This window comes from Nocardioides sp., assembly GCF_044226765.1.
Classification (GTDB): domain Bacteria; phylum Actinomycetota; class Actinomycetes; order Propionibacteriales; family Nocardioidaceae; genus Nocardioides.
This window is the reverse complement of sequence record NZ_JBGAGJ010000005.1, coordinates 53,322-109,669: the sequence shown is the minus strand read 5'-3', so window position 1 is coordinate 109,669 and position 56,348 is coordinate 53,322. Positions and strand designations below refer to the sequence as shown.

The window sequence follows — 56,348 nt, the reverse complement described above, 5'->3', positions numbered from 1 at the left end:
TCCATGTTGCGCGGCAGGGAGATCAGCACGGTGCGACCGGTCTCCGCGTCGATGCTGGCGACCGTCATGGAGTCCGGGCGCAGCCCCCACCGGCCGGCTCCCGAGTCGCCGCCGAGGAGCAGCACGTTGAAGCGCCCGTCGTGTGCACCGGTGACCTGGTCACCGTCGAACATCGTCAGCATCAGGTGGCGCTGGACCCCCACGATGTGCGCACCGAAGAGCAGGGCGCCGGCGACGGTCAGGGCCAGCACGCCGTTCACGCCCACGGCTGCGCGTCGGTGCCCCATCTGGAGGGTGAGCGGCTGGCCGAGGCGCCAGGCATCGAAGAAGAGCAGCGCCCAGCCGGTCGCGAGCGCCATCAGGGCGACGCGGATCCAGAAGAGGGCGAACGTGCTCGTGGCCAGGTCGAGGACGAGCCCGTGGCGGAACAGGCCGGCGACGAGCGAGCCGATGAGGAGCACCACGACGACGAACCAGGTCCGCAGCGCGATCCAGCCGACCCGCCGGTTGCCGGCGACGACCTGGGCCGAGCCGGGGAGCACCAGCGTCATCAGCATCAGCATCATCGCGCGCCGGAACCGCACGCGGGCGGCGCGCTCGCCGATGGCGCTGCGCGGCGCCGGCCTGTCGAGCGACCCGGGGGAAGAGACGGGCGGCATCGAGTGCCTCTCTCGTGCGTGGAGCGGGGAAGAAGAGCTGATCGCCAGTATCACCAGTCACACCCGTCACACGGTGACGCGACGCGCCGAAGCGGCCGTGTCGGGTGCCACCCGGTACCGTCGGCGCCATGACCGACCGTCCTCGGCAGGATGGTGCGTCCGGGGACGACGCTCCTGACTTCACCTGGCTCTACGGCGCGAACCCGCCGGCCGGCGGCGAGCCGCGGCCCGACGAGACCCGGATGATGCCGACCATGTCCCGCCCGACCCAGCCGCCCGTGCCCCCCGAGGGTCCCGTGTCGCCCCCGGTCGGGCAGCAGCCCCCGCCGGCCCGGTCCACGGCTCCGACGCCGCCGCCGGCCGCGCCGCCGCCCACCGCTCCTCCCGGCCCGAGCCCGGCGCGACGGCGACGCGGACCGCGCTTCTGGATCGCGCTCGTGCTGGCGCTGCTGCTGCTCTGGGTGGTCTACCTCATCGCGGTGCCGCTCTACGCCTGGACCAAGGTCGACGAGGTCGCCTTCGAGCCGTCCGGCAAGCGCCCCGACGACCAGCCCGGGACGACGTACCTGATGGTCGGCAGCGACTCCCGCGCCGGCCTGACCAAGGAGGAGCGCAAGAAGTACGGCACCGGCAACGCGTCCGGTCAGCGCACCGACACCATCATGCTGCTGCACACCGGCAGCGGGCCCAACCTGCTGATGTCGATCCCACGCGACTCGCTGGTCGACATCCCGGGGCACGGGACGACCAAGATCAACGCCGCCTACGCCTACGGCGGGCCGAAGCTGCTCACCAAGACGATCGAGGAGAACACGGGGATCCGCGTCGACGAGTACGTCGAGATCGGCCTCGGCGGGCTCGCGGGCGTGGTGGACGCGGTCGGGGGGATCGAGATCTGTCCCACCACGAACATGAAGGACAAGCTGGCCAACCTCGACATCAAGAAGGGGTGCCAGGAGGTCGACGGCACCACGGCACTGGGGTACGCACGCTCGCGCCACACCTCCGGCATCGGTGACATCGACCGGGTCAAGCACCAGCGCGAGGTCGTCAGCGCGGTCGGCGACAAGGTGCTGTCGCCGTGGACCTTCATCAACCCGGTGCGCTACTGGCGACTGAACATGGCGGTGCCCGACTTCTTCGCCTTCGGCGAGGGGACCGGGCCCTTCCAGGCCGCCAAGTGGGCGTCGGCCATGACCCACGTCGGGCTGAGCTGCGTGGTGCCGATCTCCGACCTGGCCGTGCACTGGGACCCCGACCGGTCCAAGCAGATGTTCGGCTACATCAAGGACGACCGGACGGGCGACATCCCGAAGGCGCTCTGCACGGCGACCGGCCTGCCCAAGAGCGTCACCGGGTGAGCCGCCGACCATGACCTGGCAGACCATCGACTGGTCGGTCGACGAGGACGGTGTCGCGACGCTGACCCTCGACCGGCCCGACCAGCTCAACGCGTTCGACCTGACCATGGCCGCCGAGCTCGAGCAGGTGTTCCGCGAGGACGCCCGCAACGACGCCGTCCGCGCGGTCGTCGTGACCGGCGCAGGCCGGGCGTTCTGCGCCGGGATGGACCTCGCGGCCGAGGGCAACGTGTTCGGTCTCGACGAGACGCTCCGCCCCGGCGTCGAGGAGTTCCGGGCGGCGTACGACCAGCCGCCGTACGCCGACGGCGTCCGCGACACCGGCGGCAAGGTGACCCTGGCGATCCACGCGCTGCCCAAGCCCGTGATCGCGGCGATCAACGGCCCCGCGGTCGGCATCGGCGCGACGATGACCCTGGCGATGGACCTGCGGCTCGCCTCCACGCGCGCCCGGATCGGGTTCGTCTTCGGTCGGCTCGGGATCGTGCCGGAGGCGGCCTCGAGCTGGTTCCTCCCCCGGATCGTCGGCATCCAGCAGGCGCTGGAGTGGGTGTACTCCGCCGAGGTGCTCACCGCGGACGCCGCGCTCGCCGGCCGCCTGGTGCGCAGCCTGCACGAGCCCGACGAGCTGCTGCCGGCCGCCCAGGAGCTCGCGCGCTCGTTCGTGGTCGGCCGGTCGCCGGTCGCGCTCGGCCTGGCCAAGCGGCTGCTCTACCGCAACTCCGCCGTCGCCGACCCGCTCGAGGCGCACCTGTCCGACTCGCTGGCGATGTACTGGACGTCCCTCGGCGACGGCCAGGAGGGCGTCGCCGCGTTCCGCGAGAAGCGAGCGCCGCGCTTCACCGGCCGCGCGTCGGACCTGCCTTCGGTCTACTGACCTGACCGGCGCCGAGCGGTTGCATCCGGCGCGTGCCTGGGCCCCGCGGGTCGGCAGCCACAGGTTCATCACGGTCTGTTGCTGGACCAGCACTTCCCACGGCGGGCACACCATGGGAAGTGCAGGTTCACCAACAGACCATGGTGAAACGGCACCGGTGCCGCCACAGGCGCCCCGCTCCACCGGCCGCGCGTCGGACCTGCCGGCCGTCTACTGACGTGACCGGCGGTCGCTGATCCGCTTGGCCTTGCCCAGGGACCGCTCGAGCGCGTACGGCGCCAGCACCTCGACATGCGCGGTGACCCCGATCCGCTCCTTGACCCGCTCGGCGAGCCGGGAAGCCAGCTCCGGCCCTCGCCCCTCGGCCTGCGCGGCCTCGGTCGCCTCGACCTGCACCGTCAGCTCGTCCAGGCTGCCCGGCCGGGTCAGCACGCACAGGTAGTGCGGCGCGAGCCCCGGCACCGTGAGGATCTGCTCCTCGACCTGGCTGGGGTAGACGTTCACGCCGCGCACGATCATCAGGTCGTCGGTGCGTCCGGTGACCTTCTCCATCCGCCGGAACACGGGGAATGCGGTGCCCGGCAGCAGGCGGGACAGGTCGCGGGTGCGGTAGCGGACCACCGGCATCGCCTGCTTGGTGAGGGAGGTGAACACCAGCTCGCCGGGCTCGCCGTCGGGCACCGGCACCAGGGTCACCGGGTCGACGACCTCCGGGAGGAAGTGGTCCTCCCACACGTGCAGTCCGTCCTGCGTGTCCCCCGACTCGGCGGAGACCCCGGGTCCCATCACCTCAGAGAGCCCGTAGAGGTCGACCGCCCGGACCCCGGACCGCTCCTGGATCGCGCGCCGCATCTCGTCGGTCCACGGCTCCGCCCCGAAGACGCCGACCTCCATCGCGGTGCTGCGCGGGTCGACACCCTGCCGGTCCATCTCGTCGAGGATCGCGAGGAAGTACGACGGCGTCGCCATCACCACCCGAGGCGCGAAGTCGACGATCAGCTGGACCTGCCGCTCGGTCATCCCGCCGCTGACGGGCACCACGGTGCAGCCGAGCCGCTCGGCGCCGTAGTGCGCACCGAGACCACCGGTGAACAGGCCGTAGCCGTAGGCGACATGGACGACGTCCCCCTGCCGGCCGCCCGCCGCCCGCAGGGACCGGGCCATCAGCTCGGCCCACGTCTCCAGGTCGGTCGCCGTGTAGCCCACGACCGTCGGCCGCCCCGTCGTCCCGCTGCTGGCGTGCACCCGGGCGACCTGCTCGCGCGGCACCGCGAACATGCCGAACGGGTAGGTGTCACGCAGGTCGGCCTTCGTGGTGAACGGGAAGCGGGCGAGGTCCGCGAGCGAGCGCAGGTCGTCGGGTCGCACCCCGGCCGCGTCGAACGCCTGCCGGTGGTGCGGGACGCGGTCGTACGCCGCGTGCAGCGTCGTCCGCAGCCGCTCGAGCTGCAGCGCCTCGAGGCGGTCGCGGTCGAGGTCGGGGACACGCCCGGGTCCGTCGGCCGGCGCGTGCGCCGGCTCGCCGTGGGTCACGCGGACAGGGTACGACCGGAGTCGTCCGCGCGCTCCCTGAGCCGGGCGAGGATCCGGTTGAGCAGCCGCGAGACCTGCATCTGGGTGACGCCGATGTCGGCCCCGATCTCGGCCTGGGTGTAGCCGCCGAAGAACCGCAGCTCGAGGATGCGGCGCTCGCGCGGCGTCAGCCCCCGCATGACCGCGGCGAGGGTGACCCGGGCGTCGGCCCCGGCGAATGCGGCGTCGACCTCCCCGAGCCGGTCTCCGATCGGCTCCTCGCCCTCGGGCGCCGGCGCGTCCAGCGACGCCGGGCTGAAGCAGCCGGCGGCGGCCAGGGCGTCGAGGACCTGCTCGAGGTCGACGTCGAGGTGGTGGGCCAGGTCGGAGGGGCGCGGCGACCGACCGAGCTGCTGGGCGAGCTCACCCTCGGCGGCGAGGATCCGGGTCTGGAGCTCCTGGATGGAGCGGGGCGGCCGGAGCGCCCAGCCCTGGTCCCGGAAGTGGCGGCGCAGCTCACCGCGGATGGTCGGCACGGCGAAGGAGAGGAAGTCGTGACCGCGACCGGGGTCGAAGGCGCGCACCGCCTTCACCAGGCCGAGGAAGGCGACCTGGTCGAGGTCGTCGGTCGCGATGCCGCGGCCGCGGTAGCGGCGGGCGCAGTCGGAGGCGACGGTCATGTTCAGCTCGACGATGCGGTCCTCCACCGCGCGCCGCCGGTCTCCGGCGCCGTCGCGGGCCTCCTCGAAGAGCCGCTGCGTGGCGGCACGACGGTCCTCCATCCCCACCTCCTCACGAGCGTTGGGGCGAGGGCGAGACACTCACCGGTGCCGATCCTGGCACCGTGGTCTAGACCGCACACCACCCGAAGGGGTGCCCGGCGGGGCCGCCACCGGGTGGGTGCGACCGGGTCAGCGGTCGACGGCCTCCTCGAGCTCGGCCTTGGTCATCGTCGACCGGCCCTTGATGTTCTTGCGCCGGGCCTCGGCGTAGAGCTGGTCGCGGGTCCGCCCGCCGGCACCGCGGTGGGAGCGCAGGCCGCCGCGTCGGGAGGACGAGATGTCGTCGGTCGAGGTCTTGCTGCCCTGCTTCGCCTCGCCGCTGCGCGCACGCTCCTTGTTGACCGTGCGGGCGGCGATCTCCTCGGCAGTGTCCTCGTCGCGCCCCCGCTCCTCGAGCCCCTCCTTGATGTGCTCGTACTGGCGCTCGCGCTTCTTGCTCCACTGCTGCTGCGGCATGCGCCGGCGGTACCCGGTCGGCGCCGTCACCATGCGTCGCGGGCCGCGCTCAGAGGGTGCGCGCCAGCAGCGCTTCGAGCACCCGGTAGTGCCGTTCGGCGGCCGCCTCCCGGTACATCGACGTGTCGGCCATCGTGTAGCCGTGCGGAGCCTCGGCATAGACCTCGTTGAGGTAGGGCCGCCCGGTCTGCCGGAGCACCTCCTCGAGCTCTGCGACCTGCTCGAGCGGCATCGAGGGATCGTGGTCGGCGTGCCCGAAGGCGTGCTCCGCCGTCGCCGCCGCGATCGCCCGATGCGGGCTGTCGGCGTCGTCGGTGACCAGGCGACCGCCGTGGAAGCCGCCGACGGCGGCGACCGCACCCGGGAACCGGCCGCCGGCCCGCACCGCCAGGCGGGCACCCATGCAGTAGCCGGTGACGCCGATCGGGCCGTTCCCGGCGCGCTCCTGGAGCGCCAGCAGCCACGCGTCGGAGTCCGGATCGGACCGCTCGGGGGTGAGGGCCGCGACCCGGTCGCCGACACCCGACGCGAAGAACTCCTCACGCTCGCCGGGTGCCCGCAGGTCGGCGCGCGGGGCCAGGTCCGCGGCCGTGCCGTCGCGGTAGAAGACGTGCGGCGCGAGGACGACGTACCCCCAGGACGCGATCCGGTCGGCCATGTCCTCGATCTGGGGTCGCAGCCCGATCGCGTCGACGTAGAGCAGCACCCCTGGCCGGCCGGCCGCCCCGGTCAGGTACGCCTCGGCGTCACCGTCGGCGGCCCGGACCACGATCCTCTCGCCCATGGACCCGACACTAGGTGGCCGCTCAACCACCGGGCGGGTGGTGCGAGCGGACGGGTCAAGCGGCCGTCGGGTGGCCGTCGTCGGCGGAGGGCTCACCGACGGGTGTCCGGGCGCCGACCAGCCCGCGCACCCGCAGGTACGGCCGGACGTAGGAGTGGGCGACGTAGAGCCCGAGCCCGGCGAGGAGGGTCGCGGACAGGCCGACGACCGCCCCGGTCAGCCCGTTGTGCACCGGGCGGCTCGAGAGGAGGCCAGGCAGGACCATCAGGGCGACGGTGATGGTCGTGCCGGCCCGGAGCGTCCGCAGCACGGACCTCCGTGCCTGCCACTCCTGGATGCTCGGCCTGAGGAGGATCGGGTGGTGGTGGTCGGTCCCGAGTCGGATCACGGTCATGGCACCAGCAAGGCAGGGCGAGCCGTCCGAGAGCCCCCCTCGCCACGAACCCCGGTCGACGGCGTGGTGAACTCCGGGAACGGCCCGGCGGGCGGAATATACCCCCGGGGGGTATCAGTTGGGAGGGCCATGGACACCGACGACACCCCCACCGGCCACGACACCGGCCACCATGACGATGACCACACCGGCCACCACCAGGGAACCCACGGCCTCGGCGGCATGGCCGCTTCGGCCACGCTGCACTGCCTGACGGGCTGCGCCATCGGCGAGATCGCGGGCCTGGTCATCGGCGCCGCGGTCGGGCTGGGCAACGGCGCCACCATCGCCCTCTCAGTGGCCCTGGCGTTCGGGTTCGGCTTCGCGCTGTCGTCCCTGCCGCTGCTGCGGGTCGGGCTCGCGGTCGGCGCTGCGCTCGGCCTGGTGGCGGCCGCGGACACGCTGTCGATCGCGACCATGGAGGTCGTCGACAACGTCGTGGTGGCCCTCGTGCCCGGCGCCATGGACGCCGGCCTGTCCGACCCCGTCTTCTGGCTGTCGATGGCGGCGGCGCTGGTGGCGGCCTTCGTCGCGGCGTACCCGGTCAACCGGTGGCTGCTGCGGCGCGGCAAGGGTCACGCGCTCACCCACGGGTTCCACGGCGTGGGCGGGGAGGTCACCGGCTGGCGCCGGCACCTGCCCTCCCCCTCGACCCGGGCGCTGGCGCTCGGGCTCGCCACGTTCCTCGCGTCCGGGCTGGTCCTGTCCCTGGCCGTCTGAGGGCGAGCGGTCCGAGTCAGTCGACGACGCGGGATCCCGCGACCAACGCGCGCTGGGGGTCGTTGAGCGGCAGCGCCGCCGCCCGGCGGTCGGCCTCCTCGGCCTCCTCGTTCCGGCCGAGCCGGCGCAGCAGCACCGCCCGGGTGGCGTGCCAGTAGGCGTACCCCTGCAGCCCGTCGACCTCGTCGACCAGGGCGAGCCCGGCCGCCGCACCGTCGCGCTCCGCGACCGCGGCCGCGCGGTTGAGCCGCACCACCGGGCCCGGGTCGAGGGTGAGCAGCACGTCGTACCACGACACGACGGCGTCCCAGTCGGTGTCCTCGTAGGTCGGAGCGAGGGCGTGGCAGGCGGCGATCGCCGCCTGGACCACGTAGCGGTCCGGTCGCTCGGGGGACCGGCGCAGTCCCTCACCCACCAGCCGCACGCCTTCCTCGACACGTCCGCGGTCCCACCGGCCGCGGTCCTGGTCCGGCAGCAGCACCACCTCCCCGCCGGTGCCCACCCGGGCGTCGCGGCGGGAGTCCTGCAGGACGACGAGGGCGAGCAGGCCGGTCGCGCCCGGGTCGTCGGGCTGCAGCCGCACCAGCAGGCGCGCCAGCCGCTCGGCCTCCCCGACGAGGTCGGGCCGCACCAGGTCGGGACCGGCCGTGGCGGCGTACCCCTCGTTGAGCAGGAGGTAGACGGTGAGCAGCACCGCGGCCCAGCGCTCGGGGAGCTCGTGGTCGGGTGGGATGCGGTAGGGGATGCCGGCGAGCCGGATCTTCTCCCGGGCGCGGGTCAGACGCTTCGACATCGTCTGCTCGGGCACCAGCAGCGCGCGGGCGACCTCCGCGGTCGAGAGTCCGCAGAGCGTGCGCAGCGCGAGCGCCACCTGCGTGGGGACCGACAGCGCCGGGTGGCAGCACGTGAAGACCAGTCGGAGGAGGTCGTCCTCGACGGTGGAACGGTCGAGGTCGGGCTCCTCCCAGTCGTCCTCGAGGGAGTTCATCGCCATCGCCTCCTTCCCGGGGCGTGCCTGCTCACGGCGCACCAGGTCGACCGCGCGCCGCCGGGCGACGAGCCGCAGCCACGCCACGGGGTTGGGCGGGACCCCGTCGCGCGGCCAGGTCTCCAGGGCGCGCAGCACCGCGTCCTGGACGGCGTCCTCGGCCAGGCCCAGGTCGCCGGTCGTGCGGGCCAGCGTGGCCAGGACGTCGCGTCCCGACTCGCGGACGAGCAGGGTCAGGGCGCGACGTGCCTGGTCGGTCACGGTCGGTCGGGCGCGCCCGGTCAGCCCTCCATCGGGATGACGGGCCGGACCTCGACGACGCCGTCGCGTGCGGCGGGGATCCGCGCCGCCCAGGCGATCGCCTCGTCCAGGTCGGCGCACTCGAGCAGGTAGAACCCGGTGAGCGCCTCCTTGGTCTCCGCGTACGGGCCGTCGCTGGAGACGGTCTCGCCGGCGGCGTCGACCCGGACCTGGGTCGCGGTCGAGGTGGGGTAGAGCGCGGCGCCACCGCGGATGACGGCAGCGGCAGCGGCACCGAAGGCGCCGTACTCCGCCATCTGGTCGGCGTACTGCGGCTCCGTCCAGTCGACGTCGGAGGTGTAGATGATTGCTGCGTAGACGGTCATGGGTCACTCCTCGCATCAGGGGCCACCGGGGCGGTCGGCCTGCACCCTGGAGACGAACGGCGCGGGCCCGCACGGACAGCGTGAGGTCGACGGGGGACGATCCGGGCCACTGGTCTGGACCGGTCGGAGCCGGGTGCGGCGCCGGAGCCGCCCGTCCGGCGCAGGATCCCGCGGATCTGTTCACCTTCGTGTGGTCCACTCGCCACGTGAGCGACACCCACGTCATGAGCCGCCACGCCCGGCTCGACGTCCTGCTCGACGGCGTCCGGATCACTCGCAGCGCGTCGGACGCAGCCCGCCGTGGCACGGAGCGGGTCCACGTCGTCGCGTGGGACGACCTCGCCGGCGTCAGTGTCGAGACCTCGAAGAAGGGTCGCGCCGTCGTGAGGCTGCAGGTGCGCGGCGTCACGCCGGCGACGGACCACCGGCTGGATCCGTTCGCCGTGAAGGCGGGATCGGGCCAGGGCGCGGACGCGCTGGCGGTGGCCGAGCGGATCGAGGAGGAGCTCCGCACCCGACGCCGGTGGCGCGAGCTCGCCGACCCAGCCGCGCCCGACGCGAGCGCCGCCGCCGGCTTCTGACCAGTCGACGCGACGGTCACGAGCGAGGGCGGCCCGGCCGCGACCCGATGACCGGCACCCGCGGGGGACGAGGTGCTCGGCCTCGGGACCGCGGCCGGACCGCCGGTCCATGAGGTCGCCGTGGTGGGGTCAGCCCAGCCGGAGCGCTCCCAGGATCCGGTTGAGCAGGTTCGTCACCCGGCCCAGCAGACCGCCCAACCCACCGTCGAGCAGGTGGGTGACCGCGCACAGCAGGTTGCCCAGCAGGTTGCCGGCCCCGGACTGCGCCACGATGTTGAGCACCACGCGGTCGAGGTGCACCTTCAGGCCCAGCAGGTTCAGGTCCAGCGGGGCCAGCACCAGGTCGAGGACCCGGCAGGACGCGCGCTCCGCGACGGCGCGACCGGCGCGGGCCGGCGTGCCGTTGATCGACTTCACCCGAAGCGTCTTCATCGTCGCGAAGCGCGTCGTGCTGCCGTGGGCGCCGTGCACGACCCCCTCCACGAGGCCTCGCACCAGCACGTGCCCGTTGCTCTTGACGAACCGCAACGGCACGAACGCCCCGGTGACGTCGCGACCGTTCGCCGTCGTTCCGACGATGCGTGAGTGCATGGCGCCCTGGGCGGTCCTGGCGACCTCCCGTCGGACCGAGGCCTGCGCCGTGGCCTGCGCGGTCCGTGCCGGGCTCGACGCCGTGGCCGCCTGCGCGGACAGCAGGCACATGGCGAGCACGGTGAGCAGTGCGACGACCCTCCCGGTCGCCGACTTCATGATCGACTGCATGGGTTCCCTCCCGAGTGGTGCAGTGATGAGTCACCTGCTACCTGTCACGGCACGGCCACCGCGTTACGCCCCTCGACAGCCGGACCCGTCGGGTGTCCGCGGACCTGCCGGACGGCAGGCGACCCGGCCGTAGGCTCACGGCCATGAGCTCTGCGTTCGTGTACGCCGCCGTCCGCACGCCGTTCGGTCGTTTCGGTGGCGCGCTGGCCGAGGTGCGGCCCGACGACCTGGCAGCGGTGGCGGTGACCGGTGTGCTGGCCAAGGCGCCGGGTCTGGACCCGGCCGGGATCGGCGACGTCGCCTGGGGGTGTGCCAACCAGGCCGGTGAGGACAACCGGAACGTCGGCCGGATGGCGGTGCTGCTGGCGGGGCTCCCGGTCACGGTGCCGGCGACGACCGTGAACCGGCTGTGCGGGTCGTCGCTGGAGGCCGCGATCGTCGGCGCCCGCACCATCGAGTGCGGCGATGCCGACGTCGTCCTGACCGGCGGGGTGGAGTCGATGACGCGGGCGCCGTGGGTGCTGCCCAAGCCCTCGAGGGCATACCCGGCCGGCAACATGACCGCGGTGTCGACCACGCTGGGGTGGCGGCTGGTCAACGACCGGATGCCGGCCGAGTGGACGGTCTCGCTGGGCGAGTCCAACGAGCTGCTGGGCGAGAAGCTCTCGATCTCCCGGGAGCGGCAGGACGAGCTCGCCGCCCGCTCCCACCAGCTCGCGGCAGCGGCCTGGGACGCGGGCTTCTACGACGACCTCGTCGTCGCGGTCCCCGGGGTCGACCTGGCCCGCGACGAGGGCATCCGACCGGGCTCGACCGTCGAGACGCTGGCCGGGTTGAAGCCGTCGTTCCGGCCCGCGTCCGAGGGCGGCACGATCACCGCGGGCAACGCCTCCCCCCTCAACGACGGCGCCTCCGCGGTGCTGCTGGGCTCGGCGGCGGCGGCGACGACGATCGGCCTGGACCCCGTCGCCCGGGTCGCCGGCCGCGGGGTGTGCGCAGTGGAGCCCCCGATGTTCGGCTACGCCCCGGTCCAGGCAGCCGCCCGCGCGATCGACCGCGCCGGCATCACCTGGGCCGACATAGCCGCCGTCGAGCTCAACGAGGCCTTCGCCGTCCAGGCCCTGGCCTGCATCGACGGCTGGCTCGCCGACGGCATGACCGACCCCGAGATCGTCAACACCAAGGGCGGCGCGATCGCGATCGGCCACCCCCTGGGCGCCTCGGGCGGACGGATCCTCGGCACCCTGGCCGCCCGACTGGCCGAGTCCGGCGACCGGTACGGCCTCGCCGCGATCTGCATCGGCGTCGGCCAGGCCCTCGCCGTGGTCCTCGAGAACGTCTCCTGACCAGCCCATGACGGCGACCATCTGTGCGTCCGCTGCCGAGGCCGTCGCCGGGATCGAGGACGGCGCGACCATCCTGGTCGGCGGGTTCGGCCTCGCCGGGATGCCGATCGCGCTCATCGACGCGCTCATCGACTCCGGCGCCGGCGACCTGACGATCGTGTCCAACAACGCGGGCAACGGCGACACCGGCCTCGCCGCGTTGCTGGGCCAAGGCCGCGTCCGCAAGGTGATCTGCTCCTTCCCCCGCCAGCGCGACTCCTGGGTCTTCGACCGCCTCTACCGCGCCGGCGAGGTGGAGCTCGAGCTCGTCCCCCAGGGCACCCTGGCCGAGCGGATGCGCGCCGCCGGCGCCGGGATCGGCGCGTTCTACTCGCCCACCGGGGTCGGCACCCCGCTCGCGGACGGCCGGGAGACCCGGGTCATCGACGGCCGCACGTACCTCCTCGAGCTCCCCTTGCGCGGCGACGTCGCGTTGATCGGCGCGCACCGCGCCGACCGCCGCGGCAACCTCGTCTACCGCAAGACCGCCCGCAACTTCGGGCCGGTGATGGCGACCGCGGCCGCCACCGTGGTCGTCCAGGTCGACGAGGTCGTCGAGGTCGGCCGGCTCGACCCCGAGGCGATCGTGACCCCCTCGATCTACGTCGACCGGGTGGTCGTCGCGTGAGCCTGCCCCACGACCGACCTCTGACCCGGGAGGAGATCGCCGCGGCCGTCGCCCGCGACATCCCACCCGGCTCCTACGTCAACCTCGGCATCGGTGCCCCCACCCTGGTCGCCGACCATCTCCCCACCGGCTCCGGCATCGTGCTGCACACCGAGAACGGCATGCTCGACATGGGCCCGGCCGCGCCACCCGGCCAGGTCGACGCTGACCTCACCAACGCCGGGAAGCAGCCGGTCACCGAGCTGCCCGGGTCGTCGTACTTCCACTCCGCGGACTCCTTCGCCATGATGCGCGGCGGCCACCTCGACGTCGCCGTCCTCGGCGCCTTCCAGGTCTCCGCTGCCGGCGACCTCGCCAACTGGCACACCGGCGAGCCCGACGCCGTCCCCGCCGTCGGCGGCGCGATGGACCTCGCGACCGGCGCCAAGCGCGTCGTCGTGATGATGACCCTCTTCGCCCGCGACGGGTCCCCCAAGCTGGTCCCCGCCTGCACCTACCCGCTCACCGGCGTGCGCTGCGTCGACCGCGTCTACACCGACCACGCGACCTTCGACGTCCGCCCCGACGGCCTCGCGGTCCTCACCACCCACGGCACGACGTACGACGAGCTCGCCGCCCGCCTCGAGGTGCCCCTGCTGCGCGGTTGAGGCCTCCTTCTCCCGCGGTGGTCGAGCTCGTCCGGTGGTCGAGCTTGTCGAGACCCCAGCACCCGCCCGGGACGGTGACCGCCGACAGCCGGCGTACGGGGTCTCGACGGACGCTCGCTGGCGCTCGCTGCTCGACCACCGGTCAAGCCCGGTGGTCGAGCTTGTCGAGACCCCCGCACCAACGCAGGGCGGTGACCGCCGACGGCTCGCGGGTGCGGCGGGCGTCGGGTTGCCGCTGGTTCCCGGGTTGCGGTCGCCGTGGCGCGAGAAGTCGGAGGATTACCGGCACGAGGTGCCGACAACCCTCCGATATCTCCCACTCAGTCTCGCGCTGCAGGTGCGTCGACCGACGATGCCCATCGCGCGACGAGCTCGGCGGCGACGCCGAGCGCGATCGTGGCCGGGTCCTTGCCTGCGGGGTCCGGGCGCCCGATGGGGCACCGGATGCGCGCGATCGACTCCGCGGTGTGGCCCTCGAGCGCGAGAGCCCGCTGGAAGCGGCGCCACTTGGCCCGTGAGCCGATCAGCCCGATGGAACCGAGGTGCTGGCAGCGCAGGGCCGCGTCGCAGAGCGCGAAGTCCTCGGCGTGGTCGTGCGTCATCACGACCACCTGCGTCCCGCGAGGCACGACACCGAGCACCACCTCGGGCACCGGGGCGTGGTGCAGCCGCAGCGACGCCAGCCCGTCGTCCAGGAACGCGAGCGCTCGAGGGTCCACCCGGTCGCGTCGTGAGTCGACCAGGTGGAGCTCCAGCTCGTGACGGGCGAGGATCCGGGCGAGCTCGAGACCCACGTGGCCGACTCCGAAGACGGCGACCGCCGGCAGCACGGGGAGCCGCTCGAGCAGCACGGTCACCACACCGCCGCAGCACTGGCGACCGTGCTCGGTGCGCTCGGTGTCGTTGAGCTCGACCGTCAGCAGCACCGGCGGCCCCGGTGGTCCGGCGAGCAGCTCGGCCGCGCGCACCAGCGCCGTCTCCTCGAGGTTCCCGCCTCCGATGCTCCCCCACGCCTGCGGGCGGGGCTCCGCCAGGGCGACGACCATCTTGGCGCCGGCCGCGCGCGGCGCGTGGCCCCGCACCTCCGTGACGGTGACGAGGACCCCGTCGCGGCGTTCCTGCCGCAGCTGCTCGACCGCGGTGAGCCAGTCCACGTCAGCCACCTCCCCGGGCGCGCTGGATCGCCCAGAAGACCGCCTCCGGGGTCGCCGGCGTCGGCAGCTCGACGCTCGTGCCGCCGGGACCGAAGGCGGCAACGGCAGCGCGGATCGCCTCGCGCACCGAGAAGGCGAGCATGAGCGGCGGCTCGCCGACGGCCTTGGAGCCGTGGACGACACCGTCCTCGTGCGCGTCCCGCAGCAGCGACACGTGCCACTCCTCGGGCATCTCCGCGATGCTGGGCAGCCTGTAGGTGCTCCCCGCCCGGGTCGTCAGCCACCCGCGGCCAGGCCCGTCCGACTCGTCCCACCGGAGGTCCTCCAGCGTCAGCCACCCCGCACCCATCACGAAGCCACCCTCGATCTGGCCGAGGTCGACGAGCGGCGAGAGGCTGTCACCGACGTCGTGGACGATGTCCACGCGCCGCGTCCGGGTGGCACCGGTGAAGCCGTCGACCTCGACCTCGGCAGCGGCCGCGCCGTACGCGAAGTACTTGAACGGCCGCCCCTGCATGCGGGACGGGTCCCACTCCAGTCCTTCCGTCCGGTAGAAGCCCGTCGCGGACAGCGGCACCCGGGCGAGGTACGCCTCGCGGACCAGCACTTCCCACCCCAGGTCCCGGCCGGCCGCCACCTCGTCGAGGCGCTCCCGGAGCTGCGCGCACGCCCGCTGCACCGCTGCGCCGTTGAGGTCTGCTCCCGAGCTCGCCGCGGTGGCGGAGGTGTTCGGCACCTTGTCGGTGCGGGTGGGGGCGAGCCGGACGCGCTCCAGCGGGACGCACAGGGTCGTCGCGGCGACCTGCAGCACCTTGGTGTGGAGGCCCTGGCCCATCTCCGTGCCGCCATGGCTGACCAGCACGGACCCGTCCTTGTAGACGTGCACGAGGGCGCCGGCCTGGTTGAACGCCACGAAGTTGAAGGAGATGCCGAACTTGACCGGGGTCACCGCCAGCCCGCGCTTGACGTGGGGGTGCGCGGCGTTGAACCCAGCGATCTCCGCCCGCCGCTCCTCCACGTGGCCTGTGGCGAGCACCTCGTCCCAGACCCGGTGGATGCGCTCGGGATGCCGGACGACCTGGCCGTACGGCGTCGTCTGGCCGTCGATGTAGAAGTTCCGCCGGCGGAGGTCCTGCGGGTCCAGGCCGAGCAGCGGCGCGCAGCGACCGAGGACGTCCTCGATCACGAGCATGCCCTGCGGCCCCCCGAAGCCCCGGAACGCCGTCTGCGAGGTCTTGTGGGTCCGAGCGATCCGTCCGTGCAGCCGCACGTGAGGGATCCAGTAGGCGTTGTCGACGTGGCACAGCGCCCGGCCCAGCACCGCCTCGGAGAGGTCGAGGCTCCAGCCGCCGTCGGCGGTGAGCGTCGCGTCGAGTGCCTGCAGCAGCCCGTCGGCGTCGAAGCCGACGCGCCACTCGGTATGGAAGGCGTGACGCTTGCCGGTCATCGTGAAGTCCTGCGGTCGCGTGAGCCGGACGCGCACCGGCCGGCCGGTCACGACCGCGCCCAGGGCCGCGACGGCGGCGTACCCGTGCGGCTGCATCTCCTTGCCGCCGAAGGCGCCGCCCATCCGCAGGGACTGGATCGTGACCTGGTGCTGATGCACGCCCAGGACGCGGGCGACCACCTCCTGGGTCTCCGCGGGGTGCTGGGTGCTGCTCTGCACGAAGACCTGGCCGGACTCGTCGACCTGCGCCAGCGCGCACTGGGTCTCCAGGTAGAAGTGCTCCTGGCCGGCCGTCTCCGTCACGCCGCTGAAGACGTGGGCGGACGAGGCGAGCGCCCGCTCGACGTCGCCGCGCTCGATCGTCGGTCGCGCACCCTGGAAGCTGCGGGCCGCGATCGCCTCGTCGAGGCGGACGACGGCCGGGAGTGGCTCGTAGTCCACCTGCACCGCCGCAGCACCACGCCGCGCCGCCTCGAACGTCTCGCCGAGCACCCAGCACACCGCATGGCCGGCGTACATCACCTCGCTGGGGAACAGCGGCTCGTCACCCCCCACGCCGGCGTCACCGACGCCCGGGACGTCGGCGGCCGTGAGCACCCGGACCACGCCGGGCACCGAAAGCGCGGGCACGGTCCGCAGGGCGGTCACCTGCGCGTGGGCGAGAGGGGCCTGCACCGGGTGGGCGTGCAGGCAGCCACGCGTCCGGAGCACGAGGTCGTCGGTGTAGAGCGCCGCACCGGTGACGTGGAGGGCCGCGCTCTCGTGCGGCACCGCGAGGCCGACGGAGGGACCGTCGAGACGGGGGGACGGCTCGCTCATGTCAGCAGTCCTCCTCGGCTGAGGGGTGCCTGGTGAAGAGCGCGTGGAGGGCCTGCTCGAGCATCGCCGCCCGGTAGGCGGCGCTGGCCCGGTGGTCGTCCATCGGCGTCCCCTCCCCGCCGAGGACGACGCCGGCGGCCCGGACGGTGTCGGCCGTCCAGGGCCGCCCCTCGAGCGCGGCCTCGGCCGCCCGCGCACGGATCGGCGTCGCGGCCACGCCCCCCAGCCCGATCCGTGCGCGGCCGACCCCGCCGTCGACGACCTCCAGGGCGAACGCGACCGCGACGCTCGCGATGTCGTCGTGACGGCGCTTGGTCACCTTGTGGAAGGCGGTCAGTCCGGCCAGCGGCCGGGGGATCCGCACCGCCCGGACGAGCTCTCCTGGACGCAGCGCCGAGCGCCGGTACTCGGGGAAGAAGGCCTCGACCGGCACTTCGCGACCACCGTCGGCGGACACCAGGAGGACGGTCGCCTCGAGGGCGAGCAGGGCCGGCGCGAGGTCCCCGATCGGGGAGGCGGTCGCCAGGTTGCCCCCGATGGTCGCGCAGCTGCGGACCGGCTGTGAGGCGAACAGGGGGAAGAGCTCCGCCAGCAGCGGCACCCGCCCCGCGAGCGCGCGCTCGACGTCGGCGAGGCAGAGCGCGGCGCCGATCTCGAGCGGCTCGGTGGTCACGACGGGCACCGACACCCTGCGCAGCTCGGGCAGGTGGTCGATCGCGACGACGTACGGCGACCGGGTGCCGCGGAGGTTCACGTCGACGCTCCAGTCCGTGCCGCCCGCGACCGGCACCGCATCCGGGTGGTCGCGCAGCAGCTCGAGGGCTTCCGCGAGGTCCGCGGGACGCCGGAAGACGCCCGTCGGATGCTCGACCCGGGTCGCCACGGGTGCGGGCGCCGGTCTCCGGAGCCGCCCCACGAGGGGATCGTCGGCCGCAGGGGCTCCCAGCGCCTCGGCGGCGTCGCGGATCGGGCGGTAGCCGGTGCAGCGGCACAGGTTGCCGTCGAGCGCGCCCAGGTCGAAGCCGCCGGGTCGAGCCGGGCGGTCGGCCCGGTAGAACTCCGCCGCCATGCTGCACACGAAGCCGGGGGTGCAGTAGCCGCACTGCGAGCCGCCGCGGACCGCGACCTCCCGCTGGACGGGGTGCAGGTGGTCCGCGGTGCCGAGGCCCTCGACCGTGACCACCTCCTGGCCGTCGAGGGCGACCGCAGGCACCAGGCAGGCGTCGATCGCCGTCCACCGCGAGCCGTCACCGTCGGGTCGTGCGACCATGACGGCACAGGCGCCGCACTCCCCCTCGGCACACCCCTCCTTGGCGCCGGTGAGCCCGATGCTGCGCAGCCACTCCAGCGCCATGGTGTGCGGTGCGACCCCGGCGAGGGAGAACGACCGGCCGTTGACGGTGACGGTGGGTGTGGTCATGCCGGCCTCCGGTCACCCGGGACGCGGCGACCGAGCACCAGCGGCGCCCGCCGGACGAAGCGGCCCCGGCCGGGCCTCGGTCCGGTCGGCTCGCCGCCGACGGCGACCACCTCGCCCCGGCTGATCGTCGCGGCCGGCCACCCGGTGACGACCATCCCGGCGAACGGGCTGTGGTCACTGCGCGAGTGGAGGTTCGACGCGTCGAGGGTGCGGGTCGCACCCGGGTCGAACACCACGAGGTCCGCGTCGAGGCCGGGGCGGACCGCACCCTTGGTGCCGTCGAGCCCGAACAGGCGCGCCGGGGCGCCGGACGTCGCATCCACCCAGCGCTCCAGCGACAGCCCGCCGGCGACGACGCCCTGGTACACCAGCGAGAGGCGGGTCTCGACGCCGCTCAGCCCACCCGGGATCGCGGTGAAGTCCGTCCACCCCGCCCCACCGGTCCCCCGCCGGCGGTCCTCCCGGGTGAACGGGCAGTGGTCGGTCGCGACCACCTCGACGTCGCCGGCCGCGAGAGCGGCCCACAGGGCGGCACGGTCAGCCGGACCGCGCAGCGGTGGCGCGCACACGAAGTCCGGGTCGCCGGCATCGAGGTGCGACCGGTCGAGGTGCAGGTAGTGCGGGCACGTCTCGGTGTGGACGTCGACACCGGCCGCGCGCGCCGTCCTGACCGCGTGCAGGCCCGCCTCGCTGGACAGGTGGACGACATAGAGCCACGCACCCACCTCGCCGGCCAGGGCCGTCGCGCGGCCGATCGCCTCGGCCTCGACCGAGGGCGGGCGCACGGAGGGGACGGCGTCCGGCCCGGTCCGGCCCGCCGCGAGCGCCCCGGCCGTGAGGGCCTCGACCCGCACGCCGTCCTCGGCGTGCACGCACACCCGCACGCCGGTACGACGCGAGGCGGCCAGGGCCCGCGCGAGGGTCTCGTCGTCGACCATGAGCCGGTCCGGGTACGCCAGGTAGAGCTTCACGCTGGTCACACCCTGCTCGGCGAACGCGGAGAAGCGCTGTGCCGCGGCGTCCGCATCGGTCGGGAGCTCGGTGACCGTCAGGTGGAAGCCGTAGTCGACGACCGCCCGGCCGCGGGCCCGGTCGTGCCAGGTCGCCAGCGCCTCGTGCCACGGCTCACGCCCGGCACCGGCGAAGTCCACCACGCAGGTGGTGCCGCCGCACGCCGCGGCCAGCGTGCCCGACTCGAAGTCGTCGGCAGACGTGACCGCACCCACGGGCAGGGCGAAGTGGGTGTGGACGTCGATGCCGCCCGGCACGACGTACGCCCCGCCTGCGTCGACGACCTCGGCGGTGGCCGCGACCTCGGCACCGACGCCGTCCGCCACGGCCGCGATGCGCCCCTCCCGGACGAGCACGTCGGCGCGCCTCCTGCCGGCCCCGTCCACGACGGTCCCGCCTCGCACCACCAGCTGGTCGGACACGGCAGCCCACCTAGGCGTGCAGGGCGCGCCACACCCGCTCGGGCGTCATCGGCAGCTCGTTGACCGCCACGCCGGTCGCGTCGAGGATCGCGTTGCGCACCGCCGGCGCCACCCCGTCGATGCCGATCTCGCCGACCGACTTGGCACCGAACGGGCCGCTCGGCTCCATCGTCTGCACGAGGTACACCTCCGTGGGCGGCATGTCGTCGGCCCGGAAGATCCAGTAGGGGCCGAGTCGCGCGTTGACGGCCCGGCCGTCCTCGTCGAGCACCAGGTCCTCGGTGAGCGCGTAGCCCAGGGCCTGCGCCATGGCGCCCTCGACCTGTCCGCTGGCCGTGGTCGGGTTGATCGCCACTCCGCAGTCGACCGCCATGACCAGCTTGACGACGGTGACCTGACCGGTGTCCACGTCGACCTCCACCTCGGCGACCTGGGCCGCGAACGGCGGCGGCGACTCCGGCGAGACGTACGACGCCGTCGCCATGATCTGCTCCTGGTCCTCGACGTGCAGGGCGTGGAGCGCGACGTCCGCCAGCGACACCGAGCGCCCGTCGGGCGCCCACGCCTGACCACCCCTGACCCCGACCCGGCACGGGTCGTCGAGCCCGAGCAGGCGGGCGGCACGCAGCACGATCCGCTCACGCACCGCCTCGGCCGCCTTCTTCACCGCCGTGCCCGAGATGTAGGTCGTGCTGTCGGCGTAGGCACCGACGTCGAACGGCGTCATGTCGGTGTCGGCGGCGTACACGAGGACGTCGTCGGTCCCGACCCCCAGGACCTCGGCGGCGATCTGGGCCAGCACGGTGTCGGCGCCGGTGCCCAGGTCGGTGGCACCGACGAGCAGGTTGAACGACCCGTCGTCGTTCATCTTGATCGAGGCCCCGCCCATGTCGAGGTTGGGGATGCTGGTGGCCTGCATGCAGAGGGCGAACCCGATCCCCCGCCGGACATGCGGGCGGTCCGGCGGCTGCTTCCACGAGGGGTCGTCGCGCCGCGCCCAGCCGATGGCCCGCTGTGCCTGCGCGACGCACTCGTCGGTGGCGCAGCTCGTCACCCGTGGCAGCTCCCCCGCGATCTCGGCGGCGCCGCGCTCCCCGAGCGCCGGCAGGATGTCCAGCGGGTCCCCGGTCCGTACCCAGTTCCTCCGGCGCAGCTCGACCGGGTCGAGGTCCAGGCTCCGGGCGATGTCGTCCATGTGCGACTCGAGCGCGAAGAGCGCCTGCGGTGCGCCGTAGCCCCGGAAGGCCCCGGCCACCGGCCGGTTGGTGTAGGCGACGTCGGCGGTGTACCGCTTGGCCGGGCAGTTGTACTGCGACAGCCCCCGTTGGCCGGAGACCGACTGCACCGTGAAGCCGTGGGTGGCGTACGCCCCCGTGTTGCCGACGACGTGGTGGTCCTGGGCGAGCAGCCGGCCGTCGCGGTCGAGGGCGGACCTGAACGAGACGGTCTGGGCGTGGCGGATCCGGGAGGAGACGAACTCCTCCTCCCGGGTCAGCTCGAGCCGGACGGGTCGGCGCGTGGCGAGCACCAGGTGTCCGACGACGTCCTCGAGGAGCATCTCCTGCTTGCCGCCGAACCCGCCACCCAGGCGTGGCTTGACGACCCGGATCTGCCTGACCGGCAGGCCGAGGAGCGGCGCCACCATCCGCCGGGCGTGGAAGGGCACCTGGGTGGAGCTGCGCAGCACCAGGCGTTCGTCCTCGTCCAGCCAGCCGATCACGATGTGGGGCTCGATCGGTGTCTGTTGCTGCTGCTGCACGTGGAAGGTCTGCTCGAAGACGTGCTCGGCCCGCGAGAACGCGGCCTCGAGCTCGGCGTCGGTCACCGTCTGCCCGTCGACGCGGCGCGGGACGTTGTGAGCCGCGTCCTCGATCCCCTCGGTGTCGTCCTCGTCGTGGATCACCGGCGCGCTCCCACTGATGGCCTCGACCTCGTCGAAGACGGCCGGCAGTACTTCGTAGGTGACCTCGATCAGCCGGCACGCCTGCTCGGCGACGGCGACCGTCTCGGCAGCGACGGCGGCGACCCGGTCGCCCACGTGCCGGACCTTGTCGTCGAAGCTGACCTGGTCCCACGGCCGAGGGTTCGGCCAGCTCTGGCCGCCCGAGGCGTACTTGACCCGTGGGGTGTTGAACGCGTGCAGCACGGCGTGGACGCCCGGGAGGGCGCGGGCCGCGGAGTCGTCGATCGCGACGATGCGGGCGTGCGCGTGCGGACTGCGCAGGATCTTGGCGAAGAGCATGCCGCGCAGCTCGACGTCGTCGACGAACGCCGGGTTGCCCTTGACGAGCTTCAGCGCGTCGACCTTCGCGACACCGTGGCCGACCACGGTGGTCGCCGGAACGTCTGCTGCCGGCACCAGGCGCGGCATGGCGGCCGGGGCGTCCGGGACCGGCGCACCACCACCGTCGGTGAGCCGCTGGACGAGCACCGGCGCCATCGGCTCGGGCTTCTCGCCCCGCAGCAGCGCGGCGGCCCGCTGCACCGCGTCGACCACCTTCACGTAGCCGGTCTCGCGGTCCAGGATGCCGGAGAACGCGTCGCGGACCTCCCACTCGGTCGGGTCGGGCACCCGGTCGAGCAGGGCCTTGGCCGCCAGCACCATGGCGCCGGCCGAGTAGCCGGACTGCAGCGCACCCGACTCGACGAACGCGGCCTGGATCGGGTGCATCTCGCCCGTCGCCACGTTCAGCGACTCGACGGTCGTGACCTCGTGACCACCGGCCTGGGCCGCCAGCAGCACGTCGGCGGACACCAGGCGGCCGTCGACGAGCACGGCGGCCGCTCCCGTCTCGCCGGTCTCGGAGCCGTACCGGACGCTGAAGCAGCCCAGGCCGCGGAGCACCGTCAGCAAGGACTCCCCGGGCTCGCAGGTCAGCCGCCGCCGTCGCCCGTTGAGCGTGAGCTCGATGTCGGTCATGAGATCTCCTCCAGCACTCGGGCGACCAGGACGTCCGCCAGGGCCCGGCGGTACTCGCTCGACCCGCGGAAGTCCCCGACCGGGTCCAGCTCCACACCGGTGTCCACGAGGACCGGGGTGGGTGCCACTCCGGTGACGGCGACGCGTCGCCCCGCGTCGGAGCGACGGCCGACCGCGGCGACGATGGCTCGGTCGGCGGGGGTGCGTGCCGTGCGCGCGACCGCGGCGACGCCGTCGGTGCTGATGGTGACGGCGGTGACCACGCGACCGGGCGCGAGCGGCAGGACACCGAGCAGCCGCTCCAGCGGCACGGTCCCGCTGCCGAGGCTCGTCTCGACCTGGACCAGCGCCTCGTGCACCAGCAGCGCGGCGAGCAGCTCGCTCTCGGGGTCCCCGGTCACGACGCAGCCGCCGACCGTGCCCTGCGCGCGCAGCGTGCTCGGCCGCTCCCGGCGCGCCGCCTCACGGACGACGGTGGGCGCCTCGGCGGCGTCGGCGAGCTGCTGCAGCGTGGTCAGCGCGCCGATCCGCAGCCGCTCCCCGTCCTCGGGGACCAAGCCCTCGAGATGGAGCGCCTGCAGGTCGACGACCTCGACCCGGTCGGGCGACGGGTCACCGTTGAGCCGGGTGCCTCCGGCGAGCGCCACGGCGCCGGGGAGCTCGAGCAGCTCGATGGCCTGCGTGACGGTCGAGGGACGCCAGTAGGCGGTTGCGGTCACCATGATGAAGCCTCCTCACGCGGGTGCCTGCTGGAGTAGGGGCGAAGGTCCGTCGGCGGTGACCCGACTGCAGGTCCCGCTGCGGAGGGCGTGTCGACTCATGGCCTGCACCTCAGCCCATCGTCAGTGCCATGACGGCCTTCTGGCCGTGCAGACGGTTCTCGGCCTGGTCGTAGACGACGCTCTGCGGCCCGTCGATGACCTCGTCGGTCACCTCCACGCCCCGCTCGGCGGGCAGCGGATGCATGTAGATCGCGTCCTCGTTCGCGGTCGCGAGCCGGCGCTGGTCGGCGATCCAGGACGGGTGGGAGTCGACCAGCCGGGCCTCCTCGTCCGGGTCCGTGGTCGTGAGCACGGCACCCCAGCCCTTGGCGTAGACGACGTCGGTCCCGCGGATGCCCTCGTCGAAGTCGTCGAGCATCTCGAATGAGGCGTGACCGAGGCGGGCGTTCTCCCGTGCCTGCTCGAGCATGTCCGGCATCAGGTCGAAGCCGGGCGGGTGCACCAGCCGGACGTTCATGCCGAACCGGGGCAGCAGCATGATCAGGCTCTGCGGGACGCTGAGCGGCTTGGAGTAGCTCCGGGCGCACGCCCAGCTCACCGTCGCCGTCCGGCCACGCGGGTCGCCGAAGCGCTCGATGATCGTCATCAGGTCCGCCAGCGCCTGGTGCGGATGGAAGTGGTCACACTGCATGTTGAGGACCGGCACCCGGCTCGCTGCCGCGACCTCGCGGATGTAGGCGTTGCCCAGGCCCCAGTCGACGTTGCGGATCGCGATCCCGTCGTTGTAGCGACCGAGGATCTCGCCGATCTCCTTGGCGGTGTCACCGTGCGCGATCTGGGTGGAGCGGCTCTCGATGAACTGCGCATGACCCCCGAGCTGGGCCATCCCGGCCTCGAACGACGCCCGCGTCCTCGTGCTTGCGAAGAAGAACAGCATCGCCAGCACCTTGTCCCGCAGGTAGGGGTGCGGCTGCCCGAGCGCCCGCTCGCGCTTCAGTGCGAACGCGACGTCGAGCAGGGTGTCGATCTCGTCCTTCGTCCAGTCCTGGAGGTCGATGACGTCGCGGCCACGAAGATGGGTCTGCACCTCGTCCGCCTCCCCGCTACTCGATCGCGCCGAGGACCAGCGACAGCAGCGCCATCCTCAGGGCGACGCCGTTCGCGGCCTCCGCCCAGTAGCGGGCGTGCCGGGTGCTGTCGACGTCGGTGGTGAGCTCATCCATCCTCGGCAGCGAGTGCAGGACGATCGCGTCGCGCTTGGCCTCCGCCCGCAGCAGCGCCCCGGTGACCCGGTACGCCGCAGGCGTGGTCCCGCGCTCGGCCGTCGGGTCCACCCGGGACTCGGTGTAGTCGGCCTGGACGACCGGCTCCATGTAGATCACGTCGGCCTCGCCGAGGCACTCCTCGACGGACTCGACCTCGCGGTAGCGCACGCTGCGCTCGTCGAGCTCGACCGTGAAGTCCTCCAGCAGCGACAGCTCGGGCGGCGAGACCACCATCATGTCCATGTCGAACTGCGAGGAGGCGTAGAGGATCGAGTGCATGGTGCGCATCCGCATGTCACCGACGCAGAGGACCGACAGCCCGTCGAGCGTGCCCCGGTCCCGCCAGATGGTGTAGAGGTCGGTGAGCACCTGGGTGGGGTGCTCGCCCCAGCCGTCACCGCAGTTGATGACCGGCACCGACGCCCACCGGGCTGCCTCGTGCGGAGCGCCCTGGACGTGGTGCCGCATCGCGATCACGTCGCCGTAGTACTCCAGCATCTTGACCGTGTCCTTCATCGACTCCTGGTAGAAGTCGCCGGCGCGGGTCATCTTGGCGTCCGAGAACCCGAGCACGTGGCCCCCGAGGCGGTGCATCGCGGCCTCGGTGGAGAGCCTCGTGCGGGTGCTCGGCTGGTAGAACGCGGTGAGCAGCGTCTTGTGCCGGAGCAGGTCCGCGTTGCGCCGGTTCTCCGCGTGCGGACGAAGCTGCTCGGCCACCTCGAAGATCCGGAAGTAGTCGTCCCGCTCGACGTCCTTGAGCGAGAGGATGTCGCGTCCCAGGAAGCTTCTCATCGTGCGTTCTCCTTCTCAGACACCGAAGGTGTCGATCATCAGTCGGACGTCGTCGCCGAGGGGGTAGAGCACCGGGCAGGTCGCGCCGGCCTCGACGTACTCGGCGACCTTGGCGCGGCACTCCTCCGGACTGCCGGAGGCCGTGATCTGCTGCACCACGTCGTCGGGGACCAGCGTCATGGCGCGCCGGATCTCCTCGCGCCCGGCCGGCCAGGTGAGGACCTTGCCGATCTCCTCGATCAGCGCGGGGTCCACGCCGCTGGCCTTCATGATGTGCGGCTGCTGACCGAGGTACTGGGTCAGCAGCTCGCGGGACCGGTCCAGGGCGAGGTCACGGTCCCGGTCGACCGAGCAGACCACGAGCTGCGGCCGGTCCAGGTCGTCGACCGAGCGGCCCACCTTCTCGGCGCCGGCGGCGAGCGCCGCCATCGCCTGGGCGTTGTACGCCGGCGCGACCATGTAGTTGAGCAGCACGCCGTCGGCGATCGCGCCGGCGAGCTCCATCATCTGCATGCCGGTGGCTCCGATGTAGATCGGCACGTGCTTGGGCGAGCGGTCGCCGTGGACGACGTCGATCTCGACGTCGTCGAGGTGCACGAACTCCCCGTGGTAGGTGACCCGTTCCATCGCCAGCAGCCGGCGCGTGGCCTCGACGGTCTCCCGCATCGCCCGCAACGGCTTGCGGCGGTCGACGCCGACCTTGGTGGCCAGCGGCTCCCACCACGCACCGAGGCCGAGCACCACCCGGCCGGGGGCGAGGTCGTCGAGCGTCGAGAAGGTGGCAGCCAGCAGCCCCACGTTGCGGGTCCAGATCGGCACGATGCCCGACCCGACCTTGATCCGGCTGGTCACCGCCGCGTACGCCGCCATGGGGACCGTGGCCTCGCGGACGAGCCGGCTCTCGGCCTGCCAGACCGCCTCGAAGCCACGCTCCTCGGCGTACCGCACGTGCTCCATGCCCTCGCGCAGAGGGTGGAGGTCCTGCAGGTACATCGCGACTCTCATCGTCTGCTCCCACCGGGTTCGAAGTCGTGCGGGGCGATCGCGTCCGTCCGGACCCACAGCCGCTCGGCCTCGCGAGCGCCGTCGGCGGCCACCTCGATCTCGTCGACGCGGGTGGACCGGCGGTCAGCCACCACCAGCTCCCCGGCGACGACCACGTCCCGCACGTGGGCCGGCGAGAGCCCGAAGGTCCAATGGCCGGCCAGGTTGTCCGCGGTGAGCGGCGTCGGCGTCGGGTAGTCGAGGACGACGAGGTCGGCGGGCGCGCCCGGTCGCAGGGTGCCGAGCAACGGCTCGCCGTGGACCCGGCCGGCGAAGCGGGCTCCGTCGGTGAGCCGCTCGAGCGGCCAGCCGCCGCCGGTGGCCGCATCGGCCGCCCTGGCACGCAGGTAGGCGACCTGCGACTCGGTGACCATGTCCCCACCGATGCCGTCGGTGCCCAGCGCGACACCGATGTCGGCGCCCGGGCGGACGTGGTTGAACGGCGAGTGGCCGACCGCGTTGTTCATGTTGCTGCGGGCGTTGCAGACGACGGTCGCACCGGTGTCGACGACGGCGTGGACCTCGGCCGGGGCCAGGTGCACGCAGTGCGCCAGCAGGGCGTCACCGGTCAGGACGCCGGCGCCGTCGAGCCGCTCCACGACCCCGATCCCGTGGCGGGCGTGGGCGTCGGCCTGGTCGGCCCGGTCCTCCGCCACGTGGATGTGCACGCCGACCCCGCCGCCCCGCGCGGCCTCGACGACCTCGGCCAGGGTGGCGTCGGACATCGTGAAGGACGCGTGCGCTCCGACCATCCCCCGCGCCAGGCCGCGCGCGGTCGACGACCGGGCGAGGAACCGGCGGTTCTCGGCGACGCCGGCGGCGGCCCGCCCGGGACCGTCGCGGTCGGTGACCTCGTAGCAGAGCACGCTGCGCACGCCGAGCTCCGCGAGCGTCTCGGCGATGATGTCGAGGGAGCCGTCGATGGCGTTCGGCGAGGAGTGGTGGTCGACGATCGTCGTCGTCCCGGCGCGCAGCGCGTCCAGTCCTCCGCGCAGGGCAGCGGCACGGATCGCCCGGTCGTCGAGCGCCCGGTCGAGACGCCACCAGACCCGCTGGAGGATCTGCACGAAGCTGGTCGGCGGCGCGAGCCGGTAGGGCATCCCCCGGCTGAGCGCGGAGTAGAGGTGGTGGTGGGCGCACACGTTGCCGGGCACGACGACCGTGTCCGAGCAGTCGCGGCGCGGCACGCCGGGTGGCGCGACGCCCAGGGACACCACCCGGTCCCCCGACAGCACCACGTCGGCGGAGACGACCACCGGTGGGTCGAGGGCGACGACCACCGTCGCCCCGCACAACGCCAGCGTGAGGGCACCCTCCGGCTGGTCGGCCTGCATCGTCGCCGGCTCCTGTCGCCATGACTCGACCCTCCACGGTCGCCCGAGGGTCGACGACGCCGGTAGGGCCGATGGACCCGCACGACCCCTACCGATCGACACCGGTGAAGAGGACGCCGACCCGGTCGCCTGGGCCCACCTCCCCGGTGGCCACGAGGTCGAGCAGCCCGGCCAGACCGGCGGACCCGGTGGGGTCGACGGCGTACCCGGCCTCGTGCCCGAGCTCGTGCGCGCGCGCCAGCCGCTGCTCGGTCACCACCAGTGGCCGCCCTCCGGTGGCCAGCATCCCGGCGACGACCGCCCGCCAGTCGTAGGTCTCGTCGTCCAGGATGCCGGTGGCGATGCTGTGGGGCTCACTCTCCCAGGGCCACATGAACCGCGAGCGGTGCGAGGCGGCCTGGTGCAGCGCCGCCTCGACCTGGCTCGCCGTGGGATCCGCGGGCAGGCCGTCCCGGACCCGCGCGTAGGCGCGCTCGAGGGGGTGTCCACCGGTCGTCTGGACGGTGTGGACCCGGGGTCGGTGGTGGAGGACCCGCAGCCGCACCGACTCGTCGAGGCCCGCGATGCAGGCGCTGGCCAGCGCACCACCACCGACCTGCACGACGAGGTGGTCGAGGTCGGTGCCCTCGGCGCTCAGCACGGACGCCATCTCGTAGGCCAGGGTCTGGCCGCCCTCGATGACCAGGCCGTTCTCGTTGCCCTGGCAGGTGAAGGGGACGGCCCCGTCCGCCACCGCGGCACGCAGGTGCGCGTACGCCGGGTCGCCGCTCGCTCCCGGCTCCCGTGGGCAGGTCACCACGTCTGCGCCCAGCGCATGGAGGTCCGCGACCACCACCGGGTCCGCGTCGACGGGCACGAAGACCCGCAGCCGCCGGTCGGCGGCGCGGGCGACGACCGCCGCCGCGAGCGCCGCGTTGCCGCAGCTGGCGATCGCGAGGTCGGGTCGCACGGCGGGGTCGGCGAGGCCGAGCCGCTCCGACACCTCCAGGTGCAGCAGCACGCCCATCAGGTGCCGGCCCTTGTGCGACCCCGAGACGTTGCCGGTCTCGTCCTTGACCCAGACTCCCCCGCCGACGCCGAAGCCCAGCCGTTCGGAGAGCAGGTCGTCGCGGCCGAAGGGCGTGGCCCGGAAGCCGCGGCCGGCCACCGCCGCCACCCGGTCGTCCAGACGGGTGACGATCTCGGCCACCTGGTCGTCGCCCAGGCCGCCGGCGGTCGCGCGGCGGTGGCTGTGCAGCAGCCCGCGGTAGTGCAGGAACGGCGTCCCGCCACCGGGCCGGCCGTCCGGGAACTCCACGCGGTCGAGGTCGAGGACCCGGACGAGCAGGTGGTCCACATCGCCCCTACCCGCGTCCGGACAACGGAACGGATAGGGGTCCCGGGGATCCGGCTCGGCGCCACACGCCCAGCAGGTCAGCCCGCTCGCTCGCGGACCCACGACGCCCTCACCCGGCCCGGGCGCCGGGCACCAGGACGCCGGTGCGGGCGTTGAAGTCGGCGATCAGCTCGTCCCACGACGCGAGCCGGGAGCGCAGGTCGGTCCAGAAGCCCGGGTCGCGCCGGGCGACGAAGTCCTCGATCGAGGTGCCGCGCTGCTCGACCCAGGTGTAGTAGCCCAGGTCGAAGATGCGGTCGCGGTCGCGCGAGGTCGTCTCGAGCAGGTCACTGGTGTCCGCCCCGAGCATCCACCGGCCGAGGACCTCGGCCGCCGCGACCTCGTCGAAGCCGTCGGCGAAGTCGCGGGCGCGGATCCGCTCCCGCTCGCTGGCGTACATCGGCGCACCGTCGGTGGCCACCGTGACGACGACGTCCTCGGGACCGAGGTCGAGATGCTTGGCGAGCTTCACCGCGGCGACCACGTTGCAGATGCTCGACAGTCCGAACGACGGCAGGGCGGCGAGGACATCGTCCGGCACGCCCCGCCGCCCGGCGAGGTGGGCCAGGCCGGCGGGATCGCTGAACATGACCGAGAGCTGGTCGGTGGCGCGGTCGGTGACGTCGACGACCACGTCGGTGTTGTGGACGTGGTGGATCAGCGGGATGTGCTTGTCGCCGATGCCCTGGATGTTGTGCGAGCCGAAGCCGTTGCGCAGCATCGTCGGGCACTCCAGCGCCTCGACGGCGACCACGGCGGCGCCGTACTCCTCCTTGAGGTGGTCGCCGGCGCCGAGCGTCCCGGCCGAGCCGGACGCCGAGACGAACGCGCGCAGGCGCAGGTGCTCGTCGGTGGCGCGCAGGTGCTCGAAGACGGCGGCCAGGGCCGCGCCGGTGCAGAGCCGGTGCACGAGGTGGTTGCCGAACTCCGAGAACTGGTTGATGACCACGTTCCTGGGGTCGGCCCCGAGCTCGTCGCAGGCCTCGTAGATCTCCCGCACGTTGCTCTCGGTCCCCGGTGTCGTGACGACGTCCTCCGGCGCGGTCACCCAGCGGCGGAGCCACGCAAACCGCTCCTGGCTCATGCCCTCGGGGAGCACGGCCACACCGCGGCAGCCGAGGATCCGGGAGATCGCCACCCCGCCACGGCAGTAGTTGCCGGTCGACGGCCACACCGCGCGCTGCTCCCCGGGGTCGAACGCACCGGTGACGATCCGGGGGACCAGGCAGGCATACGCGGCGAGCACCTTGTGGGCCCGGATCATCGGGAACCGGTCACCGAGGACGACCGCGATGCGGGCGTCGACGCCGGTGAGCTCCCGGGGCAGCACGACGTGCGCCGGCACCGCCTGCCGGCCGGTGCGGGCGGCGTCGTTGTACCAGTGGATGCGGAAGAGGTTGAGCGGGTCGACGTCGTCGGGGCCGACATGCGCGAGGGCATCGGTGACCGGTGCCGGGATCCGCGCCGGGTCGGCGAGCTCCGCCAGGGTGGGCAGCACGATGCCGGCGGCCCGGAAGTGCTCGACGGCCCGGTCGCGCACGACGCGGTCGACCAGCTCGGTCCCGACTCCGAGTGACGTCATGGGTCCTCCGATCAGTCTCGTCCGGCCAGCCGCTGCAGGCGACCGGCTGCCGTGCGGTGACGGCGCAGCATCTCCTCCAGGCCCGGGTGCACGAGCGCGCCGTCGACCACGACCGCCCGGCCCGCGACCACCGTGTGGCGGGCTGCGACGGGGCCGCACCGCAGCCAGGCCTCGACGGGATCTGTCAGCGCCCCGGCGAACGGGATCCCGGTCAACGGCCAGCAGACGAGGTCTCCCACAGCACCCGGGGCGAGCGTGCCGAGCTCACCGGCGCGTCCCAGGCACGCGGCGGAGCCGCGGGTGGCGACGTCGAGCACGTCCCGAGCGGTCATCCCGGCCGGCCCCCTGCGCTGGTGGCCCAGCAGCAGCGCCGTCCTGGCCTCCAGCCAGAGGGAGGCGTGGTCGGTCGACGCCGAGCCGTCGCACCCGAGCCCGACCGGCACACCCGCGGCGCGGAGCTCGGCGACCGGCGCCATCCCGCCGCCACCGATCAGCATGTTCGACGAGGGGCAGTGCGCGACGCCGACGCCGGCCGCGCCGAGCCGACGCACCTCGTCCTCGTTCGGGTAGATGCAGTGCGCCACCCAGCTGCGGTCGGTGAGCCAGCCCACGTCCTCGAAGTGGTCGATGGTGCGCTTGCCGAACGCCTTCGCCGCGAAACGGTCCTCGTCGGGGTCCTCGGCCAGGTGCGTGTGCAGCCGGACGTCGAGGCGTTCGGCCAGCTCCGCCGTGCGCCGCATCAGGTCGGTGGAGACCGAGAACGGCGAGCAGGGGGCCAGCGCGATGCGCACCATCGCCCCCCACGACCGGTCGTGGTGCAGGTCGACGAGCCGCTCGCTGTCGGCGAGGATCTCGTCGTCGTCCTGGACGACCGAGTCCGGCGGCAGGCCACCGTCTGCCTCTCCCAGGCTCATCGAGCCGCGCGTGGGGTGGAAGCGCACCCCGAGCTCCTGCGCGGCGGTGATCTCGGCGGAGACGAGGTCGCCGCCGTGACGCGGATGGACGTAGAGGTGGTCCGTCGTCGTCGTGCACCCGCCGAGGGCGAGCTCGGCCAACCCCACCCAGGCCGAGAGGTACGCCGCCTCCTCGTCCAGGCCGGCCCACAGGGGGTAGAGCGTCGTGAGCCAGGTGAACAGCGAGGCGTTGAGCGCAGGGCGGTAGGCGCGCGTGAGGTTCTGGTAGATGTGGTGGTGGGTGTTGACCAGGCCCGGCGTGACCAGGCAGTCGTCGGCCCGCAGCACCCGCGCCGCAGGCGGTCGCTCGTCGCCCGGTCCCCCGACCGCCGCCACCAGGCCGCCCTCGACGGCGACCCACCCTCCGGGGATCTCACGGTCGTCGGCGTCGAGTGTTGCCACCAGCTCGGCCCCGTCGATCAACAGCTCGACGGTCACCCTTCGACGGTAGCCATGCCGCCACCGCCGCGTGCCCGTTTCGCGCGACCGGCGCAGTGACACCGACGACCCCGTCCGACCGGACGTCGGCGGCGGCGGCGTACATTCCCGAGGATGCGCAACTGGGCCGGCAACGTCGTCTACTCCTCCGACGACCTCAGGTCACCCCACACCGTCGATGAGCTGCAGGAGCTGGTCGCCAGCAGCCCGCAGGTGCGGGCGACGGGCACCCGGCACTCCTTCTCCGACGTCGTCGACACCAGCGGCGTCCTCGTCAGCACGGCAGCCCTGGACCTCGCCGTCGAGGTCGACGCGACGACAGGCGTCGCGTGGGTCCCCGCCGCATCCACCTACGCCCAGGTCGCGCCGGTCCTCGACCGGGCGGGGTGGGCGTTGCACAACATGGGCTCGCTCCCGCACATCTCCGTCGGCGGCGCGTGCGCGACCGGCACCCACGGATCGGGAGTCCGCAACGGCTGCCTGGCCTCGGGCGTGGTGGGGGTCGAGCTGGTGACGGGGACCGGGGAGCTGGTCACCGGTCGGCCGGGTGACCCGGACTTCCCGGGCATGGTGCTCGCGCTGGGATCGCTCGGGGTCGCCACCCGGCTGGCCCTGCGGCTCGAGCCCACCTACCCCGTGCGGCAGGAGGTGGTACTCGACGTGCCGATCACGTCCGCGGTCGACCACGTCGCGGAGATCCTGGGTGCGGCCCACAGCGTCAGCCTCTTCCTCTCCTTCCGGGACCCGGCCGTGGTCGACTCGGTCTGGCTCAAGCACCGCGGTGCGACCGCGTCGGAGCCAGGCCTGCTGTGGGGCGGACGGCGCGCGGAGGCCGCCGTGCATCCCATCGTCGGGTTCCCGGCGGACGCCGCCACCGACCAGCTGGGCACGTCCGGGCCGTGGCACGAGCGCCTGCCCCACTTCAGGCCGTCGTTCACCCCCAGCGCGGGCGACGAGATCCAGTCCGAGCTCTTCGTCCCCCTGGACCGCGCGGCCGAGGTGCTGTCCGCCGTGGCGGCCAGGTCCGCGCGGATCGCTCCGGCCCTGCAGGTGATGGAGATCCGCACGGTGGCTGCCGACGACATGTGGCTGAGCCCCTTCCACGACCGCGCGACGCTGGCCGTCCACGCCACCTGGGTCTCCGACCCACGGCTCGTCGCGCCGGCCCTCGCGGAGCTCGAGCAGGTCCTCATGCCCTTCGGGCCGCGCCCCCACTGGGCGAAGCACTTCACCCGCTTCGACAGGGACTGGGCCGAGAGCGCCTACCCACGGCTCCCCGACTTCCGCGCCCTGGCCCAGCGCCTCGACCCGGACCGACGGTTCGTCAACGACTTCGTCGTGCGCCTGGGCCTGCGCTGACCCCGGAGCGCCGACGACCCGCCCTCCGGCTGACCCGGCTGACCTGTTCGCCGGACCCGCCGTCGTCTCGCGCCCTACGATGCTGTGACCAGCGCCACTTCGGAGCCGCTCGATGTCCACCGCGTCCACGACCGCCAGATCGACGCTCGTGAGCGCCATCGCGGCGGCGCACCTCGCGGAGCGCGGGCCCCTGCTGCCGGTCCTCCACGACGTCATGGCCGAGCTCGGCCACGTCGCCCGCGAGGACGTCGAGACGATCGCCGCGGCGCTCAACCTGTCGGTCGCCGAGGTGCACGGCGTGGTCAGCTTCTACCGCGACTTCCGCACCGAGCCACCGGCGGCGCACACCGTCGCGCTGTGCCGGGGCGAGGCCTGCCAGGCGGTCGGGGCCGAGGCGCTGTACGACGCCGCGCGCGCCGGCGCCCTCGGGGACGGCGTCGAGGTGGCGGAGGTCTTCTGCCTCGGCAACTGCGCGCTCGGGCCGTCCGGCACCGTCGACGGGCGCCTCCACGGCCGGCTGTCCACCGAGCGCCTCGAGGAGCTGACGGGAGGCTGGCCGTGACCGGCGGGACCGCCCGGGTGTTCGTCCCGGCCGACGCCGCCGCGGTGTCGGTCGGCGCCGACGAGGTCGCCGCCGTCTTCGCGGCGGCCGGTGCGCAGGTGGTCCGCACGGGCTCGCGGGGCATGCTCTGGCTCGAGCCCCTGGTCGAGGTCGAGACGCCGGCCGGGCGCGTCGGTCACGCCCACGTCACGCCCGACGACGTCGAGGCCGTCCTGACGGGCGAGGCGGCCGGGATCGGCGTGGTCGACGAGCACCCGTGGCTGACGTCCCAGCACCGGGTGACCTTCGCGCGGGTGGGCCTGGTCGACCCTGCCTCGATCACCGACTACGAGGCACGCGGCGGCTGGGCCGGGCTGCGCCGGGCGCTCACGCTCTCGCCGGCCGCGGTGGTGCAGGAGGTCACCGCGTCCGGGCTGCGCGGCCGTGGTGGCGCCGGCTTCCCGGCAGGCCGGAAGTGGCAGACGGTGGCCGCGACCGAGTCCGACCTCAAGCTCGTCGCCTGCAACCTCGACGAGGGCGACTCCGGCACGTTCGCCGACCGGATGCTCGTCGAGGGCGACCCGTTCACGCTGATCGAGGGCATGACCATCGCGGCCCACGCCGTCGGGGCCAGCGAGGGCTACGTCTACGTCCGCTCGGAGTACCCGCACGCCATCGCCGCCCTGCGGCGAGCGGTCGACGCGGCGTACGCCCACGGCTACCTCGGCCGCGACGTGCTCGGCTCCGGGCTGGACCTCGACCTGCACGTCCGCGTCGGGGCGGGCGCCTACATCTGCGGCGAGGAGTCCTCGATGCTCGAGAGCCTCGAGGGACGGCGCGGCGAGGTCCGGGCGCGCCCGCCGATCCCGGCCGTCCGGGGCCTGTGGGGCAGGCCGACCGCGGTCAACAACGTGCTGACGCTGGCCACCGTGCCGACAATCCTCGCGGACGGCGGTGCGGCGTACGCGGCGCTGGGCACCGACAGGTCCCGCGGCACCCAGGTCTTCCAGCTCGCCGGCAACGTCCGCCGGGGCGGCATCGTCGAGCTGCCGTTTGGGGTGTCGCTCCGCGAGCTCGTCGAGGAGTACGGCGGCGGCACCCTGACCGGGCGTCCCGTGCGCGCCGTCCAGGTCGGTGGGCCGCTCGGCGCCTACGTCGCGGCGTCGGGTCTCGACGTGCCGATGGACTACGAGGCGCTCGCCGACGCGGGCGCGATGCTCGGCCACGGCGGCATCGTCGTCTTCGACGACACCGTCGACATGGCACGGATGGCCCGGTTCGCGATGGAGTTCTGCTCGATCGAGTCGTGCGGCAAGTGCACCCCGTGCCGCATCGGGTCGGTCCGCGGCGTCGAGACCATCGACCGGATCATCGCCGGGGGCGACGTCGAGGCCGACCTGGCCCTGCTCGACGACCTCTGCGAGACCATGGTCAAGGGGTCGCTGTGCGCCATGGGCGGGCTGACGCCGATGCCCGTGCGGAGCGCCCTGCGCCACTTCCCCGAGGACTTCGAGGCCCGCCGATGAGCAGCGACACCTGGGCGCCCGAGCCCGACCTGGGCACGCCGGCCGTCACCGACGCGCCGCTCGTCCGCGTCAGCGTCGACGGTCGGGAGGTCGCGGTCCCCGCCGGCACGTCCGTGCTGCGGGCGGCCCGCGAGGCCGGCGTACCCGTCCCGACGCTGTGCGCCACCGACTCCCTGGCGGCCTTCGGCTCGTGCCGGATGTGCCTGGTGGAGGTCGACGGGACGAACGGCACGCCGGCCTCCTGCACGACCCCGTGCACCGACGGGATGGTCGTGAGCACGCAGAGCGCGACGGTGCGCGAGCTGCGCCGCAACGTGATGGAGCTCTACCTCTCCGACCACCCCGAGGACTGCGACGGCTGTGCACGGGGCAGCTGCGAGATCCAGGAGCTGGCGGCCACCGTCGGGTCCGCCGAGGTCCGCTACGGGCGACCGGGCTCCCGCGACGAGGTCGCCCACCCCGCGCCGGTCGACCTGAGCAACCCGTACTTCGGCTTCGACCCCGCCTCGTGCATCGTCTGCTCCCGCTGCGTCCGCGCCTGTGCCGAGACGCAGGGCACCTTCGCACTCACCGTCGAGGGTCGCGGCTTCGAGTCGCGGATCAGCGCGGGCGGCACCGACCTCCTCTCCTCGGAGTGCGTCTCGTGCGGCGCCTGCGTGCAGGCGTGCCCGACCTCTGCGCTGCAGGAGCACTCCCTCGTCGCGCTGGGCATGCCGACCCGGTCGGTGGAGACCACCTGCGCCTACTGCGGCGTCGGCTGCTCGTTCCGTGCCGAGGTGAGCGGGGAGGGTCCCGACACGCGGGTGGTCCGGATGGTGCCGTCGAAGTCGGGACGTGCCAACGAGGGACACAGCTGCGTGAAGGGCAGGTTCGCCTTCGGCTACGCCTCGCACCGGGACCGCAGGCTCCACCCGATGGTGCGCGAGTCGATCGACGACGAGTGGCGCCAGGTCTCCTGGGACGAGGCCATCGGCCGGGTCGCCGAGGGTCTCAAGGCGCTCCAGGCCGAGCACGGCGTCGGGGCCATCGGGGGCATCTCCTCGAGCCGGTGCACCAACGAGGAGGTCTACGTCGTCCAGCAGCTGGTGCGCGCGGCGTTCGGCAACAACAACGTCGACACGTGTGCGCGGGTGTGCCACTCCCCCACCGGCTACGGCCTGAAGCAGACCTTCGGGACCTCCGCAGGGACCCAGGACTTCCGGTCGGTCGCCGAGGCGGACGTGATCCTGCTGATCGGAGCCAACCCGACCGACGCGCACCCCGTGTTCGCCTCGCGGATGAAGCGGCGGCTGCGCGAGGGCGCCCGGCTGATCGTGGTCGACCCGCGCCGGATCGACCTGGTGCGCAGCCCGCACGTCGAGGCGGCGTACCACCTGCCCGTCCTGCCCGGCGCGAACGTGGCGCTCGTCAACGCGATGGCCCACGTCGTCGTGACCGAGGGCCTCCACGACGAGGAGTTCCTGCGGGAGCGCTGCGAGGACACCGCCGACTACCTCGCCTTCATCACCGACCCGGTGAACTCACCGGAGTCGGTGACCGAGGCGACCGGCGCCGACCCGCAGGAGGTCCGGGCCGCCGCTCGCCTCTACGCCTGCGGCGGCAACGCCGCGATCTACTACGGGCTCGGCGTCACCGAGCACTCCCAGGGCTCGACGATGGTGATGGGGATGGCCAACCTCGCCATGCTCACCGGCAACATCGGTCGCGAGGGGGTCGGGGTGAACCCGCTCCGCGGGCAGAACAACGTGCAGGGCTCCTGCGACATGGGGTCCTTCCCCCACGAGCTCCCGGGCTACCGGCACGTGTCCGACGACGAGGTCCGCGGCGTCTACGAGCGGCTCTGGGGTCGCACCATCGACCCGGAGCCGGGACTGCGGATCCCGAACATGCTCGACGCCGCGCTCGCCGGAACGTTCCGTGGGCTCTACGTCCAGGGCGAGGACATCGCCCAGTCCGACCCGGACACGCGGCACGTCGAGGCGGCGCTGCGGGCGATGGACCTCGTCGTCGTCCAGGACCTGTTCCTCAACGAGACCGCGCGCTTCGCGCACGTCTTCCTCCCGGGCACGTCGTTCCTCGAGAAGGACGGCACCTTCACCAACGCCGAGCGCCGGCTCAACCGGGTCCGGCCCGTGTTCGCGCCGCTGACCGGCGTGGACGAGTGGGAGGTCACCTGCGCGATCGGCCGGGCGATGGGCTACGACATGTCCTACGCCAGCGCGTCGGAGATCATGGACGAGATCGCCGCCACCACGCCGACGTTCGCGGGCGTCTCCTTCGCGCGGCTCGACGAGGTCGGCTCGATGCAGTGGCCGGTCTACGACGACACCTCGACCGGGACGCCGGTGATGCACGTCGGTGAGTTCGTGCGGGGAAAGGGGAGGCTGGTCCGGACGGTGTTCGTGCCGACCACCGAGCGGTCGACCCGGAGGTTCCCGCTGATCCTGACCACGGGACGGATCCTCAGCCAGTACAACGTCGGCGCCCAGACGCGGCGGACTGCCAACAACACCTGGCACCCGGCGGACGTCCTGGAGATCCACCCCGCCGATGCTGAGGTGCGCGGCATCTCCACGGGCGACCTCGTCGACCTGTCCAGCCGGGTCGGCTCGACGACGTTGCGGGCGCAGGTGACCGACCGCATGCAGCCGGGCGTCGTCTACACGACGTTCCACCACCCGGTCACGGGTGCCAACGTCGTGACGACGGAGAACTCCGACTGGGCCACCAACTGTCCCGAGTACAAGGTGACCGCCGTGCAGGTGGGCGTGGCCAACGCGCGGGGTGAGCAGGCCCTCGCCGAGACCCGCGACGCCGCTGGAGCCCACGCGTGAGCACGCCATGACCGCTCCCGCCGAAGCACGCATGGGCAACCAGATCGCCCGCCAGTTCGCGCACCTGCCCGCGGACGAGGCGGCCGACGCCGTCGCGCGGCACATCGAGTCCTTCTGGGACCCCCGCATGCGCCGTACGCTCCAGGCCCTCGTCGCCGCCCACGACCAGTCCCTCGACCCGGTCCTGGTGGCCGCGGCGGGACGGCTCGCCGGACCACGTGCGACGCGACGCCCGCCGACCGTCACACCACCCACCGTCGAGCTGCACGTCCATCTCGAGGGCACCCTGGAGCCGGCGACCATCTTCGCGGCCGCGCGGGCCAACGACCTGCCGACGCCCGCGGCGAGCGTGGAGGAGCTCGCGGCCCGCTACGAGTTCGAGGACCTCCAGTCCTTCCTCGACATCTACTACGCGAACCTCGTCGTGATGCGCACGGCGGAGGACTTCTACGCGATGACCGAGAGGTACCTGCTGCGGGCCCACGCGGCGAACGTGCGGCGCGCGGAGCTGTTCCTCGATCCGCAGACGCACCTGGAGAACGGGATCGACCTGGCCGTGGTCATGAAGGGCGTCACCGCGGCGATGGCCGCCCACCCGGAGGTGTCCACCGGCCTGATCGCGTGCTTCCTGCGCCATCTCGGCCCGGAGGCGGCCGTCGCGGCCTACGAGGCGCTCGAGCCGCACCGCGCGTCACTCCTCGGCATCGGGCTGGACTCGTCCGAGGTCGGCTTCCCCAACCGCGACTTCGCCGAGGTCTTCGAGCGGGCCGGCGCCGACGGCCTGCACCGTGTCGCTCATGCCGGCGAGGAGGGTGGACCGGACAACATCATCGACTCGCTCGACCTGCTCGGCGTCGAGCGGATCGACCACGGGGTGCGCTGTCTCGAGGACCCGCACCTCGTGGCCCGGTTGGTCCGCGACCGGGTCCCCCTCACGGTGTGCCCGCAGTCCAACGTGCGGCTCCGGGTCGTCGACCACATGCGGGACCACCCGCTCGGCAGGATGCTCGACCTCGGCCTGCTGGTCAGCGTCCACAGCGATGACCCGGCCTACTTCGGTGGCTACGTCGACGACAACTACCGCGCCGTCACCGAGGACCTCGGCCTCACCAGGACGGACCTGCGCCGCCTTGCCGACAACTCGGTCGAGTCCGCCTTCGTCGGGTCCGAGGAGCGGGCGGAGCTCCACGCCGCGGTCGAGGCGTGGTTCGACGCCGAGGAGCACGCGCTCAGGCCCTGAGCCTCACCGCGGGTGGTGGGCGCCTCAGACCTGGCTCTGCACGCCGGCGAGGAGCTGGCGGGCGATGACGATGCGCTGGACCTGGTTGGTGCCCTCGTAGATCTGGGTGATCTTCGCGTCGCGCATCATCCGCTCGACGGGGTAGTCCCGGGTGTAGCCGTAGCCGCCGAGGACCTGGACCGCGTCGGTGGTGACCTGCATCGCCACATCCGAGGCGAAGCACTTCGCGGCCGCGCCGAAGAACGTCAGGTCGGCGTCGCCGCGCTCGGACTTCCCGGCCGCGGCATAGGTCATCTGCCGGGCCGCCTCGACCTTCATCCCCATGTCGGCCAGCAGGAACTGCAGCCCCTGGAAGTCGCTGATCGGCTTACCGAACTGCCGGCGCTCCTGCGCGTAGTCCAGCGCGTAGTCCAGCGCGCCCTGGGCGATCCCGACCGCCTGCGCCGCGATCGTGACCCTCGTGTGGTCCAGGGTCCGCATCGCGGTCTCGAACCCGGTCCCCTCCGCCCCGATCATCCGGTCCGCCGGGATCCGGACGTTGTCCAGGTACACCTCACGGGTCGGGGAGCCCTTGATGCCCAGCTTCTTCTCCGGCGCCCCGAACGACACCCCCTCGTCGGACCTCTCCACCACGAACGCGCTGATCCCCTTGGACCGCTGGTCGGGGTCGGTCACCGCCATCACGGTGTAGAACTCGCTCACCCCCGCGTTGGTGATCCACCGCTTCACCCCGTTGAGCACCCACGTGTCGCCGTCGCGGACCGCGCGGGTCTTCATCCCGACCGCGTCCGACCCCGCGTCCGGCTCGGACAGGCAGTAGGAGAACCCACCCTCACCGGCCGCGAGCCTCCCGAGGTAGTGCTTCTTGAGGTCCTCCGACCCGGCCAGCTGCACCGGCAGCGACCCCAGCTTGTTCACCGCCGGGATCAGCGAGGACGACGCACACGCCCGGGCGACCTCCTCGATCACGATCACCGTGGCCAGCGCGTCGGCCCCCGCACCGCCGTACTCCTCGGGCACGTGCGGGGCGTGGAAGTCCGCCGCCAGCAGCGCCGCGGCTGCCTCCTCGGGATAGCGCGCGTGCTCGTCGACGTCCGCCGCGAACGGCGCGACCTTCGCATCACACACCGCACGCACGGCCTCACGCACCGCCACGTGCTCCTCGGACAGGCCGTAGAGAGGGAACTCGGAGCTCATGGGCCGGACTCTACTCGGCGGTAACCGCAGGTCCGCGTCGAGGCGTCCTCGCGGGGACGAGCCGATCCGACCGCGTCCGGACGCACGGACGCCCGGCCGGTGCGGGACCGGCCGGGCGTCGGGTGGTGCGGTGGTGCGGGGTCTAGCTGATCGTCACTTCTTGACCGTCAGCGTGGTCTTGACGCTGCTGCCCTTGACCGACGGAGTGGCGACGTAGCTGACCGTCACGTTGTACCTGCCGGCCTTCGTCATCTTCGGCAGCGCGATGGTGGCCTTGCCGTTCTTGACCGTGCCCGAGTACGACTTCTTGCCGATCTTGGCCGAGACCTTGCCGGAGGCCACCAGGTCGCCCTTGACGGTGCTGGCCACGGTGACGGGCATCTTGGAGGGCTTGCCCACCTTGGCCGTCACCGGCTTGACGGTGAGCTTGGAGCCCTGTCGGGTCAGGGTGACCGTGCCGACCTTCGACGCGGTCGTGTCGGCCTTGAGCTCGCACGCGAGCGGGACGTCACCGAAGCCGGGCACGTCCTGGGCGGTGAAGGTCAGGGCCCCCGGCATCATCACGTCGACCGAGCCGGGCGCGCCGGTCACGAACGCCTTGCTCTTGCCGGTGGCGTTCCACGTGGCCGTGGCGGGGTTGCTGTCCGGGTCCTGGGTGACGTCACCGGCGAGCGGCACGCCGGCGCTCTTCGAGCCCATCTTGAAGGCGAAGTCGTCGGCCCGGGCCTTGGTGACGCTGAAGCCGTTGAGCAGTGCGGTGGTGCCCGCGTCGAGGTGAGCGACCGCAGTGGCGCTGATCGCCTTCGCAGGGACCAGCACGCCGGCCGGGTAGGTCGTGCCCGGGTTGGAGGTGACCTCGAGAGGCACGTCGAAGGTGCCGCCGAGCGGGTTGGCGCAGGTGTAGGTGTTCGACACCGGGTCCGCCGCGTTGGCGGAGACACCGGTGGCGCCGACCAGCGCGCCGGCGACGAGCGCGGTCGAGGCGCCGGCGATCGCGGTGCGGACGGAGATACGGCGAAGGTTCATGAAGAGTGCTCCTCCCGAGCAGCTCGAATGGCACTACCCACAGGTAGCAAGACAACGTCCGCACGTTATCCGCTGACCCCGCCCGCGCGAGGCAGAACCTGCGAAGATTGGGGAAATCCTCAGGACGCACAGCCCCCTCCTAGGCTGGGTCCCGTGGAGGCTGGGCACGTGAGCGACTGGCAGGACCCGGACCGGGTGCGTCTCATGCTCGACGACTGCACCACGTGGGCGGTTGTCGGCCTGTCCGGCGACCCGAGCCGCACGGCGTACTCGATCGCCTCGCTGCTGCAGTCGCGGGGCAAGCGGATCGTGCCCATCCACCCCGACGCCCCGACCGTGCTCGGCGAGCAGGGCTACGCCACCCTCGCCGAGGTGCCGTTCCCCGTCGACGTGGTGGACGTGTTCCGGCGGTCCGAGGCCGCCGGGCCCTTCGCCGACCAGGCGGTGGCCATCGGGGCCCGGGGCGTGTGGTTCCAGCTGGGGGTCGTCGACGAGGCGGCGTTCGACCGCACGCTGGCGGCCGGCGTCCCGATGGTGATGGACACCTGCCCCGCCATCGAGTGGCGTCGCCGGGGATGAACGGCGACCTCGTCGTCGCCCCGGGCCCCGGCGTCCCGGACGGGCTGGTCGTCCCGGCCGGCGAGCTCGTCGAGCGGTTCTCCCGGTCCCCCGGACCGGGCGGCCAGTCGGTGAACACCAGCGACACCCGTGTGGAGCTGGAGTACGACGTCGCGACGTCCGCCGCGCTCACCGACGCCCAGCGCGCCCGACTGCTCGCCCGGCTCCCGTCGCCCCGGGTCCGGGTGGTCGCGAGCGAGCACCGGTCCCAGCACCGCAACCGGGTCGCGGCACGGGAGCGGATGGCCGAGCAGATCCGCGCCGCACTCGCGCCGCCGCCGCCGGACCGCCGACCCACGAAGCCGACCCGCGGCTCGCAGCGTCGCCGCCTCGAGGCCAAGAAGCAGCGGGGCGAGACCAAGGCGCTGCGGGGTCGGGTCACCGACTCCTGAGCGCCCGGAGCACGTGGGCGTCGCCGTCCTCGTCACCGGGCGGCCTACCGAGATAGCGGCTGCGGATCTCGCGCCGGCCGATGTCCTCGATCTCGTCGAAGCCGAGGCGGCGCAGCAGCGCGTGCAGCTCCTCGGTGTGCAGCCCACCGGTGAACGGCTCGCCCAGGTCGGTGACCGTCGCCTGCAGCTCGGCGCGGCGGGCGTGCGCGACGGCCTCGGACTCGGCGACCGGGCGGACGTAGTCCATCACGACCTCGCCACCGGGGATCGACGCGATCGCGCTCAGCGTGGTGACGACCGCGTCGTGGGTCAGGTACGGCACCACACCGAGCCACAGGAAGAACGCCGGCCGGGTCGCGTCGAGCCCACCATCCACCAGCCGCTCCAGGAGGTCGTCGGTCTCGAAGTCGACGTCGACGTACGTGAGGTCCTCCGGCACCTCGATCCCGACCTCGGCCAGCTGCTCGCGCTTCCACGCCGCGGTGGCCGGGTGGTCGACCTCGAACACCCGGGTCCCCGGGTGCGGGTTGCGGTAGGCGAAGGTGTCCAGGCCGGCGCCGAGGACGACGACCTGGTCGGTGCCCCGGGCGACCGCGGCGGCCAGGGCGTCCTCGGCGAAGCGGTGCCGCACCGCGATGAACAGCCGCAGGCGCGGTCGCTCACGGGACCGCTCGGGCAGCGGCGCCGGGCCGAGGATCCGTCGCGCGAGCGGGTCGGTGAAGATCCGCGGGTCGTCGACCTCCTGGTGCACCGCGCGCAGGGCGGCGGCGCCGAAGGCGGTCCGGCTCGGCTCTCCCTCGCGCACGGCTGACCCGGCCTCCTCAGCCGCCCAGGCGGGCGAGCTCCTCGTCGACGACCGAGGCGTCGAGCTTGGTGAAGATCGGCGTGGGCTTCGCGACCGGCGTGCCGGGCACGATCGGCCGGCGCTCCCAGGCCGGGAAGCCGGAGTAGTCCCCCGTGATGACGGGGTACGGCGGTCCGCCGTCGAGGTCGTCGACCTCCTCGATGCGGGGCATCGGTGCCACGTCGCCGGCGCCGCCGAGCGCCCGGTCGACCTCGTTGGCCGCGAACGGCAGGAACGGGCTGAGCACCAGGTTGAGATCGGCGACGCACTGGGCGACGACGTGGAGGATCGTCCCGAGACGGACCGGGTCGTCCTTGATCTTCCAGGGCTCGGAGTCCGAGACGTACTTGTTGACGTCGGCGACCACGCGCATCGCCTCGCCGATCGCCTGCTTCTGGCGGTGCCGGCCGATCAGGTCTCCCACGACGTCGAACGACGCCTCGACCCGGTCGAGCAGCGCCTGGTCCTCCTCGGTGAGCTCGCCGGCCGCCGGGATCTCGCCGAAGTTCTTCGCGACCAGGTTGGCCGTGCGGTTGACCAGGTTGCCCCAGCCCGCGACGAGCTCGTCGTTGGTCCGGCGCACGAACTCCGCCCAGGTGAAGTCGGAGTCCTGGTTCTCGGGGCCGGCCGCGGCCACGAAGTAGCGGAACGCGTCGGGCTGGTAGCGGCTGAGCAGGTCGCGCACGTAGATGACGACCCGCTTGGAGGAGGAGAACTTGCGGCCCTCCATCGTCAGGAACTCGCTGCTGACGACCTCGGTCGGCAGGTTCAGCTCGCCGAGCTCGCGCGGCGTGCCGCCCTTGGCGCCCTTGCCGGAGTAGGCCAGCAGCTCGGCCGGCCAGATCTGGCTGTGGAAGGTGATGTTGTCCTTGCCCATGAAGTAGTAGGACAGGGCGTCCGGGTCGTTCCACCACTCCCGCCACCGGTCCGGCTCGCCGAGTCGGCGCGCCCACTCGATGCTGGCCGAGAGGTAGCCGATGACGGCGTCGAACCAGACGTAGAACCTCTTGGTCGGGTTCTCCCGCCAGCCCTCGAGCGGGATGGCGATGCCCCAGTCGATGTCACGGGTCATCGAGCGGGGCCGGATCTCCTCGAGGATGTTGCGGCTGAAGCGGATCACGTTCGGCCGCCACAGCCCCGTCGCCGCCCTGCCGTCGAGCCACTCCCCCAGCGCGTCGGCCAGCGCGGGCAGGTCGAGGAAGAAGTGCTGGGTCTCGATGAACTCCGGCGCCTCGCCGTTGATCTTCGAGCGCGGGTCGATGAGGTCGTGGGGGTCGAGCTGGTTGCCGCAGTTGTCGCACTGGTCACCCCGGGCGCCGGCGTACCCGCAGATTGGGCAGGTGCCCTCGATGTAGCGGTCGGGCAGGGTGCGCCCCGTCGACGGCGAGATGGCGCCGTACGTCGTCTGCTCGACGAAGTAGCCGTTCTCGTAGACACCGAGGAACAGCTCCTGCACCACGGCGTGGTGGTTGCGCGTGGTGGTGCGCGTGTAGAGGTCGTAGGTGAGCCCCAGGCTCGCGAGGTCCTCGGCGATGACCCGGTGGTTGCGGTCCGCGAGCTCCTGCGGCGTCAGCCCCTCCTCCGCGGCGGCGATGAGGATCGGGGTCCCGTGCTCGTCGGACCCCGACACCATCAGCACGTCGTGGCCCGTCATCCGCATGTACCGGCTGAACACGTCGGAGGGCACGCCGAAGCCGGCCACGTGGCCGATGTGGCGTGGGCCGTTGGCGTACGGCCAGGCGACGGCGCTGAGTACCTTCACAGGAGCACCTCGGACGGGGGGACCTTGCTCACCCGCCAATCCTAGGGAGTCGGCGCCACCGGGTTTCCGGCGGTGCTCGCCGCGGGGTCCGTCCGGCGACCGGCAGGCCGGCTGAGCGGGTACGCGGGTTCCTCGTCGCAGCTGCTTCCAGGCATCCGGTCGCACCGCGGTCCTCTCGCCCCCTGAGGCGCAGGTTCATCACGGTCTGTCGGTGAACCGGCACCTCCCACGGCGGGCACACCATGGGAAGTGGTGGTTCACCTGCATACCGTGGTGAAACCGCATCGCTCGACCGCCCGAGTGCGGGGCGCGACAACCGGGAGCTAGCCGATCGACCGGCCGGCGTACGCCGCCAGCCGGTCGTAGGCGCCGGCGTCGTCGGAGACCTCCTGCTCGGGGCCGAAGGCGCCGCCGCGGGCCTCGGCCGGCAGGTTGGCCCGCAGGAACGCGAGACCGCGCTCGGCGACCTCCGCGTCGAGCTGGTCGACCGGGTAGCCGATCGCCTGCGCGACGTCCCAGGTGTGCAGGGCGAGCTCCGCGGTCTGCATGTCCGCAGGGACCGGGATCTCACCGCTGTGGGCGTGCCAGGCGTGCACCAGGTCGTCGCCGGCGACGCGGAAGGCCGGGCCCCACTCCTCCTCGACGTGCGGCGCCACTGCGCTCCAGTCGATCTCCTCGCCCTGCATCGCGGACAGGAACTGCCGCGGCGCGTGCACCAGGTGATCGGCGAGCGCGGCCAGGTCCCAGTCCGCACAGGGCGTGGAGCCACCCAGGGCGTCTCGGTGGACGTGGTCGAGCACGTCCCCCGCCTGGTCCACGGCCCGGGCCAGCACCCGGACCTCGTCACCCCACTCCGTGTGCGTCATGAGGCCAACGTAGGACCGGTCCTCAGGTGAAGTCGAGGGCCTCGGTGCGGCTGCGCTTGAGCTCGTAGAAGTGCGGGTAGTCCGACAGCGTCACGCAGGCGTCCCACAGCCGGCCGGCCTCCTCGCCGCGCGACGCCTTGGAGATGACCGGCCCGAAGAAGGCGCGGCCGTTGAACGCGATGGTGGGCGTGCCGACCTCGTTGCCGACCTGGCTCATCCCACGCTCGTGCGACGCCGCGATCGCCTCGTCGTACGACGGGTCGTCCATCGCGTCGGCCAGGCTCAGGTCGAGTCCGGCCTCGGTGAGCGCCGCCTCGATCATCGCGCGGTCCTTGTCCTGCTTCTCGAGGTGGATCCGGGTGCCCATCGCGGTGTAGAGCGGGAGCAGCGCCTCCTTGCCGTACTTCTGCTCGGCGGCCATCAGGACGCGGACGGGCTGCCACGCGGTCGAGAGGAACGCGCGGTAGTCGTCGGAGATGGCCTTGTCCTGGTTGAGGTAGGCCAGGCTCATGATGTGCCAGGTGACCTCGATGTCACGGACCTGCTCGACCTCGAGGATCCACCGCGAGGTGATCCAGGCGAAGGGGCAGGCAGGGTCGAACCAGAAGTCGGCGCCGTTCGAGGTGGGAGAGGTCATGTCCGTCCCAACGAACCGGACCCCGGTCCGCATTCCTCAGGTGAGCACCGCGACGATGAGGCCCGCGAGCCCGCACACCCCCAGCGTCCGCAGCACCGGCCAGCGCAGCCCGAACACGAGGGTGGCGCCGAGCGCCGCCAGGACCGCCGGCTGCCACTGGAAGGACGACCAGACCGGCACGAGCAGCCCGAGGTGGTCCCCACCGATGCGCTCGGCCTCGGCGAACAGGGTGTGCACGGCGAAGTAGAGCGCCAGGTTGGCGATCACGCCGACCACCGCGGCGCCGACGCCCGTCAGCGCCGCGCTCAGCGACCGGTTGTCCCGCAGTCGCTCGACGTAGGGAGCGCCGACGAACACGAAGAGGAAGCAGGGGACGAAGGTGACCCAGACGACCAGGACGGACGCCAGCACGGCCGCCGTCCAGGGGCCCAGGCTGCCGGGGTCGCGGAACGCACCGAGGAAGGCGACGAACTGGACCACCATGATCAGCGGCCCAGGTGTCGTCTCCGCGAGCGCCAGCCCCCGCACCATCTCCTGGGCGGTGAGCCAGCCGTAGTGCTCGACCGCGGCCTGTGCGACGTAGGAGAGCACGGCGTAGGCACCGCCGAACGTCACCAGCGCCATCCCGCCGAAGAAGAGGCCCTGGTCGGTGAAGACCGTCCGCTGGCCGCCCGCGAGCGCGTACGCCGCCGCGACCGGCGCCGCCCACAGCACCAGGCCGGCGACGAGGTACGCCAGACTGCGCCGGGCCGAGCGGGGTGCGGTGTGCAGCGCGTCGTCGGGGATCAGGGGCGCCGGCGCGTCGGAGTCGTCCGGCTCGGGACGGCGGGCCAGGTCGGGCCGCCAGCGACCGAGCAGCCAGCCGGCCACGCCGGAGGCGAGCACCACGAGGGGGAACGGGACCGCGAGGACCGCGAGCGCGACGAAGGCCGCCACCGCGAGCCCCACCAGCAGCCGGCTGTGCAGCGACCGCCTGCCCAGGCGTAGCACCGCCTGGACGACGATCGGGATGACCGCGGCCGCCAGCCCGAGCAGCACGCCGGTCACCAGGGTCGAGTCACCGTGCGCGACGTACACCCAGGAGAGCGCCAGGATCGTCAGGAAGCCCGGCAGGACGAACAGCCCGCCCGCGATCACGCCACCGACCCAGCCGTTGAGGAGCCACCCGCTGTAGACGGCCAGCTGCTGGGCCTCCGGTCCGGGGAGCAGCAGGCAGAAGCTCATCGCGTGCAGGAACCGGCGCTCGCCGATCCACCGCCGCTCCTCGACCAGCTCGCGGTGCATCACCGCGATCTGACCGGCCGGACCGCCGAACGTCTGCCAGGAGATGAGGAACCAGGCGCGTGCGGCCTCACGCAGGGGGACGACGTGCCGGCCCGGGTGGGTCACCGGGACATCCTCCCCGCACCCGGCGGCATTCGGCGCGCGACCCCCCGGATGGCAGGATGCATCGCATGCCTGGAACCAACCTCACCCGGGACGAGGCCGCCACCCGCGCCGCCCTCCTGGACGTCACGTCGTACGCCATCGACCTGGACCTCACGACGGGCGACAAGACCTTCGGATCGACCACCACGATCCGGTTCACCTGCACCGAGCCCGGTGCCGAGACCTTCGCCGACCTCGTCGACGCGATCGTCCACGAGATCACCCTGAACGGCGAGCGGCTCGACCCGGCGACGGCGTACGCCGACAGCCGCATCGCGCTCACGGGCCTGCAGGCCGAGAACGAGCTCGTGGTCCGCGCCGACTGCACCTACTCGCACACCGGCGAGGGGCTGCACCGGTTCGTCGACCCGGCCGACGGCCGCGTCTACCTCTACTCCCAGTTCGAGGTGCCCGACGCCCGCCGGGTGTTCACCACCTTCGAGCAGCCCGACCTCAAGGCGCCGTTCACCTTCACCGTCGTCGCGCCCGACACCTGGAAGGTGGTCTCGAACTCCCCCAGCCCGGAGCCGGAGCCGGTCAGCGAGGGCAAGGCCGTCTGGCGCTTCGAGCCGACCAAGAGGATGTCGACCTACATCACCGCGATCGTCGCCGGTGAGTACCACGAGGTCCAGCACGTCTACCGCGGCAAGCACGGCGACATCCCGCTCGGCCACTACTGCCGGCAGTCGCTGGTCGAGCACCTCGACGTCGACGAGCTCGTGAAGCTGACCGAGCAGAGCTTCGCGTTCTTCGAGGAGCAGTTCGACTACCCCTACCCCTTCGGCAAGTACGACCAGCTCTACGTGCCGGAGTACAACATGGGCGCGATGGAGAACGCCGGCTGCGTGACGCTGCGCGACGAGTACCTGCCGCGCAGCCGCCAGCCTCGCTCGTTCTACGAGTTCCGGGCCTCCGTCATCACCCACGAGATGGCGCACATGTGGTTCGGCGACCTGGTGACGATGAAGTGGTGGGACGACCTCTGGCTCAACGAGTCGTTCGCCGAGTGGGCCTGCTACTGGTGCGAGGCCGAGGCCACCGAGTTCACCGACGCGTGGACCGGCTTCGCGAACGCCCGCAAGCAGACCGGCTACCGCGCCGACCAGCTGCCCAGCACCCACCCGATCGCCGCCGACAACGTCGACCTGCACGCGGTCGAGGTCAACTTCGACATGATCACCTACGCCAAGGGCGCCTCGGTGCTCAAGCAGCTGGTGGCCTGGGTCGGGCTGGACCCGTTCGTCGCCGGCCTGCGGCAGTACTTCAAGGACCACGAGTTCGGCAACGCCGAGTTCGGTGACCTGCTGCTGGCCCTGGAGAAGTCGTCGGGCCGCGAGCTCCAGGGCTGGGCGCAGGAGTGGCTGCAGACCGCCGGCGTCAACACCCTCGCCCCGGCGTTCGAGGTCGACGGCGACGGCGCCTACACCTCGTTCCGCGTCCTGCAGACCGCCCACCCGGACCAGCCCACGCTGCGCCGTCACCGGCTGGGCATCGGCGTGTACGACGCCGCGGCCGATGGGCGTCTCGTGCGGCGCGACTACCTCGAGATCGACGTCGAGGGCCCCGAGACCGAGGTCCCGGCGCTGGTCGGGGTGAAGCAACCCGACCTGCTGCTGCTCAACGACAACGACCACGCGTTCGCCAAGATCCGCCTCGACGAGCGGTCGCTGGCCACCGTGACCTCGGGCCTGTCGAAGCTCGACGACTCGCTCGCCCGGGCCCTGGTGTGGAGCGCCGCCTGGGACATGACCCGCGACGCCGAGATGGCTGCGACGGACTTCGTTCGCCTGGTGCTCGCCAACATCGGCGCGGAGACCGACGCGTGGGGCGTCACCCGGATCCCGGCGTACGCCGCCCTGGCCGTCAACGCCTACAGCGCCCCGGCCGGCCGCGCCGCCCTGCGAGCCGAGTGGGAGGCGGGCCTGCGCGAGCTGCTGCTGGCCGCCGAGCCTGGCAGCGACCACCAGCTCACGTTCGCGCGCTCGTACGCGTCCGCAGCGCACAGCGACGCCGCGCTCGGTGACGTCGCGGGCCTACTGGACGGCTCGTTCGCGGTCGAGGGCCTCGCCGTCGACCAGGACCTGCGCTGGGTCCTGATCGCCTCGCTGGCCGCCTCGGGCCGGTTCGGGGACGCCGAGATCGATGCCGAGCTCGAGCGGGACAACACCATCTCCGGCAAGGAGAAGGCCGCCGCGGCCCGGGTCGCCCAGCCGACGGCGGACGCCAAGGCCGACGGATGGCGAGCCATCCTCGACCCCGGCACCCCGAACGAGACGATGCGCGAGATGGTCCTCTCGATCTTCCGCTACGGCCAGGACGAGGCGCTGGCGCCGTACCTCGACCGCTACCTCGAGGCCGCCGAGACGTGCATCGACACCCTCGGCTTCCACAAGGGCTCGGTGCTCCTGGAGTACGGGTTCCCGAAGGCACTGGGCTCGCGCGAGCTCGTGGAGCGGGTCGACGCCTGGCTCGCCGCCAACGACGCCCCGAAGGGGGCGCTGCGCTACGTCCAGGAGGGTCGGGCCGACGTGCTGCGGGCCCTGGCCGCGCAGGAGACTGACGCCCAGCACGGATAGCAGGCCGGGCGAGGTGCGAGGAGCGCAAGCGACGAGCCTCGAGACCCGGTGACGAAGGGCGGTGACCACGGACGGGTCGCCGCCCTTCGTCGGCGGAGGAGCGCCGCTGCCCTACGGCTGGTCTGCGTGGAGGGTGTCCGGGGCGACCGCGTGCTCGGCGAGCATCTGGATGCCCCGACGCAGGCCGCCGACGAGGTCGCCCGCGGCGAACAGGCTCTGCATCTGCAGCGACACCAGCTCGACCTCGCGGTCGCTCAGGTGGCGTCGTACGTCGGCGCCGGTGACGATCTCGAGCACCCGCTGGGCGGGGTCGAGCATGATCAGGACGCTGCGGGCCGGCGCGACGAGGCTGGCGTGCAGCCGCTGGGCGAAGGACCGCGGCTCGCCGACGGTCCGCCCGACGAAGACGCTGAACTCGTAGCGGGAGACCAGCTCGGCCTGGCGGATCGCCTCGTCGACCTGGTAGCGCTCGTTGCCGTTGAACTCACCAACGCCCACTTGCGCCTCCGGACTCCGGGTCCTGCGCCTGCTGGGCGTCCGGGGCGGGCAGCTCGGCCGTCCCGGTGCGCGGGCCGCCGAACCACTGGTCGGCCGTGGCCTGGCCGCCCGGCGTGAACCGCTCGCCCTTCACGACGCCCGGGATGATCACGAGCGCGGTGATGGTCACGAACAGCAGCAGCGGGATGCCGACGAACACGAGGACGGTGTGCAGCGGGTCCACGTCGTACGGCTCGGCCCAGAACTCGGGGACGTCCGCCCCGGCGGGACCGCCGGCGGCGACGAGCAGGCCACCGGCGAGCAGGACGACACTGGCACGACGAGCGAGGTGCACGAGCTGGGAGGTCACGGGCACAGCGTATCGACCCCAGGACCCGGCGCACCCCCGGGAGGGTCGAGTGGACCTTGCCCGGTGCGGTAGACATGGTGGCCATGCTCGGCTTCGACGACAGCCCCTGTGACCAGGGCCACGACATCTGCGAGTGGACCTACCAGGTCACGAACAACCACACCGTCGCGAACGCCTCCGACGTCCTCATCGGCCGTCCGCTCACGATCGCGTTCCTGCTGCTGCTGTTCTTCGGCATCCGCTGGATGCTCCACCGGGTGATCGACCGGCTGGTGGCACGTGCCGAGGACGGCGTCCTCCCTGACCAGCTCAGCCGGTTCGGCGCGCGCGGCAAGGCCGCGCAGGAGGCGACCGTCCGCGACCTGGCCAGCCAGACCCGCCGGGTCCAGCGGGCCAAGACCATGGGCGACCTGCTCAAGAGCGTCGTGACCGGGCTGCTCATCGCGGTGATCGGGACCATGGTGCTCAGCGAGCTCGGCGTCGACATCGCCCCGATCATCGCGAGCGCCGGGATCATCGGCATCGCGCTCGGCTTCGGGGCCCAGTCGCTTGTGCGCGACTTCCTCTCGGGCATCTTCATGATCTTCGAGGACCAGTACGGCGTGGGCGACGTGGTCGACCTCGGCGAGGCGAGCGGCACGATCGAGGCGGTGAGCCTGCGGGTGACCCGGCTGCGCGACCTCAACGGCACCGTCTGGTACGTGCCGAACGGCGCGATCGTGCGAGTGGGCAACATGAGCCAGAACTGGTCGCGGGCGGTCGTCGACGTCAACGTCGGCTACCACGAGGACCTCGTCCGGGCCCAGCAGGTGCTCCGCGACGTGGCCCACGACCTGTGGCAGGACGAGGACTTCAAGGACGTCGTCATCGAGGAGCCGGAGGTGACCGGCGTGGAGGTCTTCGGCCCCGACGCCGTGACGCTGCGGGTGCTGATCAAGACGGCTCCGATGGAGCAGTGGGGTGTCGCCCGCGCGCTCCGACAGCGGATCAAGGCCCGCTTCGACCACGAGGGCATCGAGATCCCTCTGCCCCAGCGGGTCGTCTGGCACCGCGACGAGGAGACGGCCTCCTCCGCGCACGGCGAGCGCGAGGAGGAGGCCGTCGAGGGCTAGTCGCGCTCAGGCGAGCGACGCCTCCAGCGTGATCGTGGTGCCCGCCAGCGCCTGGCTGACCGGGCAGCCCTCCTTGGCGGCCTGCGCCGCGGCGACGAAGTCGTCGTTGCTGATGCCGTCGACGACCCCGGTGACCGTCAGGGTGATGCCGGTGATGCCGGTGCCCGGGGTGAACTCCACGGCGGCCCGCGTGTCCAGCGACGTCGGCGGCGTGCCGGCCTTGGCGAGCCCGTTGGACAGCGCCATCGAGAAGCAGGACGAGTGCGCCGCGGCGATGAGCTCCTCGGGGCTGGTCTTGCCGTTCGCCTCCTCGGCGCGCGAAGGCCACGACACGTCGTAGGTGCCGATGCCGGACGACTCCAGGGTGACCTTGCCGGCCCCCTCGAAGAGGCTGCCCTCCCAGCGCGTGCTGGCGGTGCGGGTGGTTGCCATGAGCGGTGATCTCCTCGTCGTGTGGGTGTCGGGGACAGGAAACGCCAGCGAGTCTTGCACGCCGGTGTGACCACGCCACCGCCCGCTCGTCACAATGGTCGGGTGACGTTCTACGAGGAGATCGGCGGCTTCGACACGTTCCGGCGGATCGTCGCGAAGTTCTACGAGGGCGTCGCCGAGGACCCGGTGCTTCGCCCGCTCTACCCCGAGGAGGACCTCGGGCCGGCCGAGGAGCGGTTCCTGCTGTTCCTGGTCCAGTACTGGGGCGGCCCGACGACGTACTCCGACCGGCGCGGTCACCCGCGGCTGCGGATGCGCCACGCGCCGTTCGCCGTGACGCCGGAGGCCAAGGAGCACTGGCTGACCCACTTCCGGGCCGGCCTGGACGAGGTCCAGCTCACCCCCGAGCAGGACGCCCAGATGTGGGACTACGTCACGCACGCAGCGCAGTTCATGGTCAACACCTTCGAGTGAGGTGTAACGCGGGCGGGTCGTCGTGACAGGTGAAGGGTGACCGGGCGGATCCCCCGCCACCCCCAGCTCGAGGAGCTCCTCATGCGCAGGACCACCACGACCCTGGCCGACGACCACCCGACCCGGCGCACGGCCGGCGCCGCCGGGCGCTGACCCCGGACCGGGTGGTCCCGTCGCCGTCCATCCGTCCCTCGCCAGGCGTCGGGACCACCCACCGGGGGTAGGAGGACCTCCATGGGCGACCACCCACCACCACGACCGCTGCGGGCCGTCGTGCCGACCCTGGAGCCGGACGAGGCGTTCCTCGCCGAGCTGTGCCGGCGCGCCGGCTCGGAGCCTGCGTCCACCGGCGGCTGGCGCGTCGCGCTGGTGCCCGTCGCGGTGGCCGCGGTGCTCATCGGGATCGCCTGGCTGACCGGCATCCGCCCGCCGGGGGTCAGCGAGCCCGCCCCGGCGCCGGATCCTCTCGGACCCGGCCGACCCGGCGTCACGACGTCCCCCGCGCCGGGACCGGGAGGCAGCCCGAGGACCTCGGGTGGCCCGGTCGGCACCGTCGTCGCGCCCCCGTCTCCCTCCGGCGGTGGGCGAACCGCCCCGCCATCGGGTCCTGCCCCCGCCCCCGCCGGGCAGGCACACGTCACCGTCGGCACCCCCGCAGCGGGCCCGACGGTCGCCTCGCCCGGCTCCGCCCACCCTTCGGCGCAGGCCTCAGCCCACGCGACCGGGCAGGCGCATCCCCACGGGTCGGGAGGCGACCCGGGGCCGGCGCACCCCTCGCACCCCGCTCATCCGACGCATCCGGCCCACCCGACGCACCCCGCTCATCCGACCCGGACGCCGGGGCCGGACGCACACGCCGGGGACCGGCCTGCCGATCCCGCACGAGGGAGCCACGGGACGAGGTGACCGCGGCGGACGACGAGGTGGTGGCGGGGGCCAAGCAGGGCGACCCCGCGGCGTGGCGCGCGCTCTACCGGGCGCACGCCGGCCGGCTCGTGGTGTGGCTGAGCACCCGGCCCGTGGCCGACACGGCCGTCTCCGCCGACGACCTCGCCGCCGAGGCCTGGCTGACCGCCGCGGAGAAGATCGGCTCCTTCCACGGCACGTCGTCGGACTTCGCCGGGTGGCTCTTCGGGATCGCGCGCAAGCTGGGGGCCAACGCCCACCGGCGCGGCCTGCGCCGCGGCACCCGTCCGACCGACCCGGTCGCGCTCCCCGACCCTCCTGCTGTCGCGGGGCCGGAGGCGGCGTGCGTGGCCGACGCCTGGGTGCTGGAGCTGCTCGGCACCCTGCCGACCCGCGAGCGTGAGGTCGTCGCCTGCCGCGAGGTGGTCGGCCTCGACGTCGCGGCCACGGCGAGCGCGCTCGGCATCTCGAGCGCCTCGGTGCGGGTGGCACACCACCGCGCGCTCAGGAGGCTCTCCACCCGGCTGGGGGCTCAGCTGGGGAGCAGCGAGCGCAGCGCAGCCAGGTAGGGCTCCGGCGGCGCCGCCGAGCGGCCGGTGCGCGGATCGAAGAACACGATCGTCACGCGGGCCGAGGCCAGCACGTCCGAGCCGTCGGTGATGACCGAGTCGATGCCCGCGGAGCGGGACCCGACGCGGGAGACCCAGGACCAGGCGTCGTACGACTCGGGGCGGAAGAGGATCGGTCGGCGGTAGTCGACGTCGGTCTGCGCCACCACGATGCTCGTGGGCTCGAGCCCGCTCCACAGCTGCGCGGTCATCGCGATCCGCGCTTCCTGGAGGTACTCGAAGTACTTGACGTTGTTGACGTGGCCGTAGACGTCGACGTCGGAGAAGCGCACCCGGACCGGGTAGTGCACCGCCTCGTCCGCCCGGACGCGCGGCATCGGCTGGCGGGGGCGTGACTCCTCGGGAGGTTCGAGGAAGACGCCGAGCGTGGTGCGCTCCACCTCGGTGAGCCGCCGGGGCCGCTCCTCGGCGAAGACGTAGGGCGTGAGCACGGTCGCCGCGCGGGCGTAGACGTGCCGGACCCCGTCGCGCTCGTGGAAGATCTCGTAGGCGACGGTGAAGGTCGCGGCCCGGATGGAGGTGACCCAGGACTCGATGGTCACCGGCTCGAACCCGAAGGTGAGCGGGGCCAGGTAGCTCACCTCGTGGCGAGCCACCACCACCCCCTCGGCCAGGTCGCCGGTGCGGGCGGCGGGGCCGTGGGTGCGGAGCATGTCGACGCGGGCCTCTTGGAGGTAGTCGACGTAGACGACGTTGTTGACGTGCCCGAGAAGGTCCAGGTCGGCCCAGCGCATCGGGCACTGGTAGGTGTGCCGCACGTCCCCGATGCTGCCAGACCGGGGCGGCCGGTCGTCGGCGCCCCCGGTCGGGCGATCAGTGGCTGACGACGACGCGGCGGTAGTACGCCGGGATCGACTCGTGCCGGGCGACGCGCTGCTTGCGGTTGACGACGAGCGTCTGGGTCAGCGCGGTGAGCGCGACGACGGCGACGACGGCCATGACGACCAGGAGGGCGACGGCGAGCGGGTACAGGGTCGAGAGACCGGTGAAGTACTCCATGGGACGATCCTTTCTACAAATGTAGTATCTACGTATGTAGAAGGTACCCGATCGTTCCCGCGGTTCAAACGGAGCGGGGTAGTGTCACCGCTCACAGGCCGCCCGGATCCGGCCGGGCCCGCACGAGAGGTCCGCATGTCCGAGAGCCCGCGCCGCCGCCAGCTGCTCGACGCGGCTCAGGCGGTGATCGCGGACGGCGGCCTG

General features: G+C 72.9%; 53 protein-coding genes (2 of these 53 cut by a window edge). 19 read left to right on the top strand and 34 right to left on the bottom strand.

Features of this window, described 5'->3' with window-relative positions; translation table 11 throughout:
* On the bottom strand, positions 1-659 hold the 5' portion of the coding sequence (locus tag ACILRH_RS12650; RefSeq protein ID WP_395693788.1) for an LCP family protein. The gene continues 787 nt to the left of window position 1, outside the view; 659 of the gene's 1,446 nt are visible here — the first part of the coding sequence; its start codon is at positions 657-659; the stop codon falls past the left edge of the window.
* A gap of 128 nt (positions 660-787) precedes the next feature.
* On the opposite strand from ACILRH_RS12650, the gene ACILRH_RS12645 reads away from it, so the two are divergent.
* Both ACILRH_RS12645 and ACILRH_RS12640 read left to right on the top strand, forming a co-directional pair.
* Positions 788-2,020, top strand: coding sequence for an LCP family protein (locus ACILRH_RS12645; protein ID WP_395693786.1), 1,233 nt, complete (start codon positions 788-790; stop codon positions 2,018-2,020).
* 10 nt (positions 2,021-2,030) lie between these two features.
* Positions 2,031-2,897 carry a crotonase/enoyl-CoA hydratase family protein gene (locus ACILRH_RS12640; RefSeq protein WP_395693784.1) on the top strand — a complete coding sequence of 289 codons (867 nt, stop codon included), beginning with the start codon at positions 2,031-2,033 and terminating at the stop codon, positions 2,895-2,897.
* 210 nt (positions 2,898-3,107) lie between these two features.
* On the opposite strand, the gene paaK is transcribed toward ACILRH_RS12640, so the two are convergent.
* From paaK to ACILRH_RS12615, 5 genes are all read right to left on the bottom strand, one after another.
* A complete protein-coding gene (paaK, locus tag ACILRH_RS12635) occupies positions 3,108-4,430 on the bottom strand; it encodes a phenylacetate--CoA ligase PaaK (RefSeq protein WP_395693782.1) in 1,323 nt (440 codons plus the stop codon).
* Positions 4,427-5,191 carry a SigB/SigF/SigG family RNA polymerase sigma factor gene (locus ACILRH_RS12630; RefSeq protein ID WP_395693780.1) on the bottom strand — a complete coding sequence of 255 codons (765 nt, stop codon included), beginning with the start codon at positions 5,189-5,191 and terminating at the stop codon, positions 4,427-4,429. The genes paaK and ACILRH_RS12630 overlap by 4 nt, the downstream gene beginning before the upstream one ends.
* 129 nt (positions 5,192-5,320) lie before the next feature.
* Positions 5,321-5,647: a plasmid stabilization protein gene (locus ACILRH_RS12625; protein ID WP_395693778.1), complete on the bottom strand. Its 327-nt coding sequence runs from the start codon at positions 5,645-5,647 to the stop codon at positions 5,321-5,323.
* A 49-nt stretch (positions 5,648-5,696) separates the two neighbouring features.
* The gene (locus ACILRH_RS12620) at positions 5,697-6,431 is read right to left on the bottom strand and encodes a dienelactone hydrolase family protein (protein ID WP_395693776.1); all 735 of its coding nucleotides are present in this window, start codon (positions 6,429-6,431) and stop codon (positions 5,697-5,699) included.
* Between the two features lie 55 nt (positions 6,432-6,486).
* Entirely contained in the window at positions 6,487-6,825 is a 339-nt protein-coding gene (locus tag ACILRH_RS12615; protein ID WP_395693774.1) for a hypothetical protein, read from the bottom strand.
* Between the two features lie 129 nt (positions 6,826-6,954).
* On the opposite strand from ACILRH_RS12615, the gene ACILRH_RS12610 reads away from it, so the two are divergent.
* A complete protein-coding gene (locus ACILRH_RS12610; protein WP_395693772.1) occupies positions 6,955-7,584 on the top strand; it encodes a DUF4396 domain-containing protein in 630 nt (209 codons plus the stop codon).
* 16 nt (positions 7,585-7,600) lie between these two features.
* Here ACILRH_RS12610 and ACILRH_RS12605 read toward each other — a convergent pair whose 3' ends face one another.
* Both ACILRH_RS12605 and ACILRH_RS12600 read right to left on the bottom strand, forming a co-directional pair.
* Positions 7,601-8,833, bottom strand: coding sequence for an RNA polymerase sigma factor (locus tag ACILRH_RS12605; protein ID WP_395693770.1), 1,233 nt, complete (start codon positions 8,831-8,833; stop codon positions 7,601-7,603).
* 20 nt (positions 8,834-8,853) lie between these two features.
* Positions 8,854-9,198, bottom strand: a complete 345-nt coding sequence (locus ACILRH_RS12600) for a YciI family protein (RefSeq protein ID WP_395693769.1) — start codon at positions 9,196-9,198, stop codon at positions 8,854-8,856.
* A 206-nt stretch (positions 9,199-9,404) separates the two neighbouring features.
* On the opposite strand from ACILRH_RS12600, the gene ACILRH_RS12595 reads away from it, so the two are divergent.
* Entirely contained in the window at positions 9,405-9,779 is a 375-nt protein-coding gene (locus ACILRH_RS12595; protein ID WP_395693767.1) for a hypothetical protein, read from the top strand.
* 129 nt (positions 9,780-9,908) lie between these two features.
* On the opposite strand, the gene ACILRH_RS12590 is transcribed toward ACILRH_RS12595, so the two are convergent.
* Entirely contained in the window at positions 9,909-10,541 is a 633-nt protein-coding gene (locus ACILRH_RS12590) for a hypothetical protein (RefSeq protein ID WP_395693766.1), read from the bottom strand.
* Between the two features lie 143 nt (positions 10,542-10,684).
* On the opposite strand from ACILRH_RS12590, the gene ACILRH_RS12585 reads away from it, so the two are divergent.
* Genes ACILRH_RS12585 through ACILRH_RS12575 form a run of 3 tightly spaced genes read left to right on the top strand, consistent with a single transcriptional unit; the run spans position 10,685 to position 13,201 of the window.
* The gene (locus ACILRH_RS12585; protein WP_395693764.1) at positions 10,685-11,887 is read left to right on the top strand and encodes a thiolase family protein; all 1,203 of its coding nucleotides are present in this window, start codon (positions 10,685-10,687) and stop codon (positions 11,885-11,887) included.
* Between the two features lie 7 nt (positions 11,888-11,894).
* Positions 11,895-12,554, top strand: coding sequence for a 3-oxoacid CoA-transferase subunit A (locus ACILRH_RS12580; protein WP_395693763.1), 660 nt, complete (start codon positions 11,895-11,897; stop codon positions 12,552-12,554).
* 2 nt (positions 12,555-12,556) lie between these two features.
* Positions 12,557-13,201 (top strand): 3-oxoacid CoA-transferase subunit B, encoded by a 645-nt coding sequence (locus ACILRH_RS12575; protein WP_395694125.1) that lies wholly within the window; start codon positions 12,557-12,559, stop codon positions 13,199-13,201.
* Positions 13,202-13,521: 320 nt separating this feature from the next.
* Here ACILRH_RS12575 and xdhC read toward each other — a convergent pair whose 3' ends face one another.
* From xdhC to ACILRH_RS12510, 13 genes are all read right to left on the bottom strand, one after another.
* Positions 13,522-14,355, bottom strand: coding sequence for a xanthine dehydrogenase accessory protein XdhC (gene xdhC / locus ACILRH_RS12570; RefSeq protein WP_395693761.1), 834 nt, complete (start codon positions 14,353-14,355; stop codon positions 13,522-13,524).
* 1 nt (position 14,356) lies between these two features.
* Complete coding sequence (locus ACILRH_RS12565) at positions 14,357-16,621, bottom strand: xanthine dehydrogenase molybdopterin binding subunit (RefSeq protein ID WP_395693759.1); 2,265 nt, start codon at positions 16,619-16,621, stop codon at positions 14,357-14,359.
* A 1-nt stretch (position 16,622) separates the two neighbouring features.
* Positions 16,623-18,041 carry a xanthine dehydrogenase small subunit gene (locus ACILRH_RS12560; RefSeq protein WP_395693757.1) on the bottom strand — a complete coding sequence of 473 codons (1,419 nt, stop codon included), beginning with the start codon at positions 18,039-18,041 and terminating at the stop codon, positions 16,623-16,625.
* Positions 18,038-19,474: a dihydropyrimidinase gene (gene hydA, locus ACILRH_RS12555; RefSeq protein ID WP_395693755.1), complete on the bottom strand. Its 1,437-nt coding sequence runs from the start codon at positions 19,472-19,474 to the stop codon at positions 18,038-18,040. Before hydA ends, ACILRH_RS12560 begins: the two co-directional genes overlap by 4 nt.
* A 10-nt stretch (positions 19,475-19,484) precedes the next feature.
* Positions 19,485-22,394: a molybdopterin-dependent oxidoreductase gene (locus tag ACILRH_RS12550; protein ID WP_395693754.1), complete on the bottom strand. Its 2,910-nt coding sequence runs from the start codon at positions 22,392-22,394 to the stop codon at positions 19,485-19,487.
* Positions 22,391-23,116, bottom strand: coding sequence for an FAD binding domain-containing protein (locus tag ACILRH_RS12545; RefSeq protein WP_395693752.1), 726 nt, complete (start codon positions 23,114-23,116; stop codon positions 22,391-22,393). Before ACILRH_RS12545 ends, ACILRH_RS12550 begins: the two co-directional genes overlap by 4 nt.
* Before the next feature lie 109 nt (positions 23,117-23,225).
* A complete protein-coding gene (locus ACILRH_RS12540) occupies positions 23,226-24,203 on the bottom strand; it encodes an ornithine carbamoyltransferase (RefSeq protein WP_395693750.1) in 978 nt (325 codons plus the stop codon).
* A 16-nt stretch (positions 24,204-24,219) separates the two neighbouring features.
* Positions 24,220-25,173 carry an aspartate carbamoyltransferase gene (pyrB, locus tag ACILRH_RS12535; protein WP_395693749.1) on the bottom strand — a complete coding sequence of 318 codons (954 nt, stop codon included), beginning with the start codon at positions 25,171-25,173 and terminating at the stop codon, positions 24,220-24,222.
* 15 nt (positions 25,174-25,188) lie between these two features.
* Entirely contained in the window at positions 25,189-26,178 is a 990-nt protein-coding gene (locus ACILRH_RS12530; protein ID WP_395693748.1) for an LLM class flavin-dependent oxidoreductase, read from the bottom strand.
* Positions 26,175-27,551 (bottom strand): amidohydrolase family protein, encoded by a 1,377-nt coding sequence (locus ACILRH_RS12525; protein ID WP_395693746.1) that lies wholly within the window; start codon positions 27,549-27,551, stop codon positions 26,175-26,177. Before ACILRH_RS12525 ends, ACILRH_RS12530 begins: the two co-directional genes overlap by 4 nt.
* Before the next feature lie 88 nt (positions 27,552-27,639).
* A complete protein-coding gene (locus ACILRH_RS12520; RefSeq protein ID WP_395693744.1) occupies positions 27,640-28,887 on the bottom strand; it encodes a PLP-dependent lyase/thiolase in 1,248 nt (415 codons plus the stop codon).
* Positions 28,888-28,996: 109 nt separating this feature from the next.
* Positions 28,997-30,508, bottom strand: coding sequence for a pyridoxal-phosphate dependent enzyme (locus tag ACILRH_RS12515; protein ID WP_395693742.1), 1,512 nt, complete (start codon positions 30,506-30,508; stop codon positions 28,997-28,999).
* Between the two features lie 11 nt (positions 30,509-30,519).
* Positions 30,520-31,899: an 8-oxoguanine deaminase gene (locus tag ACILRH_RS12510; protein WP_395693741.1), complete on the bottom strand. Its 1,380-nt coding sequence runs from the start codon at positions 31,897-31,899 to the stop codon at positions 30,520-30,522.
* Between the two features lie 114 nt (positions 31,900-32,013).
* Between ACILRH_RS12510 and ACILRH_RS12505 the strand changes: the two genes are divergently transcribed.
* The 5 genes from ACILRH_RS12505 (at position 32,014) to ACILRH_RS12485 (ending at position 39,399) form a co-directional block, all read left to right on the top strand.
* Positions 32,014-33,258, top strand: coding sequence for a D-arabinono-1,4-lactone oxidase (locus tag ACILRH_RS12505; protein WP_395693739.1), 1,245 nt, complete (start codon positions 32,014-32,016; stop codon positions 33,256-33,258).
* Between the two features lie 112 nt (positions 33,259-33,370).
* Entirely contained in the window at positions 33,371-33,820 is a 450-nt protein-coding gene (locus ACILRH_RS12500) for an NAD(P)H-dependent oxidoreductase subunit E (RefSeq protein ID WP_395693737.1), read from the top strand.
* Positions 33,817-35,325 carry an NADH-ubiquinone oxidoreductase-F iron-sulfur binding region domain-containing protein gene (locus ACILRH_RS12495; RefSeq protein WP_395693735.1) on the top strand — a complete coding sequence of 503 codons (1,509 nt, stop codon included), beginning with the start codon at positions 33,817-33,819 and terminating at the stop codon, positions 35,323-35,325. Before ACILRH_RS12500 ends, ACILRH_RS12495 begins: the two co-directional genes overlap by 4 nt.
* Complete coding sequence (fdhF, locus tag ACILRH_RS12490; protein WP_395693733.1) at positions 35,322-38,159, top strand: formate dehydrogenase subunit alpha; 2,838 nt, start codon at positions 35,322-35,324, stop codon at positions 38,157-38,159. The genes ACILRH_RS12495 and fdhF overlap by 4 nt, the downstream gene beginning before the upstream one ends.
* A 7-nt stretch (positions 38,160-38,166) precedes the next feature.
* Positions 38,167-39,399, top strand: a complete 1,233-nt coding sequence (locus ACILRH_RS12485) for an adenosine deaminase (RefSeq protein WP_395693731.1) — start codon at positions 38,167-38,169, stop codon at positions 39,397-39,399.
* 24 nt (positions 39,400-39,423) lie between these two features.
* Here ACILRH_RS12485 and ACILRH_RS12480 read toward each other — a convergent pair whose 3' ends face one another.
* On the bottom strand, positions 39,424-40,596 hold the full coding sequence (locus ACILRH_RS12480; RefSeq protein WP_395693730.1) for an acyl-CoA dehydrogenase family protein: 1,173 nt from the start codon (positions 40,594-40,596) through the stop codon (positions 39,424-39,426).
* 153 nt (positions 40,597-40,749) lie between these two features.
* The gene (locus ACILRH_RS12475; RefSeq protein WP_395693728.1) at positions 40,750-41,622 is read right to left on the bottom strand and encodes a DUF6801 domain-containing protein; all 873 of its coding nucleotides are present in this window, start codon (positions 41,620-41,622) and stop codon (positions 40,750-40,752) included.
* 168 nt (positions 41,623-41,790) lie between these two features.
* On the opposite strand from ACILRH_RS12475, the gene ACILRH_RS12470 reads away from it, so the two are divergent.
* Positions 41,791-42,201, top strand: coding sequence for a CoA-binding protein (locus ACILRH_RS12470; protein ID WP_395693727.1), 411 nt, complete (start codon positions 41,791-41,793; stop codon positions 42,199-42,201).
* Positions 42,198-42,632: an alternative ribosome rescue aminoacyl-tRNA hydrolase ArfB gene (gene arfB, locus ACILRH_RS12465; protein WP_395693725.1), complete on the top strand. Its 435-nt coding sequence runs from the start codon at positions 42,198-42,200 to the stop codon at positions 42,630-42,632. The genes ACILRH_RS12470 and arfB overlap by 4 nt, the downstream gene beginning before the upstream one ends.
* Here arfB and ACILRH_RS12460 read toward each other — a convergent pair.
* The 5 genes from ACILRH_RS12460 to chrA all read right to left on the bottom strand — a co-directional run bounded on the left by ACILRH_RS12460 (position 42,619) and on the right by chrA (position 48,130).
* Positions 42,619-43,437, bottom strand: a complete 819-nt coding sequence (locus tag ACILRH_RS12460; protein ID WP_395693724.1) for a class I SAM-dependent methyltransferase — start codon at positions 43,435-43,437, stop codon at positions 42,619-42,621. The two genes, arfB and ACILRH_RS12460, sit on opposite strands and share 14 nt — an antisense overlap.
* A gap of 16 nt (positions 43,438-43,453) precedes the next feature.
* Entirely contained in the window at positions 43,454-45,238 is a 1,785-nt protein-coding gene (gene metG / locus ACILRH_RS12455; protein WP_395693723.1) for a methionine--tRNA ligase, read from the bottom strand.
* A 323-nt stretch (positions 45,239-45,561) separates the two neighbouring features.
* Positions 45,562-46,104 (bottom strand): TIGR03086 family metal-binding protein, encoded by a 543-nt coding sequence (locus tag ACILRH_RS12450; protein ID WP_395693721.1) that lies wholly within the window; start codon positions 46,102-46,104, stop codon positions 45,562-45,564.
* A gap of 22 nt (positions 46,105-46,126) precedes the next feature.
* Complete coding sequence (locus tag ACILRH_RS12445; RefSeq protein ID WP_395693719.1) at positions 46,127-46,741, bottom strand: DsbA family protein; 615 nt, start codon at positions 46,739-46,741, stop codon at positions 46,127-46,129.
* A gap of 36 nt (positions 46,742-46,777) precedes the next feature.
* Positions 46,778-48,130 carry a chromate efflux transporter gene (chrA, locus tag ACILRH_RS12440; RefSeq protein WP_395693717.1) on the bottom strand — a complete coding sequence of 451 codons (1,353 nt, stop codon included), beginning with the start codon at positions 48,128-48,130 and terminating at the stop codon, positions 46,778-46,780.
* Between the two features lie 65 nt (positions 48,131-48,195).
* Here chrA and pepN point away from each other — a divergent pair, with 65 nt between their 5' ends.
* Positions 48,196-50,745 (top strand): aminopeptidase N, encoded by a 2,550-nt coding sequence (pepN, locus tag ACILRH_RS12435; protein WP_395693715.1) that lies wholly within the window; start codon positions 48,196-48,198, stop codon positions 50,743-50,745.
* A gap of 111 nt (positions 50,746-50,856) precedes the next feature.
* Here pepN and ACILRH_RS12430 read toward each other — a convergent pair whose 3' ends face one another.
* Together ACILRH_RS12430 and ACILRH_RS12425 are read right to left on the bottom strand one after the other, a co-directional pair.
* On the bottom strand, positions 50,857-51,243 hold the full coding sequence (locus ACILRH_RS12430) for a DUF5130 family protein (RefSeq protein ID WP_395693713.1): 387 nt from the start codon (positions 51,241-51,243) through the stop codon (positions 50,857-50,859).
* Complete coding sequence (locus ACILRH_RS12425) at positions 51,230-51,592, bottom strand: hypothetical protein (protein WP_395693711.1); 363 nt, start codon at positions 51,590-51,592, stop codon at positions 51,230-51,232. Before ACILRH_RS12425 ends, ACILRH_RS12430 begins: the two co-directional genes overlap by 14 nt.
* A gap of 83 nt (positions 51,593-51,675) precedes the next feature.
* Here ACILRH_RS12425 and ACILRH_RS12420 point away from each other — a divergent pair, with 83 nt between their 5' ends.
* Positions 51,676-52,704 carry a mechanosensitive ion channel family protein gene (locus ACILRH_RS12420; RefSeq protein ID WP_395693709.1) on the top strand — a complete coding sequence of 343 codons (1,029 nt, stop codon included), beginning with the start codon at positions 51,676-51,678 and terminating at the stop codon, positions 52,702-52,704.
* Between the two features lie 6 nt (positions 52,705-52,710).
* Here ACILRH_RS12420 and ACILRH_RS12415 read toward each other — a convergent pair whose 3' ends face one another.
* A complete protein-coding gene (locus ACILRH_RS12415; protein ID WP_395693707.1) occupies positions 52,711-53,136 on the bottom strand; it encodes an OsmC family peroxiredoxin in 426 nt (141 codons plus the stop codon).
* Between the two features lie 102 nt (positions 53,137-53,238).
* On the opposite strand from ACILRH_RS12415, the gene ACILRH_RS12410 reads away from it, so the two are divergent.
* Positions 53,239-53,610 carry a globin gene (locus ACILRH_RS12410; protein ID WP_395693705.1) on the top strand — a complete coding sequence of 124 codons (372 nt, stop codon included), beginning with the start codon at positions 53,239-53,241 and terminating at the stop codon, positions 53,608-53,610.
* A 902-nt stretch (positions 53,611-54,512) separates the two neighbouring features.
* Positions 54,513-55,085 (top strand): RNA polymerase sigma factor, encoded by a 573-nt coding sequence (locus ACILRH_RS12405; protein ID WP_395693703.1) that lies wholly within the window; start codon positions 54,513-54,515, stop codon positions 55,083-55,085.
* Here the strand turns inward: ACILRH_RS12405 and ACILRH_RS12400 are convergent.
* Positions 55,049-55,903, bottom strand: a complete 855-nt coding sequence (locus ACILRH_RS12400) for an acyl-CoA thioesterase (RefSeq protein ID WP_395693701.1) — start codon at positions 55,901-55,903, stop codon at positions 55,049-55,051. The genes ACILRH_RS12405 and ACILRH_RS12400 overlap by 37 nt on opposite strands.
* A 55-nt stretch (positions 55,904-55,958) precedes the next feature.
* The gene (locus ACILRH_RS12395; RefSeq protein ID WP_395693700.1) at positions 55,959-56,144 is read right to left on the bottom strand and encodes a hypothetical protein; all 186 of its coding nucleotides are present in this window, start codon (positions 56,142-56,144) and stop codon (positions 55,959-55,961) included.
* 135 nt (positions 56,145-56,279) lie between these two features.
* Between ACILRH_RS12395 and ACILRH_RS12390 the strand changes: the two genes are divergently transcribed.
* On the top strand, positions 56,280-56,348 hold the beginning of the coding sequence (locus ACILRH_RS12390) for a TetR/AcrR family transcriptional regulator (RefSeq protein ID WP_395693699.1). The gene runs 507 nt beyond the window's last position; the window shows 69 of its 576 coding nt (coding positions 1-69); it begins with the start codon at positions 56,280-56,282; its stop codon lies off the right edge, out of view.

What these genes read in the sequence shown, in the direction of transcription:
- ACILRH_RS12645 (WP_395693786.1), top strand. Translation starts at nt 788, where the DNA reads ATGACCGACCGTCCTCGGCAGGATGGTGCGTCCGGGGACGACGCTCCT.
- ACILRH_RS12640 (WP_395693784.1), top strand. Translation starts at nt 2,031, where the DNA reads ATGACCTGGCAGACCATCGACTGGTCGGTCGACGAGGACGGTGTCGCG.
- ACILRH_RS12630 (WP_395693780.1), bottom strand. Translation starts at nt 5,191, where the DNA reads ATGGAGGACCGTCGTGCCGCCACGCAGCGGCTCTTCGAGGAGGCCCGC.
- ACILRH_RS12625 (WP_395693778.1), bottom strand. Translation starts at nt 5,647, where the DNA reads ATGCCGCAGCAGCAGTGGAGCAAGAAGCGCGAGCGCCAGTACGAGCAC.
- ACILRH_RS12620 (WP_395693776.1), bottom strand. Translation starts at nt 6,431, where the DNA reads ATGGGCGAGAGGATCGTGGTCCGGGCCGCCGACGGTGACGCCGAGGCG.
- ACILRH_RS12615 (WP_395693774.1), bottom strand. Translation starts at nt 6,825, where the DNA reads ATGACCGTGATCCGACTCGGGACCGACCACCACCACCCGATCCTCCTC.
- ACILRH_RS12610 (WP_395693772.1), top strand. Translation starts at nt 6,955, where the DNA reads ATGGACACCGACGACACCCCCACCGGCCACGACACCGGCCACCATGAC.
- ACILRH_RS12600 (WP_395693769.1), bottom strand. Translation starts at nt 9,198, where the DNA reads ATGACCGTCTACGCAGCAATCATCTACACCTCCGACGTCGACTGGACG.
- ACILRH_RS12590 (WP_395693766.1), bottom strand. Translation starts at nt 10,541, where the DNA reads ATGCAGTCGATCATGAAGTCGGCGACCGGGAGGGTCGTCGCACTGCTC.
- ACILRH_RS12585 (WP_395693764.1), top strand. Translation starts at nt 10,685, where the DNA reads ATGAGCTCTGCGTTCGTGTACGCCGCCGTCCGCACGCCGTTCGGTCGT.
- ACILRH_RS12580 (WP_395693763.1), top strand. Translation starts at nt 11,895, where the DNA reads ATGACGGCGACCATCTGTGCGTCCGCTGCCGAGGCCGTCGCCGGGATC.
- ACILRH_RS12565 (WP_395693759.1), bottom strand. Translation starts at nt 16,621, where the DNA reads ATGAGCGAGCCGTCCCCCCGTCTCGACGGTCCCTCCGTCGGCCTCGCG.
- ACILRH_RS12560 (WP_395693757.1), bottom strand. Translation starts at nt 18,041, where the DNA reads ATGACCACACCCACCGTCACCGTCAACGGCCGGTCGTTCTCCCTCGCC.
- ACILRH_RS12550 (WP_395693754.1), bottom strand. Translation starts at nt 22,394, where the DNA reads ATGACCGACATCGAGCTCACGCTCAACGGGCGACGGCGGCGGCTGACC.
- ACILRH_RS12545 (WP_395693752.1), bottom strand. Translation starts at nt 23,116, where the DNA reads ATGGTGACCGCAACCGCCTACTGGCGTCCCTCGACCGTCACGCAGGCC.
- pyrB (WP_395693749.1), bottom strand. Translation starts at nt 25,173, where the DNA reads ATGAGAAGCTTCCTGGGACGCGACATCCTCTCGCTCAAGGACGTCGAG.
- ACILRH_RS12530 (WP_395693748.1), bottom strand. Translation starts at nt 26,178, where the DNA reads ATGAGAGTCGCGATGTACCTGCAGGACCTCCACCCTCTGCGCGAGGGC.
- ACILRH_RS12525 (WP_395693746.1), bottom strand. Translation starts at nt 27,551, where the DNA reads ATGCAGGCCGACCAGCCGGAGGGTGCCCTCACGCTGGCGTTGTGCGGG.
- ACILRH_RS12515 (WP_395693742.1), bottom strand. Translation starts at nt 30,508, where the DNA reads ATGACGTCACTCGGAGTCGGGACCGAGCTGGTCGACCGCGTCGTGCGC.
- ACILRH_RS12505 (WP_395693739.1), top strand. Translation starts at nt 32,014, where the DNA reads ATGCGCAACTGGGCCGGCAACGTCGTCTACTCCTCCGACGACCTCAGG.
- ACILRH_RS12500 (WP_395693737.1), top strand. Translation starts at nt 33,371, where the DNA reads ATGTCCACCGCGTCCACGACCGCCAGATCGACGCTCGTGAGCGCCATC.
- fdhF (WP_395693733.1), top strand. Translation starts at nt 35,322, where the DNA reads ATGAGCAGCGACACCTGGGCGCCCGAGCCCGACCTGGGCACGCCGGCC.
- ACILRH_RS12485 (WP_395693731.1), top strand. Translation starts at nt 38,167, where the DNA reads ATGACCGCTCCCGCCGAAGCACGCATGGGCAACCAGATCGCCCGCCAG.
- ACILRH_RS12480 (WP_395693730.1), bottom strand. Translation starts at nt 40,596, where the DNA reads ATGAGCTCCGAGTTCCCTCTCTACGGCCTGTCCGAGGAGCACGTGGCG.
- ACILRH_RS12475 (WP_395693728.1), bottom strand. Translation starts at nt 41,622, where the DNA reads ATGAACCTTCGCCGTATCTCCGTCCGCACCGCGATCGCCGGCGCCTCG.
- arfB (WP_395693725.1), top strand. Translation starts at nt 42,198, where the DNA reads ATGAACGGCGACCTCGTCGTCGCCCCGGGCCCCGGCGTCCCGGACGGG.
- ACILRH_RS12450 (WP_395693721.1), bottom strand. Translation starts at nt 46,104, where the DNA reads ATGACGCACACGGAGTGGGGTGACGAGGTCCGGGTGCTGGCCCGGGCC.
- ACILRH_RS12445 (WP_395693719.1), bottom strand. Translation starts at nt 46,741, where the DNA reads ATGACCTCTCCCACCTCGAACGGCGCCGACTTCTGGTTCGACCCTGCC.
- pepN (WP_395693715.1), top strand. Translation starts at nt 48,196, where the DNA reads ATGCCTGGAACCAACCTCACCCGGGACGAGGCCGCCACCCGCGCCGCC.
- ACILRH_RS12420 (WP_395693709.1), top strand. Translation starts at nt 51,676, where the DNA reads ATGCTCGGCTTCGACGACAGCCCCTGTGACCAGGGCCACGACATCTGC.
- ACILRH_RS12415 (WP_395693707.1), bottom strand. Translation starts at nt 53,136, where the DNA reads ATGGCAACCACCCGCACCGCCAGCACGCGCTGGGAGGGCAGCCTCTTC.
- ACILRH_RS12395 (WP_395693700.1), bottom strand. Translation starts at nt 56,144, where the DNA reads ATGGAGTACTTCACCGGTCTCTCGACCCTGTACCCGCTCGCCGTCGCC.